Origin of the sequence: Providencia sp. PROV261 (assembly GCF_028477945.1) — a bacterium.
GTDB classification, from domain to species: Bacteria; Pseudomonadota; Gammaproteobacteria; order Enterobacterales; family Enterobacteriaceae; genus Providencia; species Providencia stuartii.
On record NZ_JAMPMC010000006.1, the window covers coordinates 288,356 to 344,615 of the forward strand.

Sequence of the window (56,260 nt, forward strand, 5' to 3'; positions counted from 1 at the left end):
ATCCACATCACAGGATTCATTAGCACCCTCATTTTTCCAATTAACTTTAATGCGTCCTTTAGGCTTATCTGCAACTAAATACAAGGTATTAAAGTTAGAAACGAGATGAGTCGCTTCATCTTCTGTAACAGCTTTTGCACCTACCGGTAATTCTTTATTCGTTGGATGCTGTAACTTAAATAATAACTTGTAGCCTTTTTTAGCGTCGAAATCAGCCAGTATCAAAGCGCCTTTTGTTGGGATAACATTATTAATAATGTTATTTTCAATTTCGGTATCTTGTGGGATAGTTTTTGTATCAATCGCCAGTGTATTTTTACGATATGGCGCCATTCCCGGAACAATCGCTAAACCGTAAGCGTTAGTTTCAACTGACTGCCCATTAATAATACCGACACCTTGTGTCCCTTTGGTAAGAATCAATGCGCTTGTATCTTGCATTGAAGGTGCTAATACCACACCGTATTGAGTGCCAACAAATGCACCACTAATACCGTAATTAAAGTTTTTATGGCTATCGTTATAAGCGTACCCTGCATTAACGACTGCATAAGGGGAGCGATAAGAGCTACTTAATCCCCCTGAATAGCCCATACCTTTATTACCGTAGCCTTGATAAATATCCCACGTTCCACGATATAATTCGCCATAGCTGCCACTTAAACGTGCTGTTTGTGAAGTACGATGCTGGTCATCCGTTGATATGCCATAATTCACACTCATTGTGTTATTTAACACATCGAACGGAATACTGACATTTAAACTCAAATTGTATGAACGGCTGTTATCATTTTCAAATTGTCTACCTTTTGAATAGGTGTAATAGACACTGTAATGAACCTTATCGATATTACTGTTAAAACCAACATTATAAGATTGTTGTTTATGACCACTTGAATACTCATAAACAACACTATTTAAGTTAATCGAGCTTGAGCTATCGAGTATTGGTTGAGAAAGAGATACGGTGTATTCATTTTTTAGTTTTTCATAGCTGCCACGGTATTTTTCCTCATAAGAGAATGCGTCATCTATATTCATAAAATCAGCATCAAAATGACGGAAACCCGCTAAAGCTAAGCTCGTATTCGTTGTCTCAATATGTTTTGAGTAATTGACTCTAAATGCATTACCACTCAACGTAGATTGATTATCAACATCAGTACGAGAGTGCACAACATCCGTTGTAATTGCACCAACCTCACCTAAGTTAAACCCTGTACCGATTGCATAGGATTGGTATTTTTTAGCGTAGAGTGCACCACCAAAAACGGTCACAAAGTCTGTTAATCCATAATAGATTTCAGCTTCATTCACATAACGGCCATCACCGTTATTATTCCCATCATATTCACCACTAGAGAAACTGTATTTAATACTGCCTTTTCGCTCTAAAAAAGCAATTGATGAGAAAGGAACAATAGAGTTAACTTCATTACCATTTGCTTCTTCTACTGTGACATATAGATTGCCACCATTACTCATTGGATAGTAATCTGTAATTTCAAATGGCCCAGCAGGCACACTTTTCTTATAGATAACTTGATCATTTTGTACAATAGTCACGATAGATTCAGAATTAGCGATACCATTTACGCTTGGCGCATAACTCGTTAAGTTATAAGGTTCCATTTGCCTATCTGATGCTAATTTAACCCCTTTAAATTTAAAAGAATCAAATAATTGCGAGCTTGTATATAAGTCCCCTAGTGTTAGCTCACTTTTTATTATATTAATGTTTCTTGATAAGGTGTTGCTAATATTATTCCATTTATTCTTATCGTGCCGATTGTTGGCCCATGTGGAATAATTACGATAACGCCATGAGCCTATGTTAATTTTCGTCTGAATATTACCATAATAGTTATCATCGACTTTACCGCCTTCATAGGTGTTAAAAGCTGAAAAAGAGTAATTTAAAAATACAGCAGGAATGCCATCATCCCACTGTGCTTCTTCAGCTTTTCTTATGCGCTGCTGATTAATCATTGATTGCGGAACAGTCATTGAATACACTTTAGTATTTAAATCAAGTGACTGTGTCATATACTCAATATCATTAATATTGAAGCATTCTTGATCACCTTTTAAGGTCTTATGAAAATCTATACCAAAACTTTCCCAATCCGCAAAACTAAAACAAGGTGTAAGTTGTTCTCCACCATCTGCCCGAGGCATCATCACAAAGCTAATTTCTTTATTAAGAATTAAATTATTATTAATGAAAAACCTGACATGATATTTCCCTGGTGCTATATCATTTTCCCTAAACACATCCAGATCTTCATTAGTCAATTGCGTATCTGTACCTGCAATATTTAACAAGCTAGGTGGATAATAATCAGCAGCCCGCATTTCAAATGACAATGAAGCGAATACAATAGCCATAAACAGAGGTGAATATGGATACTTTTTATGATAAAGACGATTCATAGGCCTTTACTCTACTTTATTAGATTATTATTTTATAAGGTATTGACTATCTAACCCTTTACCATAATCATTGATATAGTTTAGAGAAACCTTATTGGAACTAGCCCCTAAATTAGAAACATTAATTACTGTTTCAGAGCGTGGTTCTAAATAGCTTGGTGCTTCGACTTCTCTGTTATTAATTTTTATTTTTGCAATGTTAATATAAAATGGTGTTGGGTTAACAACCTTGACTCCAGCGGTAGAGCGAGACCAAGTTAACTCATTGACAACATCTTCAAGCTTTTTATCGGATAATGCTGTAGGTCGATAAATTAGCTTTATTTTGTTTGTCATTGAATAACGTAAAACGTTTTCTAAATCCTCACTACTCGGTGCCACAAATTTTACATTTAGCCAATATAATGCTTCTTGGTCACTCGGTAATGATGCTATTTTAGTCAGTTGAATCGTGTTTTTTTGCTCAGATTTTAGCTTAATTAATGGAGGTGTTACTGCAAAATCTTGTGTTATTTTTCCATTTTTATCTTCCACCCAAGATTGAAGTAAATAATTCCTATTTTTATCTGTATTAAATGCAACAACACCTTCGCTATTCTCTTTTTCGTGATAAATAACACGCGTTGTTTCTAAACCAAAGCCAGCATAGCTGGTTGAACTAGCAAGAAAACACAATAACAGTGTAGGAACTATTTTTTTCATAAACATAGGATGTCCTCCAAGAAAAAAAGTAACGCAGATTAATAATTGATAATCTGCGTTATCAAATTATTTATAAGTAATTTTATAATTTAATGTTGCGTCTGCTTGGCCTGCTTCTACGTCATCGTCTGTACTTACATACTTAGCAATAAAAGTTCCAGTCCATTGAGCACTGTTACCATTTACTTTTATTTCTTCACTTTTACTACCATTAATTTTTAATGGCTTGGATAGGTCATCTTCATTGTAAATACGGATACCCACATTTTTTGCAACGCCAGCACTACCTTTATTGTCCAGTTCTAAAATAGTTTTATCAAAACGGTTTTCATGACCCGTTAAATTGATAGAGATAGTACCTTGATCAGGACAGTCAATTAATTTAATTTTTAATTTACCATCACCACCAGTACCACCAACCTCATCACCTTCCTCAGTAAACTCACTAGTAGCAAAACGTCCCATTTTTACATCAGCATTTGGTGAGTTAGTATCATTCAGGCTAATAGTGCATGTAGCATTATAAATAAGTCCTTTAAACTTAATCGTTCCACTTTGCTCTTCTGCTGTTGCTGAAAAAGCAAATGCTGAAGCAATAACAGCCATAAAAATATTTCGAGTTGATAATTTTTTCATTGATATACCTTTACACTCTACATAGTAATTAATAGTAATGTTAATTATTCAGCGCGTAATTAATAAAATAGTATAGATATAGGTAAATATCGCTATTCTAAAAATTAATGCGAGAACATATTAAAGACTTATATACACAAATAAGAAATAGTTAAAAATTCATGTTACCCGACTGGTGAGTAACATGTAAAAAGAGTATATAACATTAAAGTAGTATTTGATTTGTGTAAGTTTTTCAAAACGTAAATTTTAGAGGTGACAAAAAAACAACTCACACATCACAACTCATTGTTATATAGGAATATTATTTTTTGATCTGCATCAAAAAATGAATAATTAAAATTATATACCTAAAATTACTTTATTATCATACGGTTATGTATAACTGTTTTTACTTACCTATATTGAACATCTTTATCTGCTCTGTAGTACTTTTTTACATTTATTGCGGGTAAAAATATAGTTTCCTTGTTGATTATTTTAACTTTTATAATAATTTGGTTTTCTAAATAAAAAATAAGGCTAAGATAAATCTCACTCATTTATCTTGGCTTTATTCAATAATTTTTTTCTTATCTTTATTGGTAAACAATATCGATAGTCATGGAGGCATTTGCAAAACCAGGTGTTACTTTTTCATTTATTTGTTTATAGTAACCCCGCATAAAAATATGAATGTCACCCTCACTCTTTACACTATTAATAATTTCATTTCGTACATTGAGCGTTAATGCTTTCCAATTATTTTTATCCATTGAATATTCTGTTTCTATCCCAACCCCCGTTGCAACGCCATCGACCGCATCAAGCGCTAAGACACTAGATTGACCAGAATAACTGTTACCTTTAGGTATAAATATCACTGGAATATTACTTGGACATTTCAAGCTAATTGACCAATCTGCCTTTGGGCTAGTCGAACCAACGCTGCCTCCCAAACCTGTAGAGCTTAAATAAATATCCCCTAAATTAATATTTTTAGTTTGGTTCGAACTTAAATCACAAGTTGAAGCTTTTACAGCACCTGTGATGTTTACTAACACATCGTAACTGTAAGCATGGTTTATAGTTAACCCGAAATAACTCAGCAATACTATCCGCAGTATTTTTTTAGTGGTCATATTAATTGGCCTGTACGACAAAGGTAACCGAAGCGTTTGCTTTACCTTGTGTAATTTTACTATTGGTTTGAACATAACGAGCACGCACTTTTAATTCAGTATTTCCCTTATTAATAGCTTCATTCTGCATAAAGTTATATAGCGTATTAATATCTCGGTTGACCCAATTGTGGAGACTATTTTCATAGCTTTGTAATTCAATTGCAGCTCCCGTTGAATATCCATCACCTTTATCAAGCGATAAATAACGGTCATTAGATTCTGAAACACCTTGAAATTGGCCATTTAATACACTCATTTTATCTGGGCAATCAAACTCAAGTGTAAATTCAATCCATTCAGACTGGGAATTTATTGCACTGCCAAAACCTCTAGGACTATTAGTTAGCCAAGTTCCTAAATCAACACTGATATTCCGTGTTTTGATACCACAAGTCGAATGTTTAATGCTTCCTGTATAATTGACCATTACTGTTGCAGAGGCCGAATTAATCAGAATAGGGATAAGGAATACGAGAAAAAAATAACGTATTAGATTGTAACCTTGTCTCATGGTATCAATCCTTTAGTCATAAGCAAACGTTAGTGTTAATGCTGCATTCCCTGAACTCGCTTTAACCTTTTTGGCCGTTTTAACATATTCAAAACGCAATGGAACGGTATAATTCTTTTTGCCTGCTTCCGTACGAAATAGAAGCTGATGATTATCGGTAACAACGTTTTTATCACCACCAACTTTTAATGCCGGAGAGCCATTATGAAAAACCTGCACGCCATAGCCAGGTGAGTCCGAGTTATCTGTTAACTCGATGAAATCACTGCCTATTTTAGAGGCTCTTCCATATTCACCTAATGTCATATAAACACGCATCTCAGCATTACAACTCATCTCAATACTTTCTTCTGCTAAACCAAACCTATAGCCAACATCAAACCTATTTACCCTATTTAGATCATGTTCCCCTAAATCGATATTTAATCTTTTTGTATTGATATTACAAGTAGAGGCTGTCGACTTTAAATGAGTATAGCTACTATCTATAAATCCATCATAAGTATATTGGGGATCATCTTCCTTATAACAGGTAAAAAATGCCCGAGCATCGCGAGAGATCTTTGTATCACCTTTTGGCGGGATACCATCAACTCTGACTCTTGCAAAGGCAATTTCAATCCTAACCTCAGTATCAGGTTTTTCTAAACCAAAAAGGCCACTTCCATACCTATCTTTTATTGGATACCACTCAGGATCACCATCCTCTCTAATTCCCCAAGCATAACCAACGCCTTTAACATTTCCAGCATAAACAGGGAACGCTTTTCCTCCAAAATTAACTGTTAGGCCTGTTGCGTACCTAGCATCATAAAATATCATTTCGGTAAACTTCCCTTGTTCTTTCGGGTTATTAAGGTTGCTTTGACAAACTGTTCCTGAATATATTTGCCATCCCTCCCCGATAATCGTTCCCGATGCGACCTCTCCCGCAGCATCATCAAACACTAATTCTGAATCAGGAAAAATGATCCTTGCAGAAATATCTGAACTTATAGCTATATTTGGGTAACCACATAGCAATCCGAGAAAAAATGCAATTGATGATAATTTTAATACTGTATTTTTCATTTTATCTCCGTTCTTTATTCACATATTGCTTGCAGAGATGCTACTGGCATTTGCTTTTCTTGTTCATTAAGTTGGTAATTGGCCATACACTGTTCATCTGTTTGATTTCCCCATTTAATATGGATCTTTCCTTGCTCTGGCATACCACTAAAATAAATATCACCATTATCCCCAACAATACCACCACTGCTTAATCCATCTTGTTCGGAAACTAATTGTCCTATTGAACCAAAAGGAACGGCTTTCCCATTGTGCGTCACTGTCAATAAAACACGATATCCTGTATATGTCTTAAACTCCGCTAACATTGCCGCACCTCTTGTCGGAACTAGGGTCAGTGCGCTTTTTTGCAAATCAACATTTTCTGGTAATGACGTGGTATCTAATAACACTTCATTCTGTGTATAGGCGCTGAGATAAGGAACTATCGCATAACCTCGCCAATCAGTTCTTATTCCTGTTTTATTTTTAACTTTAACCCCTTTTGCTCCCGGCGCCTTCACAATAGCAAAAGAGTCATAGATTGGCTGAGATAATGTCACACCATCAGAGTGCACAACAATGGCACCATTTAAGCCATAATTGGCGCGTTGTGAAAATTGGTCATAGCTATAGCCAGCATTTGCGATGGTATACGTACTTTTATAAGATAATGAAGCATTACCTTGTGCTTTTTGATTTCGATTGCCGTATGACTGCTGTACTGAATAATTTAAATTATGATCATCCAACAGGGATCCACTCAATCCAGCCATATAATTACTATCCCCTCTGTTATTACTACTCATAGAGAGGTTTAGCATACTATTATTAATCGATAGGCCACCAAGAGGTATGCTAAAAGAGAGAACAAATTGGTGATCAGCCTTATCGTAGCCTGAAAAATCAGAATAGCTATAATTCAAGGTATATTGGTAACCTTTATAGTTATTATTGTAACCCGCATTTAATGTCCGCTCATGACCACTTTGATTCCAAAAATCTTGCTGATAAGCGGAAACATAAAGGTTGCCATAAGCCTCTAAATCCTGATTAACCGTCGCTTGATAACGATTTTTTTTGCTATAAAAACTGTCTCGCAAATAATTAGCGTTAGCTTCTGGGAAAGAATAAAAGCCCTCTGTTGAATAACGATAACCTGCAAAGGTGACTGTGGTACCTGTAGTTAACAGATTTTTAGTATATTGAACACGGTACGATTGACCTGTTTTTTGTCGGTTATCAAATTGAGTAAATTTTGTTTTTGCTTGGGTCACATCTGAAGACAAAGCACCAACATAACCTAGGTTTAATCCAATACCCGCAGCATAAGATTGGTAATCTTTGGAAAATAGACCACCGCCATACGCCGTTATTCCTTTAGGTAAACCATAAATGACCGTTGCTTGCGCAAAATTAGGTTCTTTGCCACTGTTATTATTTTTAAATTTCCCGCCAGTCACTGCGTATTTCAATTGACCTTCACGCTGCATAATGGCTAATGAAGAAAAAGGAACGATAAATGAGCGTTCACTCCCATCGGCCTCTTTTACCGTCACCGTTAAATCTCCGCTCGTTCCCGTCGAATAGAGGTCGTTTATTTCAAAGGGGCCGGGTGAAACATAAGATTGATAAATAATATAGTCATTTTGTTTTATCGTTATTTCGGCATTACTTTGCGCAATTCCTCGGATGATCGGAGCAAAACCACGTAGAGAGCTGGGGATCATCGATTCATCTGAAGCGAGTTTAGCACCACGGAATTGAAAACCATCAAAGACTTCACTCGGCGTTGAAGTATCACCAATTGTTAATTGAGATTTAAGAGGATTAATGCCTCGTTCAAGGTAGGTTTCAATATTTTGCCAACGGCTTTGATTATTTTGATAAGAATACGTTGAATAATTTTTTAAACGCCAAGGGCCAACATTTAACCCACTGCGTAAGTTAACATAGTGGGATGACGTATCTGCATGAGAAGATTTATACCAAGTGTTAGATCCCCGATAAAAATAACTTAATACCAGAGCGGGTACACCATCATCCCATAAACTAGGATCAACTGTTCCAGACGCTGTTTTATTCATCGCTATCTGAGGAATAGAAATAATCAGCTTCTGGTTAGTCAATTCAAGCCGTGTATACGCATCTGGAATATACTTTGAAATATCTTCAATTGGCTGTGTTTCAGTTAAATTGGCAAAAGTAGGAAGGGTTTTAACATTAACCCCCCAATTTTCAAGTTCCTCTTTAGTGAGTACTGGTATTAATTTTTGATCCTCTTTGCTCTTAACAAAAACCAAAGATTTAGAACCTACTCCTCGCCCATTTAAGACGATATCTACATGATATTCGCCCTCCTGCTGTCCTCCAGGCGTTGAAAATTGCTCTAAACTTTGCAGTTCGGCTATATTTTGTCCATTAACTGGCGTTAACGAGTGAGGACTAAAATAGTCACCAGCAAACGCCATTGGAAGGCAAGCAACTGACAGAGTTAAACCTGCAATGGCTTTGCTGAGCGAATGAGGAGCAATCTTGCTGAGTTCAAATATGGATACTAAATTTTCTTGTATGTACTCTTCTTTATTAAAAATTAGCATAATAGTAAAATTCCATACCTGACTTTAATTTTTTATTATTTTAATTCTTGCTCTTGACTATCTGTTATCCCACCAACATCAGTCACGGCTTTCCACATCACTTTATTAACTTGAATACCTGAAATATTCCACGAATGCTCTCCCATAGGAGGAAGCATAACAGGCTCGTCGATAGATTTATTCCCTACTTTTAATTCACTAAAAGAGACATAATAAGGTGTTGGATTTTTACCCACTAACAGGTTGCCTTTTCTTTCAAATGTCACTTTTTTATAAGCAGCCCCTGCGTCTGCGCTCGATAATGATTTAGGGCGATAAATCAGTTTGATTCGATTATTAATCGAAATAGTCAGGTTATTTTTAGCATTAGGATCAGTCGGTGGAATCGACTTTACATTCAACCAAAAAACGCTTTCCTTATCGTCAGGTAGATCTTTACCTGTATAAACAATCCTCAATGAATTGCTGGATTCAGGTTCAATTCTAAATAAGGGAGGGGTGATAACAAAAGGTAACTTAGTTTGATTATTACTATCGAAATGATCAATCCAAGATTGAATTAAATATGGTGTCTTATCATTATTACGAACTGTAATGGAAGCTTCTTTGCTGTTTGCATCATAAATAACCCGTGTTCCACCAAGTACAACACTTGCATTCGCTTGGGTTACGATTAAAAAGAAGAAAAAAAGAGTAGATATTAATGTTTTAACCATAATGCTATCCCTAAATATGGGGAACATACCTTCTGATAATCACGTGTAGAATGATATGTTCCCATTAATGCTAAAACTTTGTTAAATTAAATCGAGAATTTTTCTCACTTTAATTATTATTGTTTATTTACTTGGCATTATTGGTTATAAGAAATTGTTACTGTCACATCCGCGTTAGCCACACCCGCTTTTACAGGGCCAGTTGTCACATAACGGGCATAGTATTCCTTTTCACCGCTATTATTAGCTCCTTTAAGTTCAATTTCACCCGCTGGTGCTCCAGGGGTAATATAAGCTGTATCGCTTTCAGCATGAGTAATACCAATACCAGCACCAACTTCTGTGGATGTTTTATATAAGCTGCTATTTGTACTATCCGCAGTTCCAGTGAAAGTGATCTTTGCTTTTTTAATAACATCAGGGCATTCGTTAAGTGCAATCACAAACTTTGTTGGTTTTGTTGTTTCATCGGATTTTTGAAAATGGCTCACCAACCAAGTGCCTAACTGTACTGTTCCTTCACTTGAGTTCTCATTATTTGTTTCGATAGTACAAGTTGATTCAACAAATTGCCCTTTAAAATGGATAGTTCCCGTTTCTTTACCATCAATGACATCTGCATTTGCAACGCCAGTGAATAAAGACATAGTGATAGCTGAAGTAACTAATAAGGCTTTATTTAGTTTCATCTTGATGACTCCTAAAATATATAATTTGTTATCTAATTCTTTTATTGGTATTTCACTATGAAATTACATAGTTTAATAAGGTTATTTCTTATCTCGACCATCCTGCATAGGAGTATATGCAATTTATGTGTAAAATCCAGTTTACGTGTAAAAACCGTTAATTTACATTAAAAACAAACAAATCACTAAACAAAACGCTATAAAAAAGGAAATCATAGAATAAAAAACCAAAAATAAAACACAAGAAAGCTATTAAATCCAATTCGAGGGGTAAGAGAGTATTCAATATTCTAATACATAAATGTAAGGCAATATTTCACCCTACTGTGCTGATATCTCTACTATTTTGCGTTTGCTATTTTTTTTCGATATCAGAAAACACAATAAAATCATTATGTTAAGAATATCTATTTTTCCTACCCAACGAAAAATAAAAAAAATTTAAGATTGAAATTATTTTAATACTTTTTTGTTAGTTACATTTGAACATATATCGCAAAAAGACAGTTTAGTTATATTTATCTCATAAATTATAGTGATTATTTTTTATTAATATTATTTACGCAAGAAACCAAACTAAGTATATTTTCGTAACTATATTCCATGTTAATTTCATGATTGATAAAAATCTGAATTGAATATGGGGATCTAACTAATCGTCGCTAGATATTAAGGTATAAAAAAACCCCCAATAGTTAGCTAGCTATTAGGGGTTAAATTAAGTCACTTCGAGATAAGAAAATAAGTTATATCGTTAACTTCTTAGCCCTCTCCCTTGCTCAATTAAATACCATGTTAATCCATAAAAAATCACAAAGAAGATCATCAATACACCTAATGTCACGGCAATTGATACATCAGCAATACCTAAAAAGCCATACCTAAAGCCACTGATCATATACACAATCGGGTTGAGTTTTGATACCGCTTGCCAAAAGGGAGGTAATAATGAGAGTGAATAGAATACGCCACCTAAATAGGTCAATGGTGTCAATACGAAAGTAGGAACTATGCTGATATCATCGAATGTTTTGGCAAAAATTGCATTTAATAACCCTGCCAGTGAAAAAACGATTGAAGTTAATAACAATGTAATTATCACCATACTCCAAGAGTGTACTTGGAGTGGAATAAAGAACAGTGACACGATGGTGACAAGTAGCCCAACCAAAATACCGCGAGCAACACCACCACCAACAAAACCAGCAATGATGACATGTGTCGGTACTGGCGCAACGAGCAATTCTTCAATGTTCTTTTGGAACTTAGAGCCAAAGAATGAGGAGCAGACGTTAGAATAGGAGTTCGTTATCACAGCCATCATAATCAAGCCAGGAACAATAAACTGCATATAATCTACCCCACCCATATCGCCAATTCGGGAACCAATCAGGTTACCAAAAATGACAAAATAGAGAGACATTGTAATCACTGGCGGTAATAACGTTTGTACCCATATACGACCAAAACGTGTGACTTCTTTAATCCAAATAGTCTTTAATGCGACCCAATATAGAGAAATCATTGTGCTTCCTCCAAACGAGCGGCATGACTTTCTTTTTTCACTAAGTTCACAAACAGTTCTTCCAACCGGTTAGCTTTATTGCGCATACTTAAAATTTCGATGCCTTGCTCATTAAGTTGGCTAAATACCCCATTTAATCCTTGCTCTCTTTTCACATCAACTTCTAAGGTCGACGTATCAATTAAACGAGTTTCATACCCTTTAAGCTCTGGAATAGGGCTTCTTGTGCCAAGGTCAAAAATAAAGGTTTCAGATTCCAGCTGACTTAATAATTGTTTCATACTCGTATTTTCAACTAACTCGCCATGCTGAATAATACCAATATTGCGACAAAGCATTTCTGCCTCTTCAAGGTAGTGTGTGGTCAAAATAATCGTCGTTCCTTGTGCATTGAGCTTTTTCAAAAAGCTCCACATAGAACGGCGTAATTCAATATCGACCCCCGCGGTCGGCTCATCCAAAATCAGTAGTTTTGGCTGATGCATTAGCGCTCGTGCAATCATTAAGCGACGCTTCATCCCACCGGATAGGTTACGCGCGCGCTCATTGCGCTTTTCCCATAAATCCAATTGAGAAAGATAGGTTTCTGCCCGTTGATGGGCTACAGAACGAGAAACCCCGTAATAGCCCGCTTGGTTAAGTACTATCTGTAACACGGTTTCAAATGGGTTAAAATTAAACTCTTGAGGAACTAACCCTAATTGTTGTTTAGCTTGTACGACTTGCTTGTCTAAATCATAACCAAACACTTTAACAGACCCACTCGTTTTATTGACCAATGAGCTAATTATTCCTATTGTGGTCGACTTACCAGCGCCATTAGGTCCAAGTAATGCATAAAAGTCACCATCTTCTACGCTTAGATCAATTCCTCGCAAGGCTTTCACGCCACCTGGATAGGTTTTGGTGAGCTGCGATAACTCAAGTGCGTAAGTCATATGTAAAAAACACCTTTATTCTTGGGTAGGTTTGGGAGCAATATAATACTATGATGCCATTTTTTTCTGATCACTGTTATGCAGAAAAGAGAAAATAGGTATATGCTAACCAATTCATGTGGTTAGCCATATCAATATTGTCTAATCAGAATGAAATGCACATCATAAGGATGTAAAGATTAATACAACTGAATATTAATTAATAAATAAATGCTGTATAAGATTTTAACGTAAAGTAACACAACTAGGCTATACGTCATGATGAGAAAAATTGAAGAGCTGTTTGCTAACAACGAAGCATGGTCAGCTTCCGTAAAAGAAAAAGATCCTGAATTTTTTAAAGAACTATCCAAAGCTCAGAAACCGAGATTCTTATGGATAGGTTGTTCAGACAGCCGAGTACCTGCCGAAAAATTAATCAATGCTGCACCAGGCGATCTCTTCGTTCACCGTAATGTTGCAAACTTAGTTATCCATACCGACCTAAACTGTTTGTCGGTTATCCAATATGCTGTTGATGTCCTTCAGGTTGAGCATATTATCATCTGCGGCCACTATGGATGTGGTGGTATTGAGGCTGCGGTTGACAATACTGAACTTGGCTTAATCAATAACTGGTTACTGCATATTCGTGATATTTGGTACAGACACAGCTCAATGTTAGGTGAATTAAAACCTTGCGAACGCTTAAATCGCTTATGTGAATTAAATGTCGTTGAGCAAGTTTACAACCTAGGTCACTCAACCATTATGCAATCAGCGTGGAAACGTGGGCAAAAAGTGATGATCCATGGTTGGGTTTACGGTATCAACAATGGTCGTCTACATGACTTGCATATTACCGCAGATAGCCGTGAAAGATTAGAGCTTTGCTACCGTGAAGCAATTGCTAAATTGACCAATAAAAAATAATTTTTATTTATCGCGATAAACGAATAAAGGGCCGTTCCATGGAACGGCCCTTCTTTTAACTAACGCATCGAATATTATTCACTTACTCTTCAATCAGCGTGACATGACCAATATAAGGTAAATGACGATATTGTTGTGCATAATCGATACCATACCCAACAACAAATTTGTCTTCGATTGAATATCCAATCCACTCGACAGGTACTTCAACCTCACGGCGTGATGGCTTATCAAGCAGAGTACAGATTGCCACGGATTTAGGACCGCGCAATTCAAAGATCTCACGAACCTTATTTAAGGTATTCCCTGAATCAATGATATCTTCAACAATCAACACATGCTTATCGCGAATGTCTTCATCTAAGTCTTTGACTATTTTAACATCGCGACTTGAGTTCATTGCGTTACCGTAACTTGAAACGGTCATAAAATCGACTTCGTGTGGGACTTCAATCTTACGGCATAAGTCAGCCATAAAAATAAATGAACCTTTTAATAAACCTACTAAGACCAGCTCGCCATCAATATTTTTATAATGTGCGCTAATTTTTTCAGCTAGTTCACTGACTCGCTGGCTGAGCTCTTCTTCAGAGATCATCACTTCTAGTGTATGTTTCAATTTCCCACTACCTATTTGTTTTGAATACTAAAATTCACATTTCTATGATAAGACGCAAAACGCTTTTAAGCCGCGACCAACAGCAACATTAGAAATATGAGAACAAAATTTGGAAGGAGTATAACAGAACTCACCATTTGTCGTAAAAGAGGATCCGATAACTTGTTATAAATTTTATAACTCATCTTTCACAATTTCAGGCAATATGGCCTTTTTATGATGAGAAAACGAATAAAATCAATAGCAATAGATATGAATAAAAGATGTCATCCTTGACTTTTTCACTTCAGTATTAGGGCGTAATGAGGGCATAGCAGCATGGCTCATTAACGACCTAATACACAAGGCTAAGTGATATCACCTCAACTCACTGTGAAGCCCATCATCATGCCAGTATCTTCGTGCTCTAAGAGATGGCAATGCGCCATATAAGGATGCGCCTTGGTGGCAGGATGTTTAAATTCCACCAGCACCTCACTGACTTGGCCTTCAACTTTAACAATGTCTTTCCAACCTTGTCGATGAGGCTCCACAACCTTGCCATTCTCTTTTAGTATGCGAAAGCGCGTTCCATGAACATGGAATGGGTGAAGCATCATATCGCCACGACCGGAAATAACCCATATTTCTTGGCGATTCATAGGGGCATCAAAGGCGGCTTCCGTCATCGAAAATGCCCGACCATTAATTGTATTGGCATTATGGATATCAAGTTCACCAGAGCCGGTTCCGCAGTGGCCTCCGCCATTACGCATACCGCCCATATTACCATGCCCCATCATGCCCATACCGCCATTTTCACCATTCGACATCATATGGCCTTGCATCATGCCACCATGTCCGCCCATATGACCCATCGCTTGCTCACCATAGCGCTCACGTAACATCATCATCCCTTGCATATCCAAGCGCATATCCATCATTAAATGAAAACGACGACGCGTTAATCCAGCCAATGAAGGGAGGGCAGGCAACGTCGCGAGCTGTTCAGACAATTTCCCCGCACCAGTACCCATTGTGGTTTCAATATGTAACACAGGTAAGGGTTGATTAAATGGCGCGATTGTCATGCCCATTTGATTAACAGGCAGTGTCAGCAAGTCAAAAGAGCGGCCATCCCTCGCATCAATCAGCACTTCAAACCTTTCCCCCATCAGGATAGGTAATTCGGTCACAGTAATAGGCTCAGCGAGCAATCCGCCATCACTTGCTACAACATACATTTTACGTCCATCACTGGTTGAGATGTTCAAGCTACGTGCATTACAACCATTAAGTAGCCTTAAACGCAACCAGCCTTTTGGTGCCACATGTTTCGGAAATACCGCACCATTGGTTAACATCAAATCCCCAAACCAACCCACGGCCGCACTCATCACATCCAATTGGTAGTCGATTTGCCCATCATCTTTAAGTCGCTTATCCTGTAAAATCACAGGGATATCATCAACGCCCCATTGGCTTGGTAACCCATGTTTGTCACTTTGTTCATCTTTAATAATCACAAGGCCCGCAAGCCCCATTGCGACTTGATAACCTGTTTTGCCATGAGTATGAGGATGGAACCAGCAGGTCGCCTCTGGTTGGTCGATGGTGAAATTGACTTGGCGGCTAGCGCCCGGTTTGATGATCGCTTGTGGCCCACCATCCTGCTCCCCTGAAATTTCAAGGCCATGCCAGTGAACGGTTGTCTCTTCTGGTAATTGGTTAGCAATATGAATATTTACGCTCTGACCTTTTTTCAGGCTCAAAGCTGGGCCGAGTAAGTCTCCGTTATATCCCCACGTTGTCGTTTTTTTACCGGGAACAAATTGGGAAGCACCTTGTTTGATTGCTAATTGGATATTACCTTGGGCATCAGGCTCTAGCAGTGGAGGGATTGCCAGTGTTGGGTAATTTTCGGCTGCCACAGCGATACGGCTCCAAATCGGTAGTGCACTAGCCGCATAAGTGATAGCGCTCAACTTAATGAAATCGCGACGTAACATTGATAACCTTCCTTTTATTTATCAAATTAATAAACGAATTCAAACTATCTGGCTCCGTGGGTGATTACCGTTTAGGGCCAAAATATGGTTTAATGTCCAAAAATGATAAAGCTTCCCCTTACAGGAAGGTCAAGGAAACCATGTACTTATTAAGGGTATATTACACAGTTTTAAGAAAAATATACTTGACTAACAATTCTATTGTTATGTTAACGTTACTTGACATAAAAAACAGATAGAATACTGAATGCGCAAATTTACTGTAATTTTTTACATCATAACTCTGTTAGGAATAACCCATTCTGCCAGAGCATTGACCCCCAACGAAGCTGAAGATCTTGCTGATCTCACAGCGGTCTTTATCTACTTAAAATATGATTGTGGCTACACCCAAATCCCTGATAGAGAAATTGAACGAGCTATCGTTTACTTTGCTCGCAGCAATAAGTGGGATTTAGGGGATTACGATTCACACCAAATGACTGTTTTGAACAAAGAGAGCTACAATGACCTAAAAGGGATCCCGCTCCCGCAAGAATTTAAATGCCAATCTCTTGCGCGTGATTCATTAGGCTTATTTGCTTATGTAAAATAAACATCTCCCCTTATCGAGGGGAGTCAACGCTCACTGATCAGCCAACATCGCTATTACGCTTTTTTTTCGCCCGCTTTTCTTGCCAGAACATAGCAATGGAAGGAATACTTTGAATAATCACCATCCTAATGATGTGATTTGACATAACAAATCCAGCATCCAGCTTCATTGTGATTGCAGCAAACGTCATCGCTTCCATGCTTCCCGGTGCCCAAGCCAGCAACAATACCGAAATCGGATAGCCAGTCACCCATGCAGCAAACAGTGTGATCAATAAGGTTAGGAAAATATTAATAATGACCACTTGAGCCGATGAATAGATATTTTTGATCAATGACGACAGTGGAAAAACAATAAAGTGGTTACCAATATTCATCCCGATCAAAACCATACTGAGTTCAGTGATCATCACCGGAAAATGGATTTGCACATCTAGCCAGCCTTGGATCAGCGTCGCAGCACCTAATGATGTCAGCATAAATGGAGCAGGAACATGCATCCGCTGCAATACCAAGCCTAATCCTAACCCCGTTAATACAATGAGCGTTAACCAGAAGGTTGCTTCTAACGTCAAAGATGGCAGTACAATTAACGGCTGGGGATCCCCATTGCTACCTACCACGATCCCAGCTAACAAAATTAAAATGATGAGGCGGATCGTATGAGAAATGACAATTTTTTGTGGCGGGGTATGGGTATGATCTGTTAATGCTAATATGGCCGCCATGGCTCCCGGAACAGAGCCCAGCATCGCTTCTTGTTTTGTCCACCCGACTTTGCGATGAAACCAAAAGTAACTGAATGAAAATTGGACGGCTAAACAGACGACCAACATCAAAAGGAGTAGAAATAGATTTTCCACTTGCCCCAATGAGACTTGATTAAACATCAGCCCCACAGACGTTCCTAATGATATCTGGACAAATGTGAGCGTATATTTTGGAATGGCAAATTGAATTTTGAAGCGATTAAACACAATGACAGCAATGATTGGACCAAACATTAATGCGAGAGGTACGCCAAGATAAGTGAGGGTGCCACCAATTAAGGCACAAATAGCAATGCCTAAGCCCATCTTCAATAATCTTATCATCGCAAAATCCTATCACTGCGAGAGCAGTTAGCGTACCTATATTATCTGTAATAGTCTTAATAGTATCCTCTTAATACTTTAAATTCATTAAATTATTAGATAGTAAATAACCGTATAAATCATCATTACCTTGAGAGATAAGCAAAATTATGACAATACGTATCACAACATCCCCGTCAGAATCTGAAGTTGCTCGTATTCATCAATCATTAATTAACTATAATTTGCAATTTTTCAGTGAAGATATTCATTCCCCATTAGCCGTATTTTATGAACAAGAAGGGGAAATATTAGGCGGAATAACAGGCTCAACACTCGGAAATTGGCTAAGAATTAACTACTTTTGGCTCGAAGAGTCACTGAGAAAGCAAGGCATTGGATCACAATTAATACAAGCCATGGAGAACAAAGCGAAAGAGTTGGGAGCCAAATATGCACAAGTCGATACATTCAGTTTCCAAGCAAAACCTTTTTATGAAAAACAAGGTTATCAGGTGATCTCAACACTGATTGAGTACCCGATTAAGCATGAAAGGTATTATTTTATGAAAGCGTTATAAATCTATATATCAGGAACGATAGGTACTCCCCCTACCGTTCTTTTAGTGCGATATATCAGCACTCTTGGGCATTTTTATCCGCAGTGGCTTGGTTAATAATTGCTTTCGCCATCCACTGTGCGATTTCAATGACCTCAGCATCATCTTGTTTCCAAATATCTTTGAGTACTAAAAAGATTTCAGAACCATAAATGACTGAAAATGCTTTGATCACCTTATCAATAATTTCTTGAGGGTACTCATCTTTCATTGGAGCGGTCACCATCGTTAAAATGTCTTTACGGTTCCCCCTTTCAAGACGCTTTTCTTTAGGGTCTTGCGCCAGTGATCGCCCCTGTGCCCATTGTTGCAATGAAACTTGCAATGCCGCCCTCAATGCGCCTTCATGCTCAAACATCCGAGGTAAGGCAAATGATAATAACTCATCAATACGCTCTTCAGTTTTTTGGCTACGTGGTTGCCATGTTAAAATTGGCCCCAAGCTCGCATTCACGGTGGCAGCGATCAGATCACTTTGCGTCGGAAAGTAGCGATACGCGGTAGCCCTTGACACTCCCGCTTCAGCGGCAAGCTCAGAGACTGACGGCATACTCCCTTTTTCAAAAAGCGCTAATGCTGTATTAACGAGTAAAATGTAAGTCCGTTTTCTTGTGCCTTTATATTCATGATTAGAATGTGTTAATGACATCGTCTCCCTCCCCTTAAAAACATTTCGCTACGATAAAATAGTGAATGGTTACTCATCATGACACTTTGCCATAATGACAGCTACCGATTCTTAAAGCACCTTGTATTTTTATCGTTCGCTTTAAAAAAAATTAAAACACAAAAAATTCAAATATGCCTTATTTATCAAGCCATAAAAGAAACCAATATCTAAAAATTATTGAACAACCTCAAAATGAGACTACAGTCTCATTTTACATTCAACCAAAATGATACTATAGTCTCATTCAGATGAGAAATTAAACATCTTCCTAACCTGTAAGGATTTTCCTATGAAACAACATCAGGGATACATCTACATAGCAACAACATTAGATACTAAAAGCGATGAATTGTTCTATGTCTGCGATTTGATCAAAGAGACGGGTTTATCTGTACGCACTGTAGATTTGACTACGCAACCAACACAATTAAAAAGAGATGCAGATGTTAGTGCACAGACGGTTGCCAGTTTCCACCCAGCAGGTGTTGAAGCCGTTTTTTGTGGTGACAGAGGAAGAGCGATTGAGGCAATGTCATTGGCTTTTAGCCTTTACCTCAATGCACAAACCGATGTAGCGGCTATTTTAGGCTTAGGTGGCTCCGGCGGTACCGCGTTAATTACCCCCGCGATGCAGGCACTTCCCGTTGGTATTCCAAAGCTCATGGTTTCCACCATGGCATCAGGAGATACTTCTGGATATGTCGGTGCAAGTGATATTTCGATGATGTACTCCGTCACCGATGTCTCGGGTCTAAATGTGATTTCTCGTAAAGTGCTAAAAAATGCCGCCAACCAAATTGCTGGTTCAATCTATTTTAACCGTGAAGATAAAGTAGACGATGTATCAAAACCAGCCATTGCATTGACGATGTTTGGGGTAACCACCCCCTGTGTTCAACAGCTCACTGAGCAACTTGAATCACAGTATGACTGCTTGGTTTTTCACGCAACAGGCAGTGGCGGTAAAGCGATGGAAAAATTAATCGATAGCCATTTACTGCACTCTGTATTGGATATCACCACCACAGAAGTGTGTGACCACCTCTTTGGCGGCGTTTTAGCTTGTGACGACGATCGATTTGGTGCGATAGCTCGAACACAGACCCCTTGTGTTCTGTCTTGTGGGGCATTGGATATGGTTAATTTTGGACGCCCATCAACGGTGCCCGACCATTATCGCCATCGATTATTTTACAACCATAACGCGCAAGTAACATTGATGCGCACAACGAAAGAAGAAAACCAGCAGATGGGCCGCTGGATAGCAAACAAACTGAACCGCTGCGAAGGTGAAGTGCGTTTTATTATCCCAACGGCAGGCTTCTCAGCATTGGATATTGAAGGCGCTCAATTTTGGGATCCAGAAGCCGATCAAGCCTTCATTGATGCATTAACTGAAAATCTTATAACAACAGAAAAACGCAAACTTATTTTGAGTCCATATCACATCAACTCACTGGAGTTTTGTGAACAAGTGATTCAATTACACCAGGACATTTTGAACAACAAATAGAGGTTCATCAATGAAACATAATCGCGAAAGCTTGCTGAAAAAATTCAAAGAGATGATCGCGCGAGGCGAGCCAATTATTGGCGGTGGTGCCGGTACAGGCCTTTCTGCGAAATGTGAAGAAGCAGGCGGCATTGACTTAATTGTCATTTATAACTCTGGCCGCTACCGGATGGCGGGTCGTGGTTCACTCGCGGGCCTACTTGCTTATGGTAATGCTAATGAAATCGTTATGGATATGGCTAAAGAGGTTTTACCAGTTGTAAAACATACGCCTGTACTTGCCGGTGTTAATGGCACAGATCCATTCTGCCAATTTGATCATTTTCTTGATGAAATAAAAGCCAAAGGTTTTGCGGGTGTGCAAAACTTCCCGACCGTAGGTTTAATCGATGGTAACTTCAGAGCTAACCTCGAAGAGACCGGGATGGGCTATGGTTTAGAAGTGGATATGATCCGCCTAGCCCATGAGAAAGGCTTATTAACCACCCCTTATGTTTTCAGCCGTGAAGATGCTATTGCAATGACCGAAGCGGGTGCAGATATTATCGTGCCTCATATGGGGTTAACCACGGGGGGCAATATTGGTGCAGAGACAGCATTAACACTTAAAGATTGTGTGCCATTAATCAATGACTGGGCTAAAGCCGCAAAATCAGTACGCGATGATGTTATCGTTCTGTGCCATGGTGGCCCAATTGCGACCCCAGAAGATGCGGAATATATTTTAGCGAACTGCCCAGACTGCCACGGTTTCTATGGTGCAAGCTCCATGGAGCGCCTACCAACGGAGGTCGCTCTCACTGCAACAACCGAAAAATTTAAATCAATTAAACGTTAGTACTTTAATACTCAATGAAAGTTGTCAATGGTAATCATAAACCGTTAATAATAATGCAACTTTAATATCACGAGTATTTATGGCTTTGCCAACACCAGGGCACCTACTTCACCGTAGGTGCTTTTCTTTTTACAGCCTGCCAGAATTGATTCTCTTAGCTATCCGTTTGTCTTTGTTGCGTTCAAGGAAAAACAAAGCGTTCGCTGCGCCATCATAAAAACAGCCCGAACACCTAAAATAAAACTCAGATTATCACTCTGCGCGACATGGCAATATTGCGGGGGAAATAAGCGGTAAACCAACGTTAATGGTTTATCTAAAAAGACTAAATAGGTCAAACGGAATTGGCATGAGTGTAGCAAAAACAATCATGCCATCCAGTGATTACACTAACTTAGCAATCAAGCTATCGAGATCACCTTGCAAGAAATGCACTGGTGGGATTTCAATCACGGTATATGCTCCGGCAGATTGTTTCATCGTCGCTCTTGCCGCAGAAACCATAAATTGCGATGTCAGTGCAGGGTTGTTAATTCGCATTGAGTACTCAAATAATTGATTATGCGTTGCTCCAGAAACCCCTTTATGCGTCATATGGACACCATGGCCAACATCTTTCAGCGCGTCCACACTATCAACTTGGCGAATATGGGTCTCATCGGATGAAAAATAACTATCGGCTTTAATCGCGTTAGCAACGTCTGCAAAGTTTGCGCCCGCATCAAGCTCAATATAGACCATACGGCGGTGAACGCCAGTACCCAACGGAATCGTTACCGATAGTGCGTCTTTAACGCCATCAATAGCTTTAGCTGCAACACTGTGCCCCATACTCATTCCTGGGCCAAAGTTAGTGTAGGTGACCCCTTTTGGCGCCATTGCCAACATGAGTGTACGCATAATTGAATCAGAGCCCGGATCCCAACCCGCGGAAACAACGGCAACGCTTTTATGCTCTTTCGCAACGTTATCTAACCGTTTTTTTAGTGCCACAATATCGGAGTGCACATCGAAACTATCGACGGTATTGATCCCCTGACTTAAAACTTTCTCAGCTAAATCACCAATCGCCCGTGTGGGTGAGCATAAAAGCGCCACATCAACTTTGCCTAATTTTTCAATATCATCGACAACGGTGTACCCCGCTAATTCTGCTGGGATATTTTGTACATTACGGCGTACCACACCGACAAGTTCAAAATCATCCGCTGCCAATACCGCTTCGAGTGCATAACGGCCAATATTTCCGTACCCCACTATTGCGGCTTTAATTTTTGTCATTGTGACTCCTTTACTGTTCTGATGTTGTCTTTTTATATTGATATCATAACTATCAATCAGGAATAAATTAGCAGAATCATCATTATTAAACAAAAGATTAACTTTTCCTTAAATAAGCACCTATAGACTCTATTAACTCAACATAAATACGGGTAAAATCTGCCTGCTTTTCCTTTATCCATATGAATTTTATTTTAATTATTTTGAAGGTTCTCAATGCATCAATCCGATGTCACTGAGAGATCACTCTTTTCTCTCAGTTGGCCAATATTTATTGATATTTTTCTTCATTTGGCCACATTACTTATCAATACCTATATGGTGAGCCATGTTTCAACCGCCTACCTTGCGGCAATGGGCGTGGGGAATCAGGTATTTGATCTTTTTATTACCATATTTAACTTTATTAGTGTGGGATGTAGCGTTGTCATCGCCCAATATTTAGGGGCTGGACGCCGTGAAAAGGCCAGCCAAGCTATTCATATTTCTATCGCTTTTAACTTTCTACTCGGTTTTTCCAGTGCTCTTATCGCGCTGTTTTTTGGATATAAAATCCTCAGTATCATGAATACGCCATCCCATCTTATGGAAGATGGTTATGCTTACTTGCATATTCTTGGTATTTGTCTAATCCCCGAAGCCATCTCCATCATTCTTGCTGCTTGCTTGCGTGTGTACGGCAAAGCTCAGCCCGCTATGTGGGTAACGCTCATTGCTAACGTAATCACTGTTGTTGGTAATATGATTGTGCTATATGGCTTTTTTGGTCTGCCGCAATATGGCCTTGAAGGGGTAGCATGGTCGACGGTAGTGGGCCGTATTGTCGCCGTTATCTTGCTGTTCTGTCTGTTATTCTATGGATTAAGGATCAAGTTTACGCCACAGCTGCTGGTTCGCTGGTCACGTACAATGCTAGGTAAAATACTGCATATAGGCTTGCCATCTGCGGGTGAAAATTTAGTGTGGATCCTCCATTTTATGACCGCATCTGCGTTTATCGGTTTAATGGGAGAAACCTCTCTTGCCGCGCAAACACTCTATTTCCAACTCTCACTCTTTATCATGCTGTTTGGTATCTCTATCAGTATTGGTAATGAAATTATGGTGGGACACCTTGTTGGCGCTAAGCGTTTTGAAGAGGCTTACCGTCGTGGAATAAAAAGCTTAAAAATGGGCTTTTATGTCACGATTGGCGTGGTATTTTTCTTTTGGTTATTCCGTTCCCCTATCCTTAACAATTTAACGGATGACCAAAATATTATTCATGTGTTATTACCGCTGTTTCTGCTCTCTGTTTTTTTAGAGCCGGGGCGTACTATCAATATCGTCATGGTTAACGCTCTTAGGGCTTCAGGAGATGCTCGCTTCCCACTTTGCACCGCCATTATTTTTATGTGGGGAGTCGCCATTCCACTCGGTTATTTCTTAGGAATAAAAATGGAAATGGGCTTATTAGGCATTTGGATTGGCTTTTTTGCCGATGAATGGTTACGTGGTTTAACTAACGCATGGCGTTGGCGTTCTCGTCGATGGCAAAGTAAGAGACTTGATCTCGAAAGTGAGTCTTAAAAGCAATACTATCCTGCCTATCGCTTAGGCAGGATTTTTTGTGATTAAGCTCAAACTTGAAATTTATTTTTTACTATTCGCATCTTTATAGAAAAAATTTCTCTCAAACAATTTTATCTTCTCTAACATAGTGAAAATTTTCTCCCAATAATTCTTTAAAATATCCTTATTAAACAGGTGTTCTTTAGGGGGAATTCATTATGCAAGTTCAAGCTCAGCCACTTCTTTGGCAGTATTTTATCCATGCAGTAAAACAAGAAGTCAAACCTGCTTTAGGTTGTACTGAGCCAATCTCTTTAGCCTTAGCAGCAGCAAAAGCCGCTGCTTGCGTTGGTGGTACGGTCACTCGTGTCACCGCATTCGTTTCCCCTAACTTAATGAAAAATGGCATGGGAGTGACCGTACCGGGAACGGGCATGGTGGGTCTCCCAATTGCAGCGGCATTAGGTGCTGTTGGAGGGGATGCCGACGCTGGGCTAGAGGTATTAAAGTCAGCCTCAACGAGTGCCATTGAACGCAGTAAAAATATGTTGGCGCAGGGCCTTATTACTGTCGATATTAAGCATCCCTGTGATGATGTGATCTATTCAGAGGCAACGGTATTTACAGATAAAGGCTCAGCAACTGTCGTTATCGCGGGTACTCATACGCATGTCGTAAAAATGATCCATAACGATACTGTTATTTTTGATAGCACCCAACAAACGCAACAAAATGAATCCCCTGTGGATTGTGCTGCCGACGTGACACTTCCCCCTGTCACGGCCAAAGCTGTTTATCAATTTGCAACACAAGCGCCATTTGAAGATATCCGCTTTATTTTAGAAGCCGCACATTTAAATGATGCCCTGTCTCAGGAAGGGCTACGCCATGTTTATGGTCTGCATATTGGTAAAACGTTGCAATCTCAGCGAGATAGAGGCTTGCTGTCGAAAGATCTCATGTCAGAAATTATGATCAGAACATCGGCAGCTTCAGATGCACGTATGGGTGGAGCCGTATTACCCGCGATGAGTAATTCCGGCTCAGGTAACCAAGGTATAACGGCGACAATGCCTGTTGTTGTCACTGCTGACTACTTACAATCAACAGAAGAGCAGTTAGCTCGCGCCTTAATGTTGTCACACTTAATGGCTATCTATATCCATAATCAACTGCCCGCCTTATCTGCGCTGTGTGCTGCAACAACAGCCGCAATGGGAGCTGCGGCGGGGATCGCTTGGTTACTAGAATCACGTTATGAGGTTGTCGCAATGGCAATTAGCAGTATGATTGGCGATGTCAGTGGTATGATATGCGATGGTGCATCAAACAGTTGTGCGATGAAGGTTTCAACCAGCGCTAGCGCCGCCTATAAAGCCGTGTTAATGGCTCTCGACAACAGTTGTGTAAGAGGCTCTGATGGCATCGTGTCCGACGATGTAGACCAATCCATAGCTAACTTATGCGCTTTAGCTACGGGCTCTATGAGGCACACCGATGTTCAAATTATTGAAATAATGGCTGCAAAAGCGCGCTAACATAATCAAAATTCAAGAAAAACAGGCCACTAATTATTCGTGGCCTGTTTTTTTTATGGCATCTAAAAATATTAAAAAAACAGATAAAAACAGTAGAAAATAACTAAGATAATTCTTACAATAATACTTAAATATGGGTTTGTAGATAATTTAGCTCAATGGAGGTCGAGCATAGTGCTGTTGCTCAATAAAATGTAGATGTTAACCAAATAATCGGTAATTTTTATTTAAACTTGGCATGTATGCAGTGGAGCATTATTTAATATATTACAATCATTATTATTTCTTATTTATATAGCAAAAAACCAGAAACCTATAACTTATTGATAGTAATAATTTTTGATTTATTCATATTCATATTTTTTTATACTTTATTAATACTTTCTAACAATTCCCCGTTAAACATTTCTTTTTGTAACATGTTTATATAACAACTATTAATTGTTAATAATCTTAGTTGTTTATCTCGAATTGACACATAAAAACCAGGGTTATAAGCATATAATACTCAGTTATTGGTGCTCAAAAAGTATCAACAACCATTTATCGCATTGATTTTATTAGATTTATATTAATAGAACCATTACTCCATTTATGGGTTTTACTCGTATAATAAATAAATTCAGACTATCGGATATTTGATCTAAAAAAAAATAAGATTTATATTTGTTTTAGAAATAAGAATAAGCTCACATAAAAACATAACTTAAATAAGCAATACGTTTTAGCATATTGCTTGTTGGCTATAATTTATTAACTTTATCTACACAGAGGTTTTTAATGGAAAGTGAAGAATTGAGTATCGATAGTTTTTTTTCATCTATTTCATTAGCTATTGGTCGAACGTTGAAACGACTTAGGCAAAATCAAGGTTTAACTGGTGCCGATTTTGGTCGTTTAGTCAATCTTAGCCAACAGCAAATATCACGCTATGAGTGTGGCATTAATCATATTAATGTCAGCATGCTATTACTATTATTAGAAAAACTCGATATTACCGTTGGGGAATTTAATACTTTACTTATCGAAGAAATTAATTTAACCCCGATCAAAAATCACGTTGATTTAGATAGGATATTAAATGTTTGCAAAAATAATGGTGAGAAAACTGATCATTATGTAACTTCAAAATCTTCATTATTATTTGGCTAAATCGCATTTAATAAACTTTCAATCTCCTTTTTTCTCAGTCCCTTGCAGTCAAGGTGCCGCTGTTAGGATAGACACGTAAGTTAGCCCTGTTTGGCACCCTAGTGTATTTGCTAGTAAAAGTGGATTAAAAAATCTTGTTATTATTGGTCATATCAGTGGAGTAAGTCGTGTTTATTTCAACAGAACCAAGGCCGAACTAATAAAATGGCCAATAAAAACAACGATACTAAATTTAGTATCATTGATGGTGAACGTTATATCGCGATAGTATCACTAAAAGTATAATAGCAAATTAACTTATCACGCTGATTTTTCGTTTTTCTATCAACACAAGCCAATGGATCATTTAATTACTGATTCTTTATACTAATTCATAATAGAATAAAAATGAGTAAGGTCGATAATTTATAACCATTATTTTCGATTAGAGCACACTTTTCCCCTTCTAAACCTAAAATTCCCCTTAAAATAAAAAATAAGTTTCCTTTTGAAATTATTAAAATTTAGTTTTGATATTTTTGTACCGTTCCTATGAGACAAGAAATTTAACCCATTTAATTTTGGTTAAGTTAATATCGGAACCAATGAAAAGCTATGATGTTAAGTTAAGATTCGTATGTTTATTATCGCCCCCTTCCCTTAGCAGTCAGGAAAGGGGTTATCGATATGTTTATAGCTCTTCATTATTCGTCTGGAGTTGTGCGAATTTTTGGCGTATTTCATTTTCTGGTAAATTAATCCCAATAAACACCAAAACACTGTGACGCGGCTCATTCTCTGCCCAATCGCTATCCCAATCAGCACTATATAAGCGTTGAACCCCTTGGAATAGTAGCCTTTTCGGCTCGTTTTTGATTGATAAAATCCCTTTATAACGCAATAAATTATCCGCAAATCCTAGCAGTAGAGACTCCATAACATCAGAGACCGCCATTAACTCAACAGGGTAATCAAATTCAACAACGATAGAATTCACTTCATTGTGCTGTTTAGGGGTAAAGCGGAAAGTGGGTTGATTCACTTTCAGTTGTGAATCGAGTAAAAAACCTTGAATATTAAACAGTAAATCGAGGTCAATCTCACCATGGGTCACGGGATAGATGGGTGCCCGTGCATTGATGCGCTGTAAGCGTTCAATTAAGCTTTCATGCTCAGGCTGAACATCCGTTTTCGTTAATAAGATCCGATCAGCATAGCCAATTTGTGCCTGCGCTATCGCAAAATCATCAAGTTGCTTATTTGCATGAACCGCATCCACCAATGTAATAATGCCATCCAATAAATAACGTTCACAAAGCACTTCATGAGAAAAAAAAGTTTGAGTGATAGGACCGGGATCTGCCATTCCCGTGCACTCAATCACTAAGCGATCAAAGTCGAGTTTCCCACTATCTAACCCATCAAGTAAATCGAGCAAAGCATTTTCCAACTCATTAGAGCGGCTACAACAAATACAACCATTACTCAATGTCGTTATTTGTGTCGCACGATCACCAATTAAGGCATTATCAATTGGCACTTCACCAAATTCATTTTCGATGACTGCGATTTTATGCCCATGATCTGCTTGAAGAATATGGCGTAGTAAGGTGGTTTTGCCCGCACCGAGAAAACCGGTCAAAATCGTGACAGAGATTGGTTTCATTGTATTCCTCATGACGTCATTAATTAACAGCAGCGAAATCCACCTTTACCGCTTCCACCATAGCGCGCATCTTGGCGCTCACGAAAAAACTCTTTATAAGTCATAATCGGCTTGTCTGGATGATTATCTTTCATGTGCTGTACATAGGTATCATAGTCAGGAATGCCTATCAACATACGTGCAGCCTGCCCTAAGTACTTACCTGTTTTGCCTAAATTTCCAAACATATGCTCTCCAATACAGATGCCCTACATCATGTTTACTCACAATGCAGGGCACCATTTTATACACTAAAGATTAGTGTGAAGATGAGGTTTTCACGCCCTCTTTAGGCACCGGTACATAAGGTGTTTCAGCATCGGTACGCTCTGGGTTTTTATACGCCTTCATCGCTGTTCTGATACCATAGAAAATAATACCGTAGACAACAACTAGGAATAGGATACTTAACCCTGCGTTTGTGTAGTTATTGATAATAATGTGATTCATGTCAGTGATTTGCTGAGCCGTTAAGTCAGCACCACCCGCCGCAATTTTCTCTTTATAAGACTTAGCTAAATAGAGGAAACCTTCGAGTTGAGGGTTATCACTAAACAGTTTCAAACCTAATGCCCAAGTTGTACAAATCAATAACCAAACCGCTGGTAACACAGTGACATAGATATATTTACTGCGTTTCATCTTAATTAAGACTACGGTGCTGAGCACCAAGGCAACTGCCGCCAACATCTGGTTCGAAATACCAAACAGAGGCCATAGGCTCTTCACGCCGCCCAGTGGGTCAACCACGCCTTGGTACAATAAATATCCCCATAAACCAACACATCCGGCTGTACCAATAATCCCAGCCAACAGTGAATCGGTTTTTTTCAGCACAGGAACAAAGTTACCCAATAAGTCTTGTAACATAAAACGACCTGAGCGCGTTCCTGCATCCAATGCAGTTAAGATAAACAGTGCTTCGAATAGGATACCAAAGTGATACCAGAAACCCATATCAGCAGCAGGTATGATTTCATGGAATACATACGCGATGCCTACCGCTAACGTCGGTGCCCCCCCTGCACGGTTCAATACGGAAGGCTCTCCGATATCTTTTGCCGTTTGCATAATTTGCTCAGGTGAAATCACAAAGCCCCATGAACTGACGGTTGCCGCAGCATGTGCCGTGACATCTTTCAGTTGTGCTAGGATTGCCGCACCGTCAGCACCACCAAGCTCATGCAGATTCGGCATAGTGATACCTAAAGCGGCTGGTGGAGTATTCATCGCAAAATAGAGGCCAGGTTCAATAATTGAAGCTGCAACTAGCGCCATGATCGCGACAAACGATTCCATTAACATCGCACCATAGCCGATATAGCGAGCATCTTTTTCGTTAGCCAACAACTTAGGCGTTGTCCCTGACGAAATTAAGGCATGGAAACCCGATACGGCACCACAAGCAATCGTAATAAATAAGAATGGGAACAGCGTGCCTTTCCAAACTGGGCCACTGCCATCAACGAACTGAGTGACCGCTGGCATTTTTAGCTCAGGATTTAAAATCACAATCCCAATCGCTAAACCGACAATCACACCGATTTTTAAGAAGGTAGCGAGATAGTCGCGAGGCGCCAGAATCAGCCAAACAGGTAATAATGCAGAGATAAACGCATAACCAACTAAAACATAAGTAATTGTAGTGTCTTTAAAGGTCAGTGCAGGACCCCAATATGGGTCATGAGCGATAACACCACCGAACCAAATCGACAAGATCAGTAACACAATACCAATGACCGAAACTTCCCCCACTCGTCCGGGTCGGATATAGCGCATATAGATTCCCATAAACAGCGCAATCGGTACTGTTGAACATACCGTAAACACGCCCCATGGACTTTCTGCTAGTGCCTTAACCACGATCAACGCTAATACTGCAAGGATAATGATCATGATGAGGAAACAGCCGAAAAGCGCAATGGTTCCTGGAATAGGGCCAAGCTCTTCTTTGACGATTTCCCCTAATGATGCACCATTACGGCGAGAAGAGATAAATAGCACCATAAAGTCCTGTACTGCACCAGCCAGTACCACCCCAGCCAATAACCATAAGGTGCCTGGTAAGTAACCGACTTGTGCTGCTAAGACAGGCCCTACAAGTGGCCCTGCACCTGCGATTGCAGCAAAGTGGTGACCGAATAGAACGTTTCTATTTGTAGGAACATAGTTCAAGCCATCATTATTAATGACCGCGGGTGTCGCTCGCGTCTCATCGAGCTTCATCACTTTTTTCGCGATATACAAACTGTAATAACGATAAGCAATGAGATAAACCGCCACAGAAGCCACAACAATCCACAGCGCACTGATGTGTTCTCCGCGTCTAAGTGCAACCACACCTAGACAAATCGCACCGATAATCCCAAGGATCATCCAAGGAATGTGCTTTAAAATACCATTTTTGTTCATAAAACACCCTTCTGAGGTAAAACGAACTTCTCTTATGTTTTATTGACTTATCAATAACAAATCGATTCAAAGAACCGTTCTTTATCATTACTAAGTCTCTTTTTGGCAGTCGTTATCACCGTGCAATAAGAAAAAATTTGAGCTCTGCCATGGTCTCTATGGTAGAAAATATCTATTGGCGAATGTCTAAAGTCAGTGCGAGCGGTTGCATACAAAATTAAGCGGTCAGTTTTTCACTGCGAATGGTTTTATCGAAATGGCAAAGACGAAAAAAGTGTGATTAACTTAACAATAACAGTTGATTATCAATAAGTTAATCATATTAATGGAAATGGTATAAATGAAATGGTTTGTTAAATAAAACTCGAATAGTCGTAAAATCTCACGATGCAGGATGAGCGGTTATCCTATTTCCTTGTAGATCAATCCATACCCAATGGCCACCAACCCACCAGCTATGCTCACCATCCGTTTCCCGTTGACAACCTATTCCTACATGGGCTTTCCCATTCTCAAAAGGGTAGGCGCAATCATAGTTTGCTTCAATCACGACCTTGCCTGTTTTTGCCTCAGCAAAACCAATTTTGTCACCTTGGCGGATACGATAAAGCCCATTTTTAGGCTCATCAGGCCAATTATCAAAATAATAAGGTCGATAGGCTTCATTGCCCTGTCGGTCGACCACAACAATTCCTTGATTAGGGAGATTTTTTAAACAAAAGCGATATGCAGAGTCGGCTTCAAAGCAATTTAATGTTTTTTCTGGTGCTTCTATCAATTGTGCAAATTGCTCATGTAGTGAATCAGCAAATAACATGCTCGGTAATACGCATAACAGCCCAATCAAACCTTGCTTCATCTTCGACTTCCTCACCCCAATCAGTTGTATTAATGCAATATAGCGGATGCCACTAATATTCAAACTAAGAATACAGCGAAAATCAGCAAATACTCTAATAAAAAACAATCAGTTAATTAGCTCATTTACTTATTAATAATAAGAAAACCCCAAAAAACCTTAATAAATTAGATTTTTTTATCCTTTAAAAACAACAAAATACTAAAACACCGAGAAAAAAACACACAACTTTCATTTTGATACTCTTCACATAAACAACACATTATTCACACCTTAATAAGATAAAGAGTTATTGTTAATAACATGAAAATAAATTGTTATAGCAACGCTACTTTGATCAGGGGAATAACTGTATGAATAATGAAAACTATGATTACATCATTGTAGGAGCAGGTTCGGCTGGCTGCGTGCTTGCCGCACGGCTTATTAAAGAAACCCAGTCACGCGTTCTTTTGATTGAAGCCGGAGGAAGTGATAATCATCTGTATATTCGTATGCCAGCTGGGGTAGCTAAAATTATTGCCCAAAAAAGCTGGCCCTACGAAACGGAACCTGAACCACATGCAAATAATCGCAAGATGCAGATAGCACAAGGTAAAGTTCTCGGAGGCAGCAGTTCTGTGAATGGCATGATTTATATTCGAGGCCAAAAACAGGATTACGATAATTGGGCGCAAATCTATGGCTGTGATGGCTGGAGCTACCAAGATGTCCTACCTTGGTTTAAGAAAGCCGAACAAAATGAAAGTTTATCTGATAGCTATCATGGTACCGCAGGGCTGCTTCCTGTCAGTGAAAACCGTTATCGGCACCCTCTTTCTATGGCTTTTATCCGAGCCGCACAAGAGCAAGGGCTTCCTTATGTTAATGACCTTAATGGTGAAAGCCAACAAGGAGTCAGTTTTTATCAAACAACAACGAAAAATGGCGAAAGAGCAAGCACTTCAAAAACTTATCTTAAGAGTGTCGCACAAAGCGATAAACTTACAGTAAAGCTTAATAAACAAGTTAACCGTATTATTATCCGTGATGGTGTCGCTGTTGGGGTAAGCTATCAGGATAAAAATGGTGGTGAAGCCGATGTTTTCGCCCAAAAAGAGGTGATCATTTGTGCCGGCGCGATGGGCTCCGCGAAATTACTCATGCTCTCAGGTATCGGTCCTAAAGATCACCTCTCATCATTAGGGATTGAAACGGTCGCTGACCTTCCTGTCGGTAAAAACTTCCATGATCATCTTCATATGTCCATTAATGTCACAACCAAAGATCCTATTAGTCTTTTTGGCGCTGACAAAGGTATCCATGCTATAAAACATGGCTTTCAGTGGTTAGCTTTTCGTAGTGGATTATTAGCATCAAACGTACTTGAAGGTGCTGCATTTATTGATAGCTGTGGTCAAGGTCGCCCCGACGTACAAATTCACTTTTTACCCATACTTGATAGCTGGGATGATGTTCCCGGCGAGCCACTGCCCGCGACACATGGTTTCACATTAAAAGTGGGCTATTTACAACCTAAGTCGCGCGGTGAATTACTCTTGCGTAGCAAAAATCCACAAGCGCCACTAAAAATTCATGCCAACTATTTAGCCGCACCGGAAGATATGGAAGGCTGCAAACGTGCTGTCAAATTTGGGTTAAAAGTACTTGGGTCGGAGGCACTACAAGCGGTTAGTAAAGAGACATTAATGCCGCCAGCACAGGTTCAACATGATGAGGCAGCATTAGAGGAGTTTGTACGTAACTTTTGTAAAACCGTCTACCACCCTGTCGGCAGTTGTCGTATGGGAAAAGACACAGCAACTTCCGTGACCGATTTACGCTTACGTGTGCATGGCATTAAGCAACTTCGTGTCATTGATTGCTCTGTGATGCCAGAAATCCCAAGTGGTAACACCAACGCTCCAACAATCATGATTGCCGAGCGTGGCGCGGCAATGGTGATACAGGATAACCATTAACGCCAATGATCGCCCACTCACCCTAAGTGGGCGATAATAATGCCATTACCCATTCACGGTTATGGTTGCCGCTGCCTTCTTCGCCTTATTTAACGCATGATCGATAGAATCTGCAATCGCCAAGGCAACACCTAAGCGGCGAGTTCCGGCAATTTCAGGTTTACCAAATAAGCGTAATTGAATATCCGAATCTAACGCTTGCCCTACCCCCGAAAAAACAACATCACGACTAGACAATTCAGGAAGGATCACCGCCGATGCACTTGGCCCATATTGACGGATTGCCCCGATAGGTAGCCCCAAGAAAGCACGCACATGAAGGGCAAATTCAGATAAGTTTTGTGAAATTAAGGTCACCATACCTGTATCATGAGGCCGAGGCGAAACTTCATTAAAAATGATCTCATCACCACATACAAATAGTTCCACACCAAATAAGCCATACCCACCTAATGCAGTCACAATTTTGGCAGCGGCCGCTTGTGCATTTTCCAATGCCTTTTCACTCATTTGTTGTGGTTGCCATGATTCTCGATAATCCCCTTTTTCTTGGCGGTGCCCAATAGGCGCACAAAAATGAATACCATCAACGGCATTAATGGTGAGCATCGTGATTTCAAAATCAAAATGGATCATTTTTTCAACGATCACACGCCCCTGACCAGTACGTCCACCTTCTTGCGAATAGTGCCATGCTGCTTTGAGATCCTGTTCGCCGCGCATAACACTTTGGCCTTTACCCGAAGAGCTCATTACTGGTTTGACTATACAAGGGAAGCCAATCTCTTTAGCTGCGGTCATAAAATCCGCTTCAGTCTCAACAAAACGATAATCTGAGGTCGGTAAGCCTAATTCTTCTGCCGCAAGCCGGCGGATCCCTTCACGATTCATGGTTAAATAAACCGCATTAGCAGAAGGCACCACTTTTTGCCCTTGTTGCTCCAATTCCACTAAGGTCTTGGTCGCAATCGCTTCAATTTCCGGCACGATAAAATCAGGTTTTTCTTTCTCAACAAGTTGGCGAATTGCCTCTCCATCTAGCATGTTAACGGTATAACTACGGTGAGCAACATGCATGGCGGGCGCATGGTCATAACGATCAACCGCAATAACTTCAATGCCCAAACGCTGGCACTCAATCGCCACTTCTTTCCCGAGCTCTCCTGAACCGAGCAGCATCACTTTTGTTGCAGAAGGACAAAGCGCTGTACCTAATTTATTCATGATGGATAACCTTGTATAAAAAAGCTGATTTCATGGACAAGATTATATACGCAATCGTTTGCTTAAACCATAAGAGATCGTATTTCACTTCATTTATCGCAATATTCGCTTAGCATTTCTAACGCTTATCACGACCTGTTACATAAGGGACACGTTTGTGATATTCGTTGTAGCGCTTATGCAGCAAGGCAATAATACAGCACAGTAATCCTAACCAAATCAATGAGAAACTAACCCCTTTCACCCAATCAAATAGTTCATTAAATAAGAATACAGCTAATAAGAATTGGATCGTTGGTTCAATATATTGGGCAAGCCCTATTACGGTTAATGTTGTGCGTTTTATCGCCGCAGTGAAAAACAGTAATGGAATAATTGTCACCGGAGCCGCAAGCATATACAGCAGCTTGATTTGCCAATCCCCCGCCTCGACAGCACTCGTGCCATTAGCGGATAGCCACCATGTGATCCCAATGGCGACAGGCAATAGCCACATCGCCTCAACAAAAAGCGAAGTGATAACATCAAAACGAATAAATTTGCGGATCAAACCATAGACGGCAAAAGCACTTCCCATCACAAGGGCAAGTAGAGGCAATTCACCATACTGCCAGATTTGGAAACAGACACCGGAAAAAATCAGCAATACCGCCATTTTCTCGGCTAAAACTAGCCGTTCATGTAAAAATACGACCCCAAGTAAAATAGAAAACAGTGGATTAATAAAATAACCTAGGCTGGCAGCAAGTACTTGCCCATGGGTTAATGCATAAGTGAATGCCCCCCATGATATCGCCATAATAGATGAACTAAACAAACATAAAATAATTGAGCGTTTATCTGCCCATACTTGTTGCCAAAGCGTTTTATTTTTAATCCGTAAGCGAATGGCTAATAAAAAGGGGAGCGACCAAATTACACGTTGGGCAAGTAGCTCTAAAGGTTCAGCGCCGGGCAACAAACGGTAAAAAAGCGGTGTGATCCCCCATAAAATATAAGAAAAGATAGCCAATGCTACCCCTGATCTCAGTAACATAATTAACCCAAAATTGATGTTTTCTTAAATAAAATTTCACTATAAATATCATACACTTTTATTTATCAATTTGAATTAATTAACATCACTATTCACATCCGTAAAGCCCTTCTCAACGTTCGCGAATATGTAATGGTGGTTGCTGGTGAATAAATGCCGTTAGCTCTTGCTGGGATGGCGCTGTACTGATTGCCCCTTTACGTGTTGTCGCTAATGCACCACAAGCTGTTGCTTGTGTAATGACTTTCATTAAATCGTCATCATTATCACTCACTCCAAATTGGGCGATAGCCGCAAGCAATCCAGCCATAAAAGCATCACCAGCCCCCGTCGTATCAACACTTTCGACACGATATGCGCTAATGCCGATTTGATGAGTATGGGTTAATACCAAGCAGCCCTTCGCTCCCTGAGTGACAACTTTCAAACGGGCAGGATAATTCTTGAGTTTCTCTATTGCCCTATCCAATGTCACCTCCTCAACAAGCCACAATAACTCATCTTCCGAGAGTTTCAGTATGTCCGCCCGATAAGCAAATTCATCGACCTTGGTATGCATTTCAATAGGATCCGACCACATTTGAGGTCGAATATTAATATCAAAACTGAGTAATCCCCCCGCTTGCTGAATTTTATCAATTGCTTCATTTAATGATGCGCGGCAAACTGGATGAACAAGCGCTAACGAACAAAAATGCAGTATATCTTTTTCAAAACGCGGTAAATTTTTGTTACTGAGAAATTGATCTGCCGAAGGTGAAACTAAAAAGGAAAACTCACGTTCACCGTTTTCATGTAAAGACACTAACACCGTACTCGTGCGATACCGCTCATCAAATTCCATCGCGCTAGTATCAACACCGATATCAAATAACGTCTTTTGCATAAAATGACCAAAAGCATCTTCGCCTACGCGCCCAATAAAACCACTTGGTATCCCTAATTTTGCAACACCAGCAGCGACATTCACAGGAGCCCCACCAGCACAGGCTTCATATTGCATACTGTGCAAAGGAATTAAATCAACGACCGCATCACCTAAAGACCAAACTTTCATATTCACCCCATTCGAAGATTGAATGACTCGACATACAATTCTTACATTAACACAAATTAGTACTGGAAAACCCAGATTGTTAACGTTAACATTTAAAGCTTAGAGTATAAATAAAAGACAATATTAACGCACGTGTTATATCGCCTCATCCTATTTATGGATCAATGTGCATTACCTAATCTTTTTAACAATAAGCACTGATAAACAATCGGTACACGTAAAGGAGCTATGATGAAACAACGTATTGAACAAGCATCGATAGCGCTTGAAACAGCGAGACAATCTCTAAACAAGCAATTTTATCCTGAATATCATCTTGCCTCTTATGCGGGTTGGTTAAATGATCCAAATGGGCTTGTTTATCATAATGGTCTATACCATGCTTTTTACCAACATCATCCCTACAGTTCAGATTGGGGACCAATGCATTGGGGGCATGCTACGAGTCAAGATATGCTCCACTGGTCACATCAACCTATCGCCCTCGCACCGGGTAATGACTATGATCGCGACGGTTGTTTTTCAGGCTCTGCGGTCAGTCATCATGGAAAACTATACTTATTTTACACCGGTCATATTTGGTTATCCGATGAAGGGGATGACAGCGAGATCTATCAAGCGCAGTGCCTTGCAGTGAGTGAAGATGGCATACATTTTGAGAAAAAAGGTGTCCTTATTCCTCCACCTGAAGGTTATATGCACTTCCGTGACCCAAAAGTTTGGTATCAAGATTCCCGTTGGTGGATGGTCGTTGGTGCAAGAGACCATTTAAATCAGGGGCAAATTCTCCTCTTTAGCACAGAGGATCTACTTAATTGGCCTAGTGAATACCAAGTTTTGGCTAAAACAGAAGATAAAAATGTTTATATGTGGGAATGCCCTGATTTTTTCCCTTTAGGCGAACAGTTTGTCACATTATTTTCCCCTCAAGGCAAAAAACCATCGGGTCATCAGTATCGAAACCGTTTCCAAAATGGCTATCTTGTGGGTCATTGGTCCCCGCAACAGCCTTATGAAATAACTCACCATTTTACCGAAATCGATTTTGGTCATGACTTTTATGCGCCGCAAACTTTCTTATCTAAAGATGGACGGCGTATAGCGATTGCTTGGATGGATATGTGGGAAAGCCATATGCCATCAAAACCTCACGGTTGGTCAGGCTGCTTTACCATCCCAAGAGAGCTAACCTTGAACAACCAAGGTAAAATACAGGTAAACCCAATTAAAGAACTGGCATCGTTACGGCAAGAAGCTATTGAGATCACACCTTGTGTGTTAGAAAAAAATAGTGTGATTAAAATGTATGATGATGCCAAAGCCTGTGAAATTGAATTAATTTGGGATTTACAGAACAGCCCGGCTGAAAAATTCGGTTTTTGGATTGGTAATGGTGCTCAATTCTTCATTGATGGGCAGACACAAACCTTAATGCTCACCCGCCACTATCCAGAATATGTTATTAGTGATTATCGCTGTGCGCCGTTACCACAAACCCAGTATCTCAAAATACGTGCTTTTATTGATAAATCTAGCATTGAAGTTTTTATCAATGAGGGGGAAATGTGTTTTACCAGCCGAATTTATCCGCAAGAAGGGGAGCGAGCTTTAACTTTATTTGCCATAAACCAGAAAGCCAAATTAATAAAGGCGACATTATGGCCACTGCATAAAGCGGTCGAATAACCACTTTTTAAGGATCGCGAATAAACCGTGATCCTTTCATTAAATTGATGAGCGCTCCAGAAGGTCACAAGAAACATACTGTGTACCTTCAATTTTTCGTTGTTCAATAATATGTAATGCTGCCTCCTGCCCTAACTGATAGTGAGGCAGCACAACCGTACTCAATGGTGGATAAAACAGCTCCCCAACCGCAATCATATTGTCATACCCCAATACGGCAACATCTTTAGGTATACGCAGCCCTTTGCTCAGCAAAACCTGATACGCTAAAAAAGCGATACGATCATTACCACATACCACAACATCAAAATCAGGTTTACCACTTTCACAATGCCTATTAATAAGGTCGATCACATCCAGATAATGTTCATCACCAAGCGCTAAGTGATATTGTTTTAATGCCTCTTGTGGTAATCCAGCCGACTTCCATGAAGATTCAACCGCTTCTCTACGGGTCTGTCCCGCTAATGTTTCTTTTGGAATATACAAACACAAAGGGCGTCGATAACCTTTTTCAATCAGTTTGCACATTGCATGATACTGCCCGTGGTAATCATCAGGGATATAGGCAGGAAAATTCTGCTGTGGGTCAATACAGTTTGCCAATACAAGAGGATAAGTATGTAGCCCTTCTGGTATCGATACTTCTCTTAGCCCCATTGTTGTATAAATGATACCATCCGGCCGCTGCGACAATAATTGTCGTACAGCACGCTCATTATCATCATTTGATGTGATATTGACCACAAAACTACTCCAACCAAACTGCCTTGCGGTCTGTTCTATTGAAAGAATAATTTCAACTGAGTAAGGTGTTGTAGCCGTATCAAGCGCAAGTACACCAACCGTGGATATTTTCGACCCCTTCCCACGAATTTTTCGAGCGGAAAAATCAGGAACATAGTTAAGTGTTTGAATGGCTTGCTGCACCTGTTTTAGGGTATCAGGTTTCAGAAGCTCAGGGTTATTGATGGCTCTTGAGACTGTCATCAATGAAACATTAGCAAGTCGAGCCACATCTTTTAAAGAAGCCATTACGTGTTTTCACTCAGCCATATAATAACGAATGAAAATTCTAACATGATAAGGATAAAAATCACCTACAGGAGTGATTAAATATATTTGTGATTATTACAAATGAAACTATACTAAATCTAGTATTAGAGCTTTTTATGACTACTATTTTACGATATTATCATTCCATTACATAAAAAAATTTTATAACATATCTAAAATATATAGTGAGATAAACAAAGTATACGTGTTTTTACTTACCATATAGTAAGATATTTATTATTTTTTACTTAATGACACAAACGTTAACCATTAACCCTACTTTTATATTAAATTTACCTAGTCGCGAAATATAATATAAATTAAGGTCGTTAAAGGTCCGTAAATACATTAATAATAAATCTAAAAAATTAGCAAGAAAATATTACCATTAGCTTACGTAGCAATCTGGCTCAACGTATTTTTCAAATTTTATATGAATATCAAATCAGTGTAACAGGAGTATGGTGATGAATAACACCATTCACGTAATCATAGAAAATGATAATGTCATTAAGAATAAACTGAAACTAATGATGGAATCTTTTGGTTTCAATTTTAAGTTCTATAATGATGAAGATTTATTTACAAGTAATTATACGTACCCTCAAGAAGAAGGAGCAAAAGAGTGTGTATTAATATTCCTAAACAGTGAAAATAATCATATTGGCAGATTGAATAATATCAATGGTTCATTAGGTATCATCCCTTTTATTATCCTATCAGAAAAGCCATCTGTAGAGCTTTGCCGTGAAAGTTTCAAATCCGGCGCATTTGATTTCTTTTCATTTCCATTTAAAGATTCGGATATCGCGCATGCTGTCAGCCATGCTATGGAATTGTTTGCTAATGAGCATTCTGAGCTCAAGAAATACAATAAATTAGCAGATAAATTTGATCGTCTTTCCAATCGAGAAAAAGAGATCATGGATATGATCCTAGAAGGTAACACGAGTAAGGAAACTGCTGAAAAATTAGCACTTTCGCCAAGAACGGTTGAAGTTCATCGCTCAAATATTTATACAAAACTCGGCATAAAATCGTTACCGCAATTAATACAAGAGTATGAATATATAAATACTTACTCTAGAAATTTATGACATCATTGATTATCAATGCACATTGTCGATAATATTAATTTAGCTATTTAGCTTTAATTAATTAAAAAATTTAACCATTAATATATTTTTATTTTGAATATTAAGGTTTTTACAGTTTTAATTGCTATAGGCCATTTTCATGGCTAGATTAGTTAATGTTCTGGGCTGCCACATGTAAACTTGCAGTGTGTCAGCCTCCTTCGCCGATATCGTTAATGTTACTTAAGTGAATTATTATTTTCACCGTGAAATAATTTCGCATATTAGTTTTAAGTTATTTCACTTATCTCCCTCTTTCATATAAATAACCGCCTAGGTGCACTCAACTTTTCTTTTAAATTTAAGTTACTCTCCGTTAAATCCTATTCTCTAAAAATGCTCTTAATCTAAAAAAAACGGTTCAAAACTGACATCCAAGTATCAATGATTAGTCAATAATAATGCCGTTACTTCATTTTTCTTTAATTTTTGTATCAGTAAGCTGACACCATGAAAATTTCAGGAAAAGGGAGCAAACGTTTTTAAGTCTCGATCCTTGCCACACAGCAAACATCCACGAGCATTGGCTGGTTTATTTGCGCTTCCGCTAATATTTTGCACTTTTATTGCTCAATAACAGCCGAGGCGCTCTCTTTTTGCCGTAAAATTCCCTATTATCAAACGATACGATTGAACGCCACACTTTGGTAAAGGAGAAGGATATGATTGGTCTCATTATTGTTTCTCATAGTAAATTGCTCGCTGATGGGTTGCATCAACTTGCAGCGCAAATGCAAAACAAACAAAAGTGTCACATCATCACCGCGGCAGGTGTTGATGATGAAACTCACCCTATCGGCACAGATGCGGTGAAAGTGATGGAGGCAATCGAAAGTTTATCCGATGCCGAGCATATCATTTTATTAATGGACTTAGGCAGTGCACTACTCAGTGCAGAAACGGCACTTGATCTCATCGATCCAGATTTGGCAGAAAAGGTTCATTTATGTAGCGCCCCTTTAGTGGAAGGCGCCATAGCGATTACGGCCGCCGCATCGGGTGGAGCTTCAATTGATGAAATATTAAATGAAGCTCAACAAGCTTTACAGGCAAAACAGCAACAGCTAAATGACACCGTCACTACCACTGAGAATGAAAAAGACAAACATACTCATTTTTCAGAGCAGGCATTAACAACCCAATGGGTGGTCAAAAATCCTTCGGGCCTACATATCCGCCCAGCGGCAAAATTAGCGACGTTGCTTTCTGGTTTTACAGCCACACTAGAATTACGTCATGGTGAAAAACGCGCGGATGCGAAAAGCATGAACCAAATTGCGTTATTACAAGTGCGTCAAGGTGACAAAATTACATTGGTTGCAGAAGGAGTAGATAGCCAAAATGCCATCGATGCTTTTAATCAGCTTGCCCAACACAATTTTGGAGATAACATCGCAACAACGGACAGCAAAACCTTTGTAGGGAAAACGGCCTATGTACCAACCGTAGCAGGGTTAGCTCATCACCACGCTCCAAACACTGAACTTTGCATTTCGTCTTATCAAACAAGTGAAAACGAAACCCGTAGGGCCACCAAAGCAATTGAACAGTTAAAAACGCACTTAGATTCTCTCGCTAATACACTGAACGAACAATATGGTGAAGAGATTGCCAATATTTTTCGAGGACATCGCTTATTATTAGAAGATGATGAACTTGTAGAATCAATCACACAAAGCATCGAAAATGAATGCAATACTGCCTATGACGCGATTTCCAACATATTCAACAATATGTCAAAACAGTATCAGCAACTAGACGATGAGTATTTACAAGCTCGATTTATTGATATTGAAGACTTAAAAAATCAGTTACTTATGTCAATATCATCTGTCGCACAGCCATCATGTGCTTTCACCGAGCCTACGATTATTTTAAGTGGTAACTTAGGCCCCTCTGAACTACTTCGCTACAGAAACACAAACGTAGTGGGTGTTGCTCTGGCAAATGGTTCCCCTTATTCCCATACCTGTATTATTGCGGCAAAAATGGGGTTACCGATATTAACGGATCTTGGCGACAACATTCACCAAATAGCTGAACAAACAAAATTACAATTATCTATTGAGACTCGCTCATTAATAGTGGCGTCATAAATGGTGAAACGGTGAGCTTCAACTACCACCACTGACAATTTCTGATAGATTCAACATAGGCCGCCGTAAAAATATACGGCGGTTTGTGTAACGACTCGAAAGGCTTTTATATCTCTTGATGATAACCATCAATTACAACCATTTTTTGCTCATTGTTTTTCATGCATAATGAGGCCGCTTTGAGTTAGTTACTTATATTCCTTAATATTAATGTCGTATTGCTTTAGTTTTCGCCAAAGCGTTGTTCTCCCCATATTCAAGACTTGATGCATCTCTTGGACCTTTCCACCACAAAGCCTTGCCGCTTCGATAATTGCCGCTTTTTCGACTTCCTGAATACTCAGCTCTCGGCGCTCTGTAGGTTGATGCTTTTCAAAAACCAACTCTTGCAAACATAAGTGACGCTTTATTTTCTCACTGATTTCACGACCAACAGCGTTTGCTAAGGCAAGTAGAATAGTGCTGTCAACCGTTTGAGAAGCAAACGCAACGATGGCAATTAATGCCCTATTTTCACAATAAATAGGGGCGAGATAATAAAAGGTTCCCTGTAACTTAACAGGATGAGTAAATAAGCTAAATAACGCTTCCTGAGTTGTACAATTTGATAATACGTTGGTAATAGCCAATGGTGCTGTCAGCATCTCACTTAACCACAACGTTTTTCCATTAGGCTCAATAAGTGAAGCATCGATAGTCATATCATTGATAGGAGCCAATCCGTTTTCGATAGCAAGACTGGCAAAATGAATTAACAACTCTGAAGAAATCGCCTTCGCCACTTCTTTTGATTTGGGAGAAATTACTGGAGATGATAAATCAATAGACATAGCCATCCTTATACATCCGTAAGTCATTCTCAAATTATGTCAATTTTTCATGAAATTTTAATATCACAAATCAAATAATACATGAATAGTTTTTTATCCTTTGATCTAGGACAATAACATTGATTATATCGAAATTAGATACTAATAATGCGGCTAAAAAAAGCCTGCTCGTTCAATTATTGAGCAGGCTTTTGTCTATTATCTTTTCACTTGGTGGTTATTCAGAGACAATTGAACCCCAGAGATCATACTCATCAGCATGCTCAATCAGCACATTAACAATGTCACCTGGCTTCACGTCAAATTCACCATTTAAATAAACCATACCATCAATTTCTGGGGCATCCGCCATACTACGACCAATTGCACCTTCATCATCGACTTCATCAATGATAACAGGCAATTTGCGCCCAATTTTTTCTTGCAACCTTTCTGTTGAAATTTGTTGTTGCAACTGCATAAAACGATGATAGCGCTCCTCTTTAACTTCTTCAGGAACCTGATCGGCTAGTTCGTTCGCTTTCGCGCCTTCAACTGGACTATATTTAAAGCAGCCAACGCGATCAAGGCGCGCTTCTTGTAAGAAGTCGAGTAACATTTGGAAATCTTCTTCCGTTTCCCCTGGGAAGCCCACAATAAAAGTAGAGCGTAAAGTTAATTCAGGGCAAATTTCACGCCAGCGTTTAATACGCTCAAGTGTTCTTTCGACCGCACCTGGGCGTTTCATGAGTTTTAGAATTTTTGGGCTAGCATGTTGCAATGGAATATCCAAATAAGGAAGAACTTTCCCTTCCGCCATCAATGGGATTACCTCATCAACATGTGGGTATGGGTAGACATAATGTAAGCGAACCCACACACCAAGTGACGCTAATTGCTCACATAAGCCAACCATACTGGTTTTAACGGGTTTACCTTCCCAAAAGCCTGTACGATGTTTGACATCAACACCATAAGCGGAAGTATCTTGTGAGATCACCAGTAGCTCTTTAACACCTGATTCAACTAAGCGTTTTGCTTCATTTAGTACATCCCCAATGGCGCGACTATCTAAGTCACCACGCATGGATGGAATAATGCAGAATGTACAACGGTGATTACAACCTTCCGATATCTTCAAATAGGCATAATGTTTTGGCGTTAATTTAACACCTTGCTCAGGAACTAAGCTCAAAAAAGGATCATGTTCTGGTTTTGGCACATAATGATGAACATGATTGAGTACTTGCTCATAACTATGAGGGCCTGTAATTTCGAGTACTTTTGGGTGTACTTCGCGGATTTGGTTTTCTTTAGCCCCAAGACACCCTGTCACAATCACTTTGCCATTTTCATTTAATGCTTCACCAATCGCTTCAAGAGACTCTTGAACGGCACTATCAATAAAGCCACAAGTATTCACAATGACCAAATCAGCATCATCATAACTTGGTACAACTTGATAGCCATCTGTGCGTAGTTCAGTCAAGATACGTTCTGAATCGACAAGATTTTTTGGGCAGCCAAGTGAAACAAAACCAATTTTTGGCACCGGATTAGTATTTTGCGACATAACTCACTTCTTTTATTGTTTTAAAAAATGGGCTGGATTTTACCTGAAGTATAGTAAAAATTGTACAAATTTTTAGCTATGAACATTGATTAGATTAAGCCATTTACCTCTTAAGGATTTTACCGCTATAAAATAGACATTATTAATACATCGTTATTTATTAGCTATCAAATTTGACTTATGTTACCCTCTTCGATTCCATTCAAAAGGGTTGATGCTAAATACTGTTCGTTAAAATATGAAGAAAAATAAGAGCAAGAATAAGAAAAGCAACAGACGTAGAAATAACCATAGCTACAACAGCAATACTTTCAGTATGGGTAGCATGAGTAACGACAATAGTATCAGTAACAACAATAACCCTTATGTTATCTTCGAAACGATAATTTACCCATTACCAAATGAACTAAAACGCCCTATAGAATCCGTAATTGGCCATGGTAATCAAGCAGTTATTTATTTTTTATGGCTATTTTTTGCATTGCTATATGCATTTACTTCTCTCATTTTATGGGAAGTTATCTTGGGAAAGTTACTTTTTATTACTATTGAGGCCATACTATTAGTTTCATTTTATGCTCTACTAAAACGATTAAGTAAAACTGTTGGTTATTTTTCTGTAGATAACGACGGATTTCGTATTATTAATACCCTATATCCAAACGGGAACATTGAAATACTCTGGGAAACTATTTGCTCTGAGTATATTGTGCATATTAAAACAAGCGGTAGAAATCGGCCTGACTATCTTGTTTTTCAATATAAAAATGCCTCAAATGAGCGTAAAGAATATAAATTACCCCTCGAAAACTGGCTTAACTATTCACTTTTCTCTCCAATAGAAAAAAGGAAGTGGATGCTCAAGGCGGTCCTTAAAGGACTTGCGAGAACTCCTGATATAAAAATCAATCAAAGTGTATTTACTAAACTCGATGTAAACCCAAAAACCTTTGAATTTGCACCATCAAAGAGAAGGGTGGAAAATATAGAGGCCATTATTATCTCAATCATAATTTTAGGTCTTTCCTTTATATTATGGACATTTTTGTCCATAAACCTACCATTTTCATGGGCTTTAGGTTTGTTATTAGCTTCAGTTATCCCGATATTTATTGGATTGACTTTATTTATGAGTTGGCTTTATCCAGAAACTGTAAACAATATTAGCTATACCAATACAGATACCGATACCGTTAATAAATAATCACCTTAGCTGTCGCACTTTCCTCATTTGGTCTACCTAATGAAACGAATATAAACCACAAAGCCGAAAGCTATTCCCTATCAACTCTCGGCTTAAAAAACACTAACGATTTATTGAACGAGCAATACGTGAATAAGTATGCCGAACACCTCGGATCACAATGCCATAATTTAAAATATTCTCTGGTAATGCAATACCGTTATAGCCCGAATCGCCGATATGATGCAGATCTGTTCCTGCCATTTTGCACATCAGCGCAATTTGGCGAATGGTTTGTATATCCGCCCCTTCTTGCGATGTCCCAATTGCCGTCATCGTTAATACCCCTTGTGAATGACAATAAGCCACCATTTTTTGCACAAATTCGGCTGAGATCCCCGGCACCGTTCCAGGGGCTGGTAATAAAATCACATCTGCACCGCTATCAATAAAACTACGAATATCTGTCTCGGTAATTAACTGCTCAGCAGATTCATTTAACACCCCCGCAGCATGCATTTTGCCCGTGACCAAGATAATATTTTCACCCACAGCCGCTTTAAGCTCTTTTAGGCTTAAATTAATTTCATGATTGGTGACGCCATTGCCTGGATTTCCCGTTAATACAATAATATCCACTCCCATCTCTTTTAATTTGATGGCATTTTTTACCGTAGCTAATCGCCCTTCAGATATTTTCCACTGCGCATCTTGATGAGGATTATTAAAACCTGCGGGAACAGGCTCTAGATTCACGCCGATAGCTCGGCCAGTAAGGCGTTTTAACGTGCGGATGATCTCTGTTTGAGGTGTATTATCAGGAAGCCCTTGGACAACGGGATTATCCACATCAAAAATGTTTAATAGTAAAATGTCAGCACCTTGACTCGCTGCAAGTTCAGCATTTGTCACATTCATTAAAACAGGTTGAATAGTGCCAATAGTCTCAGAAACCACTAGGCGCCCTTCACTTCCTTTAATCGCTTCTAATAATGCCTTTTTATTCATATGCAGTATTTCAGAAGCCGTACAATCAAGATAACGTTTTTGCATACTTTACACCTTTATATATTCGTGGGGTGATAATAAACAAACTCTGTTCAATTCATCGTGACATAAAATCAATAAGCTGATTATATTCGATATAACAAGATATTTTTTAAAGAATAATAACTTTCTTACTGTAATTATTTTTTTAAAACTTTTCATGTATTTGGCGTTAAATGAAATTTTCAGCTTAAACTTTAACTTGAATAGCAGTAATAATAATGATTATCATTGCGCTTCCTATAATAAAATAATGGTAAGGACAAAATGATGAAACTCGCTTATCAAGCTGCTGTTTCGGGTTTAGCTCTATTCTCTGTGGCTGCTTTTGCTCAAGAATACCCTTTAGGCCAGCCCGTCATTAAAAATGGAATGGAAATCCAAGGTGTTTATCTACAGCCTATCACAATGGATACCGAAGAAGGACAACATGCAATGTCCCACCTTCCAGCCGATAAAGCAGATATCCATTTAGAAGCAGATATTCATGCGGTTGAAGATAATCCGAATGGTTTTGCTGAAGGTGATTGGATCCCATATCTCAGCATCGAATACACAGTAACTAAACTTGGTGACAAACCCCAAACCCAAACGGGTACTTTCATGCCAATGGTCGCAAGTGATGGGCCTCACTATGGCGAAAACATCAAGTTAGATGGTAATGGTAAATACAAGGTAACCTACAAAATTTATCCACCATCCTACAACAAACAAGTTGCCTTTGGTCGTCATATCGATAAAGAAACAGGCGTTGCTCCTTGGTTCAAACCTTTCGAAGTTTCATGGGAGTTTGACTATGCGGGCGTCGGCCGTAAAGGCAGCTACTAACCTACGAATCAATACTCTAAATCATTCGGGATGCAGCTAAGTGAAATGAATGTATCACAAGGATCATACAAACCTTTATGAACTGTGCGCATCAGCATCACTAATATCGCTGTTATTTAAACTTGAATATCGCGAGTGTATAGGGTTTAAGGGCTAGCCGCTGCTTAATTGCTGCGAATAGCCCTTTTACTTTTATTAAAGGTCACTTTTGTTGAGCTAAATGAAGATGAGAACACTACTAAGCCTTACTCTGCTTCTTTTTTCAGTGCTAATACCGAATACGGTTTTCGCAGCAGAAAAATTTACCGTCGAACTCGAAATGAAAAATGGTGACTTGATCCCACGAGTCCTCGAGGTTCCTGCAAAAACTATTATTCGGATCAAAATCACCAATACAGGCACTGAACCTGCAGAGTTTGAAAGCACCCAATTACGCAAAGAAAAAGTGCTCGCTCCGGGGGCTAGCTCTGTTGTCGTCATTGCACCTCTAAAACCAGGAAGTTACACCTTTTTTGATGATTTTCACCTGTCTCACCCAAAAGGTGAGATCATAGCGAAGTAGTAGGATAATTTATGGGGCAAGTTCTGTTTGTTGTATGGCGTGAAAGCTTTGAAGCGCTACTCGTTATCGGCATTATCTATGCGTGGATCAAACACCACCCAGATGCACGAAATGGAATGCGTTTTTTATGGACTGGGGTTGCCCTCGGTCTTCTCATTTCCATTTTGTTAGCATTACTCATTTATGGCGTATTTAATATTCTTGATGATACAGGGCAATCCCTGTTTATGATCTTTATGGAATTCCTTGCGTGTATATTAATCGTCCAAATGGTCTATTGGATGAATAAGCATGGTCGTTCCTTAAAATCCGAAATTGAATCCGGTATTAGCCGAAATGCAGAACGCCATAATTGGTGGGGAGCAGCACTCATCATCGCTATTGCTATTGCTCGAGAAGGTAGTGAGATCGTTGTTTTCCTATCTAGCTTTATCATGTCATTAAATGCAGAAAATGCTTCAGGATTTGCTTTAGAAGTCGCAGGTGGCGTATTAATTGCAGGCCTAACATTATATGCCTTCTTGCTTACTAACCGTTTTATTTCATGGAAGCTGTTCTTTAAAATCACCGGCGTGGTCTTACTCTTTCTTGCTTTATCGCTACTACTCAAAGGGGTTGAAGAGAGCGCAAACTTATTAATTGAATATGATTATGCTATTCCTGAGTTTTTAATTTACCCAGCATGGGATACGACAGCACTATTAGATGATTCAAATATTGTAGGTAATTTTATCTCTTCGTTCTTCGCTTACCGCTCACAACCAATTTGGCTAAGTGTGATTACATTTGTCATTTATTGGATAGTCGTTATCGCGCTGTTTTCTCGGAGTAAAAAACATGCGTAATGCTAAAACACTAAAGTCTATGTTTCTATGCGGTATGGTTTTAGTCATAGCAATACCCACTACTGTATCAGCAAAAGCATTAAGATCCCCTGTACAAACAGGGGATGACATAATTATCGCTAAAGGTGATATTCCCACCCCTGAGAAATATCATTCCGCCATTACAAATTATTTAAGTTATACAACGGAACAATTAGGCAAAATGGTTTCTCAACTGGAAACCTTGAACAAAAGTTTAAAAAAAGGCGACCTCAAAACCGCTGAACAAGCCTATATTCAGGCACATCAATATTACGAATCTGTTCGCCCAATTATTATATTGTTTGGTAATACTGACAGAACCATTAATGCTAGGGCTGACTACTTTCTTGATAAAGAAAAAGATTACCGTTTCACTGGTTTCCATCTTATTGAATATCAATTATTTGACCGTAAAGACAGTAAAGCGGCACTCGCTGCAACCGATGAGCTACTGCTAAAAGCCCGGGATCTTCAAAAACGCGTAGCGACTGAACGTGTTGAGATACCTAAATTAGTGCAAGCGTCAGCCGATTTTATTGAGATGATCCTTGAAACTAAATTGGCTGGCAAAGAGAATATCTATAGCCAATCTGATTTGAGCGATATAGCAGCAAACCTGCAAGGCTCACAACACGTTATTAAAGTGCTGACCCCTTTTATCGCTCCCAACGTGCTCCAACGTATCCAAAATAATTATCAAAAGGCCAATGAGATCATGAAGCCTTATCAATTGCCCTCGGGGATTTACCAACCTTATAACCAGTTGAGCAAAAAAGACATGATGGCACTTTATTCCGTATTAACGCAGCAAGCTGAAGACCTCGCACAGCTCAGATATCAGCTCAGTGTTGATGTATATTATAAATATTGAGGTAACAAGCCATGAAGGCTAAATTACAAAACGATTCTACAACTGTCAGCTTATCTCGGCGCAATGCATTAAAAACATTAGCTGTTGGTAGTTTTATTGCAGCGGCTCCTACATTTGCGACTAACACGCGCCAAAATGCCTGTTTGTCGTCCTATGATAAGACGATCCCTTTTGAAGGCTTACACCAAGCGGGTGTTTTAACGCCTGAACAGAAAAATGCCTCATTTATTGCATTTAATGTCACCGTTGAATCACTCGATAAACTACAGAAGCTATTCGAAATACTGACAAAAAGAATTGCGTATCTAACGCAAGTACAAACAGCACCTAAAACCCCTAATGACCGTATGCCGCCGGCTGAATCAGGGATTTTAGGAACTCACATTCAGCCAGATGCTTTAACTGTCACGGTTTCTCTGGGTCAGAGCTTATTTGATACACGATTTGGGTTAGATAAAATCAAACCTCGCTATCTTGTTGAAATGACCAGTTTTCCAAATGATAGGCTAGAGCAAAAGTGGTGTGGCGGTGATATCACATTACAAATTTGTGCGAATAGTCAAGAAAGCGTCATTTATGCGTTACGCGATATTTTAAGGCATACATCCCCTTTTATGTTCCCACTGTGGAAAATAGATGGTTTCTTACCTTCTCGTGATATTGACAGCCAATCAACGCCAATCAATTTATTTGGGTTTAAAGATGGCACAGGCAATGCCCCTGCCAATGATAACCAATTAATGAATGAACTTATTTGGGTTACCGAAGGAGGAAAAGAGCCTAGTTGGTGTACTGGCGGCACCTATCAAGCAGTACGACTCATCCGTTTTAATCTTGAATTTTGGGATAGAACCCCGCTTGAAGACCAAGAAAATGATTTCGGTCGCCATAAAGATACAGGGGCACCTATCGGTATGAAGCAAGAACATGATGACCCTCAATTTGACAAAGATCCTCATGGGGACCGCGTATTATTCGACTCCCACATGCGCCGTGCCGAACCTCGTAACCCTGAGCGTTATACCGCAAAACTAAGGCGCCGTAGCTACAGCTACTCACTTGGTTTAACCCCTAATGGGTTACTTGATATGGGGCTTATCTTCGTTTCATACCAAAAAAATCTTAAAACAGGTTTTATTGATACTCAAAAACGGCTTAATGGTGAGCCACTTGAACGCTATATTAAACCTTTTGGGGGTGGCTACTATTTTGTATTGCCAGGTGTACAAACAGCCCAAGACTACCTAGCTCAAGGTATGTTTGAAGCCGCCAAAAAAGCTTAATCGATTTAATTTTTGCGGGATCGCGCATTGCCTTCCCGCACTTGAATATTCTACTAAACATCATCACCCCCTCTTTTCCCTTCTAATAGCCACATTTAAAAACAATCACAAAATCAATAAATTAAATAAATCAACATCACTCACACTTAATTCGCAATAAAAAATAATGTGACCCGTATCATTTAATACGATAACCGTGTTGGACTTCATAGATTGATTTATGCTCAAAATGGCATTCACTATTACGAATAATAAGGGATCTCTATGATTAACAAACTTACGTCTGCTATCGTCATATCCTCACTTATTTACTCATTACCAAGCGGAGCACAATCATTATCTGAATTACCGCTCATGCCTTGGCCACAGCAAGTTGAAGTAAAAAATGCCGATGGAAAATGGGTATTAAATAATACGCTAGATATTTATGTAGAAGGCGATGATTTAGGTGATGCAACCCGTCGTTGGCGTGAAAGAATAGAGACCCAAACAGGCTGGCAATTAACACCACACCAAGCAAACAACACTCAAGCCCCGATAAAAGTTTTTATCGAGAAAAAAGTACCTGAATTGCCATCTCTACAAATGGACGAAAGTTATCAAATCACAACAGATAACCATGGCGCCACGATCAAAGCGGCAACCCGATTTGGTGCAATGCTAGCGATGGAAACATTATTACAATTGATACAAACAGATGGGGAAAATACGTTTATCCCACTGCTTACAATTAAAGACAGTCCGCGTTTTGCTTGGCGCGGTGTGATGCTTGATTCTTCACGACATTTTTTACCAATCAATGATATCTTGCGCCAAATTGATGGTATGGCAGCCGCTAAGTTAAACGTTTTTCATTGGCACCTAACCGATGACCAAGGTTGGCGTTTTGAGTCACTTAGCTACCCTAAGTTACAACAGCTAGCCAGTGATGGCCAATACTATACTCAAGATCAAATGCGCCAAGTTGTCGCCTATGCCAAAGAAAGAGGAATTCGGGTGGTGCCTGAAATTGATTTCCCTGGTCATGCCTCAGCTATTGCTGTTGCCTACCCTGAGCTTATGAGCGCACCTGGCCCTTACCAAATGGAACGTCACTGGGGAGTGCATCAGCCTCTACTTAATCCAACCCAAGAAAATGTGTACCAATTTACAGATAGCTTAATTAACGAGTTGACCACTATCTTCCCAGATGAATATATCCATATTGGCGGAGATGAGGTTGACCCAACCCAATGGAAAAACAATCCATCTATTCAGGAGTTTATGCAAAAAAACAACCTGAAAGATACCCATGCACTACAGGCTTATTTCAATCAACGGCTTGAACAAATCCTCACAAAACATAACCGTAAAATGGTCGGCTGGGATGAAATTCAACACCCTTCACTATCAAAAAATATTGTTATTCAGTCGTGGCAAGGACAAGATTCTTTAGGCGATAGCGCTCAAGAAGGATTTAAAGGTTTACTTTCAACCGGTTTCTATCTCGACCAATCTCAAAGTGCGGCATACCATTATCGAAATGAGATACTACCTCAGCCACTTACTGTAGAGACAAATGTTAAACAGGGTGAACAATCACAAAGTTGGCAATTTGAAATCGAAAGGTTAAAAGGTAGCCCCGTAAAAGGCAGTTTTACATTAATAAAGGGGTCAAATGGATGGCGTGGATTTATTGATTTTGCAGGTAAATCACGTCGAGAAATTAATAAGATTGAGTGGTTTTCGCCTAAACAAGTCAGTTTCTCAGTGGACACTTGGATGGGAGAAACTCGTCCTGTTGTTACTTTAACGGATGATAAATTAAGCGGTTATACCATAATAGGTAATGCTCGCTATCCAACGACAGGAACCCACTTAACAGCCATTCCCGAAGGAATTGCGCCAACCACGCCCGACAATAATAAAATGACCAATATTCTCGGCGGGGAAATTGCGTTATGGGCTGAAAATATTCGCGCTCCCATCATTGATACTAAGCTATGGCCACGTGCTTTTGCCGTATCCGAGCGCCTATGGTCTGCAAAAGATGTCAATAATGAGAATGACATGTATCGTCGCCTAAACGCAACAGATGCTTGGTCAACCATTTCGGTGGGTTTACAGCAGCATGCACAAACGGCCCGTGAATTTACACGTTTAGCAAATGGCGTTGAAATTGAGCCTTTGATGATCCTCTCTGAGTCTGTAGAGCCTGCACATTACTATACTCGCCATCATCTTAAGTGGAGAGAAAACCAATATCATCAATATGAACCTCTTAACCGATTTGTCGATGCTTTACCGGCCGAAAGTATGCAAGCAAGAGCCTTCCGCCAGCATATTGACGCATTAATCGCTAAACCGAATGATACAGCGGCAGCACAATGGTTAGAGCAGAGATTAAAACGTTGGCAAGATAATATTCCACAAGTCCAGCGTCTTATTAAACAGAATGCTAACTTAGTTAGGTTAACGCCTGTTACCGAAAATGTGGAACAATTGACGGTGATTGGTTTAGAACTGATTAAGCATTATACGACAGGTGAGCCGTTAGCCGAGAGCCGTAAAGCAGCTATTTTGCAGCAGTTAGAAAAAAGCTCAGGTTTGCAAGATGAAGTTGTCATTGCAATTGTCGAACCACTAGAAAAACTACTCCGCCACATCCCGACAACAGGTCAATAGTTACAGTCAATCCCCCCTTTAGTTAAACTCAAGTGTTCGACTTTTGGGGGGAATATAATCGGTATAAAGAGTTTTAATAGTTGGAAAATCAGTCACTGTTTGTTTATGCTATTATTTTACCTTAAGTCAAACTTACTTTAATGATATCGCCACTTTTTCAGGCATGTTTTTCATTCGCTATTTTCTCGATGATAAAGCCAGATAAGCAATAACACTTATTAATTCCATATTGAATTATTGCTTTTATGCTCTGAACTAAAATTCGTTAGATTTTAATATCTTTATATAACATAGCGATACCTACCTCACGTGCTGATTAGGGAATAAGGATTAGATGAAAAAAACGATTTTTCTCCTTTTTTTGGGAATGCTTCCAGTAGTCGTTAGTGCCGCAAGTTGTGAAGTACCAGATCATGATTTATGTATAAAAATCGAACAGGGAAATGCAACTGCTCAATACAGATTAGGTACTATGTATCAATATGGAGAAGGAGTTATACAGGATTATCAGAAGGCTAGACAGTGGTATGAGAAAGCAGCAAAACAGAACAATGCAGATGCTCAATATAAGCTTGGTGTGATGTTTAGTCATGGTTGGGGTGGGGAGCAAGATGATCAGCAAGCGCGGCTATGGTACCTGAAATCGGCCCAACAAGGAAATTCTAGCGCTCAAAGCAACTTGGGGGTGATGTTCTATCTTGGAGAAGGAGTTGAGCAGGATTACCAGCAAGCGTTACGGTGGTATTTGAAATCTGCCGAACAAAATAATAGTGCAGCTCAGAATAATCTTGGCGTGTTGTACCAGTATGGAAATGGTGTTGAACAGGATTACCAGCAGGCGCTACAGTGGTACCAGAAAGGTGCAGAACAAGACAATGAGTTGGCTCAATTCAATCTAGCACAAATGTATGATAAAGGATTAGGAGTTAGACAGAGCAAATCAACTGCTAAAATTTGGTATAGCAAGTCGTGCGATAACGGTAATCAAGATGGGTGTAAAAGAGTTCTAGAACTAAAAGATATCAGTGAACAATAAATAGGGAGAGCCATTGCCG

General features: G+C 39.3%; 46 protein-coding genes and 1 pseudogene (1 of these 47 only partly in view). 20 read left to right on the forward strand and 27 right to left on the reverse strand.

Going from position 1 to position 56,260, the window contains the following annotated elements; translation table 11 throughout:
- The 11 genes from PR675_RS05470 to PR675_RS05520 form a co-directional block, all read right to left on the reverse strand.
- On the reverse strand, positions 1-2,433 hold the 5' portion of the coding sequence (locus tag PR675_RS05470) for a fimbria/pilus outer membrane usher protein (protein ID WP_060560826.1). 63 nt of this gene lie to the left of the window's left edge; 2,433 of the gene's 2,496 nt are visible here — the first part of the coding sequence; it begins with the start codon at positions 2,431-2,433; its stop codon lies off the left edge, out of view.
- Between the two features lie 27 nt (positions 2,434-2,460).
- Positions 2,461-3,135 carry a fimbrial biogenesis chaperone gene (locus tag PR675_RS05475; protein WP_239504465.1) on the reverse strand — a complete coding sequence of 225 codons (675 nt, stop codon included), beginning with the start codon at positions 3,133-3,135 and terminating at the stop codon, positions 2,461-2,463.
- A 66-nt stretch (positions 3,136-3,201) separates the two neighbouring features.
- The gene (locus PR675_RS05480; protein ID WP_004922560.1) at positions 3,202-3,771 is read right to left on the reverse strand and encodes a fimbrial protein; all 570 of its coding nucleotides are present in this window, start codon (positions 3,769-3,771) and stop codon (positions 3,202-3,204) included.
- Positions 3,772-4,349: 578 nt separating this feature from the next.
- A complete protein-coding gene (locus tag PR675_RS05485) occupies positions 4,350-4,892 on the reverse strand; it encodes a fimbrial protein (RefSeq protein ID WP_004922566.1) in 543 nt (180 codons plus the stop codon).
- A 1-nt stretch (position 4,893) separates the two neighbouring features.
- Positions 4,894-5,445 (reverse strand): fimbrial protein, encoded by a 552-nt coding sequence (locus PR675_RS05490; protein WP_060560825.1) that lies wholly within the window; start codon positions 5,443-5,445, stop codon positions 4,894-4,896.
- A 12-nt stretch (positions 5,446-5,457) separates the two neighbouring features.
- Complete coding sequence (locus tag PR675_RS05495) at positions 5,458-6,516, reverse strand: fimbrial protein (protein ID WP_060560824.1); 1,059 nt, start codon at positions 6,514-6,516, stop codon at positions 5,458-5,460.
- Positions 6,517-6,530: 14 nt separating this feature from the next.
- Positions 6,531-9,095, reverse strand: coding sequence for a fimbria/pilus outer membrane usher protein (locus PR675_RS05500; RefSeq protein WP_040132342.1), 2,565 nt, complete (start codon positions 9,093-9,095; stop codon positions 6,531-6,533).
- Between the two features lie 35 nt (positions 9,096-9,130).
- On the reverse strand, positions 9,131-9,811 hold the full coding sequence (locus PR675_RS05505) for a fimbrial biogenesis chaperone (RefSeq protein ID WP_014656581.1): 681 nt from the start codon (positions 9,809-9,811) through the stop codon (positions 9,131-9,133).
- Positions 9,812-9,948: 137 nt separating this feature from the next.
- Positions 9,949-10,500, reverse strand: a complete 552-nt coding sequence (locus PR675_RS05510; protein WP_004922584.1) for a fimbrial protein — start codon at positions 10,498-10,500, stop codon at positions 9,949-9,951.
- Positions 10,501-11,254: 754 nt separating this feature from the next.
- Positions 11,255-12,025: an ABC transporter permease gene (locus PR675_RS05515; protein WP_014656582.1), complete on the reverse strand. Its 771-nt coding sequence runs from the start codon at positions 12,023-12,025 to the stop codon at positions 11,255-11,257.
- Positions 12,022-12,963 (reverse strand): ABC transporter ATP-binding protein, encoded by a 942-nt coding sequence (locus PR675_RS05520; RefSeq protein WP_004922590.1) that lies wholly within the window; start codon positions 12,961-12,963, stop codon positions 12,022-12,024. The genes PR675_RS05515 and PR675_RS05520 overlap by 4 nt, the downstream gene beginning before the upstream one ends.
- A 258-nt stretch (positions 12,964-13,221) precedes the next feature.
- Between PR675_RS05520 and can the strand changes: the two genes are divergently transcribed.
- Positions 13,222-13,875: a carbonate dehydratase gene (gene can / locus PR675_RS05525; RefSeq protein ID WP_004922593.1), complete on the forward strand. Its 654-nt coding sequence runs from the start codon at positions 13,222-13,224 to the stop codon at positions 13,873-13,875.
- A gap of 82 nt (positions 13,876-13,957) precedes the next feature.
- Here the strand turns inward: can and hpt are convergent, their stop codons facing one another.
- Together hpt and cueO are read right to left on the reverse strand one after the other, a co-directional pair.
- The gene (gene hpt, locus PR675_RS05530) at positions 13,958-14,494 is read right to left on the reverse strand and encodes a hypoxanthine phosphoribosyltransferase (RefSeq protein WP_014656584.1); all 537 of its coding nucleotides are present in this window, start codon (positions 14,492-14,494) and stop codon (positions 13,958-13,960) included.
- Between the two features lie 362 nt (positions 14,495-14,856).
- Positions 14,857-16,482: a multicopper oxidase CueO gene (gene cueO, locus PR675_RS05535; protein WP_060560823.1), complete on the reverse strand. Its 1,626-nt coding sequence runs from the start codon at positions 16,480-16,482 to the stop codon at positions 14,857-14,859.
- A gap of 247 nt (positions 16,483-16,729) precedes the next feature.
- Here cueO and PR675_RS05540 point away from each other — a divergent pair, with 247 nt between their 5' ends.
- The gene (locus tag PR675_RS05540; RefSeq protein WP_004922605.1) at positions 16,730-17,077 is read left to right on the forward strand and encodes a YacC family pilotin-like protein; all 348 of its coding nucleotides are present in this window, start codon (positions 16,730-16,732) and stop codon (positions 17,075-17,077) included.
- A 37-nt stretch (positions 17,078-17,114) separates the two neighbouring features.
- On the opposite strand, the gene PR675_RS05545 is transcribed toward PR675_RS05540, so the two are convergent.
- The gene (locus PR675_RS05545; protein ID WP_004922609.1) at positions 17,115-18,170 is read right to left on the reverse strand and encodes an AbrB family transcriptional regulator; all 1,056 of its coding nucleotides are present in this window, start codon (positions 18,168-18,170) and stop codon (positions 17,115-17,117) included.
- 149 nt (positions 18,171-18,319) lie between these two features.
- On the opposite strand from PR675_RS05545, the gene PR675_RS05550 reads away from it, so the two are divergent.
- Positions 18,320-18,730: a GNAT family N-acetyltransferase gene (locus PR675_RS05550; RefSeq protein ID WP_004922612.1), complete on the forward strand. Its 411-nt coding sequence runs from the start codon at positions 18,320-18,322 to the stop codon at positions 18,728-18,730.
- A 55-nt stretch (positions 18,731-18,785) separates the two neighbouring features.
- Here PR675_RS05550 and PR675_RS05555 read toward each other — a convergent pair whose 3' ends face one another.
- Positions 18,786-19,418, reverse strand: a complete 633-nt coding sequence (locus tag PR675_RS05555) for a TetR/AcrR family transcriptional regulator (protein WP_040132348.1) — start codon at positions 19,416-19,418, stop codon at positions 18,786-18,788.
- A gap of 310 nt (positions 19,419-19,728) precedes the next feature.
- Between PR675_RS05555 and PR675_RS05560 the strand changes: the two genes are divergently transcribed.
- Both PR675_RS05560 and PR675_RS05565 read left to right on the forward strand, forming a co-directional pair.
- Complete coding sequence (locus PR675_RS05560; RefSeq protein ID WP_014656588.1) at positions 19,729-20,952, forward strand: Tm-1-like ATP-binding domain-containing protein; 1,224 nt, start codon at positions 19,729-19,731, stop codon at positions 20,950-20,952.
- A 10-nt stretch (positions 20,953-20,962) separates the two neighbouring features.
- Positions 20,963-21,790, forward strand: a complete 828-nt coding sequence (locus PR675_RS05565) for a phosphoenolpyruvate hydrolase family protein (protein WP_004922623.1) — start codon at positions 20,963-20,965, stop codon at positions 21,788-21,790.
- 384 nt (positions 21,791-22,174) lie between these two features.
- Here PR675_RS05565 and PR675_RS05570 read toward each other — a convergent pair whose 3' ends face one another.
- The gene (locus PR675_RS05570; protein WP_014656589.1) at positions 22,175-23,071 is read right to left on the reverse strand and encodes a diaminopimelate dehydrogenase; all 897 of its coding nucleotides are present in this window, start codon (positions 23,069-23,071) and stop codon (positions 22,175-22,177) included.
- Between the two features lie 216 nt (positions 23,072-23,287).
- Between PR675_RS05570 and PR675_RS05575 the strand changes: the two genes are divergently transcribed.
- The 3 genes from PR675_RS05575 to PR675_RS05585 all read left to right on the forward strand — a co-directional run bounded on the left by PR675_RS05575 (position 23,288) and on the right by PR675_RS05585 (position 27,312).
- On the forward strand, positions 23,288-24,640 hold the full coding sequence (locus tag PR675_RS05575) for an MATE family efflux transporter (RefSeq protein ID WP_004922637.1): 1,353 nt from the start codon (positions 23,288-23,290) through the stop codon (positions 24,638-24,640).
- Positions 24,641-24,840: 200 nt separating this feature from the next.
- On the forward strand, positions 24,841-26,160 hold the full coding sequence (locus PR675_RS05580; RefSeq protein ID WP_060560822.1) for an L-cysteine desulfidase family protein: 1,320 nt from the start codon (positions 24,841-24,843) through the stop codon (positions 26,158-26,160).
- A gap of 780 nt (positions 26,161-26,940) precedes the next feature.
- On the forward strand, positions 26,941-27,312 hold the full coding sequence (locus tag PR675_RS05585; RefSeq protein ID WP_004922647.1) for a helix-turn-helix domain-containing protein: 372 nt from the start codon (positions 26,941-26,943) through the stop codon (positions 27,310-27,312).
- 670 nt (positions 27,313-27,982) lie between these two features.
- On the opposite strand, the gene yjiA is transcribed toward PR675_RS05585, so the two are convergent.
- The 4 genes from yjiA to PR675_RS05605 all read right to left on the reverse strand — a co-directional run bounded on the left by yjiA (position 27,983) and on the right by PR675_RS05605 (position 32,267).
- Positions 27,983-28,957 (reverse strand): GTPase, encoded by a 975-nt coding sequence (yjiA, locus tag PR675_RS05590; RefSeq protein WP_014656591.1) that lies wholly within the window; start codon positions 28,955-28,957, stop codon positions 27,983-27,985.
- A 23-nt stretch (positions 28,958-28,980) separates the two neighbouring features.
- On the reverse strand, positions 28,981-29,184 hold the full coding sequence (locus PR675_RS05595; protein ID WP_004922653.1) for a YbdD/YjiX family protein: 204 nt from the start codon (positions 29,182-29,184) through the stop codon (positions 28,981-28,983).
- A gap of 70 nt (positions 29,185-29,254) precedes the next feature.
- Positions 29,255-31,408 carry a carbon starvation CstA family protein gene (locus tag PR675_RS05600; protein ID WP_004922657.1) on the reverse strand — a complete coding sequence of 718 codons (2,154 nt, stop codon included), beginning with the start codon at positions 31,406-31,408 and terminating at the stop codon, positions 29,255-29,257.
- Between the two features lie 382 nt (positions 31,409-31,790).
- Positions 31,791-32,267 (reverse strand): WG repeat-containing protein, encoded by a 477-nt coding sequence (locus PR675_RS05605; protein WP_060560821.1) that lies wholly within the window; start codon positions 32,265-32,267, stop codon positions 31,791-31,793.
- 353 nt (positions 32,268-32,620) lie between these two features.
- Here PR675_RS05605 and PR675_RS05610 point away from each other — a divergent pair, with 353 nt between their 5' ends.
- Positions 32,621-34,228, forward strand: a complete 1,608-nt coding sequence (locus tag PR675_RS05610) for a GMC family oxidoreductase (protein ID WP_060560820.1) — start codon at positions 32,621-32,623, stop codon at positions 34,226-34,228.
- Between the two features lie 45 nt (positions 34,229-34,273).
- On the opposite strand, the gene purT is transcribed toward PR675_RS05610, so the two are convergent.
- From purT to PR675_RS05625, 3 genes are all read right to left on the reverse strand, one after another.
- A complete protein-coding gene (purT, locus tag PR675_RS05615; RefSeq protein ID WP_060560819.1) occupies positions 34,274-35,452 on the reverse strand; it encodes a formate-dependent phosphoribosylglycinamide formyltransferase in 1,179 nt (392 codons plus the stop codon).
- A gap of 118 nt (positions 35,453-35,570) precedes the next feature.
- A complete protein-coding gene (gene rarD, locus PR675_RS05620) occupies positions 35,571-36,488 on the reverse strand; it encodes an EamA family transporter RarD (RefSeq protein WP_060560818.1) in 918 nt (305 codons plus the stop codon).
- A gap of 112 nt (positions 36,489-36,600) precedes the next feature.
- Positions 36,601-37,545: an aminoimidazole riboside kinase gene (locus PR675_RS05625; protein WP_060560817.1), complete on the reverse strand. Its 945-nt coding sequence runs from the start codon at positions 37,543-37,545 to the stop codon at positions 36,601-36,603.
- A 231-nt stretch (positions 37,546-37,776) separates the two neighbouring features.
- Between PR675_RS05625 and PR675_RS05630 the strand changes: the two genes are divergently transcribed.
- Positions 37,777-39,231, forward strand: a complete 1,455-nt coding sequence (locus PR675_RS05630; RefSeq protein WP_040132356.1) for a glycoside hydrolase family 32 protein — start codon at positions 37,777-37,779, stop codon at positions 39,229-39,231.
- A 39-nt stretch (positions 39,232-39,270) separates the two neighbouring features.
- On the opposite strand, the gene PR675_RS05635 is transcribed toward PR675_RS05630, so the two are convergent.
- On the reverse strand, positions 39,271-40,266 hold the full coding sequence (locus PR675_RS05635) for a LacI family DNA-binding transcriptional regulator (protein WP_036941349.1): 996 nt from the start codon (positions 40,264-40,266) through the stop codon (positions 39,271-39,273).
- Between the two features lie 488 nt (positions 40,267-40,754).
- Between PR675_RS05635 and PR675_RS05640 the strand changes: the two genes are divergently transcribed.
- Both PR675_RS05640 and dhaM read left to right on the forward strand, forming a co-directional pair.
- Entirely contained in the window at positions 40,755-41,384 is a 630-nt protein-coding gene (locus PR675_RS05640; RefSeq protein ID WP_014656595.1) for a response regulator transcription factor, read from the forward strand.
- Positions 41,385-42,085: 701 nt separating this feature from the next.
- Entirely contained in the window at positions 42,086-43,519 is a 1,434-nt protein-coding gene (gene dhaM / locus PR675_RS05645) for a dihydroxyacetone kinase phosphoryl donor subunit DhaM (protein WP_042116772.1), read from the forward strand.
- 188 nt (positions 43,520-43,707) lie between these two features.
- Here dhaM and PR675_RS05650 read toward each other — a convergent pair.
- Both PR675_RS05650 and rimO read right to left on the reverse strand, forming a co-directional pair.
- Positions 43,708-43,845: pseudogene (locus PR675_RS05650) on the reverse strand (helix-turn-helix domain-containing protein); the annotation flags it as partial.
- A 721-nt stretch (positions 43,846-44,566) separates the two neighbouring features.
- Positions 44,567-45,901, reverse strand: coding sequence for a 30S ribosomal protein S12 methylthiotransferase RimO (gene rimO / locus PR675_RS05655; RefSeq protein ID WP_004922699.1), 1,335 nt, complete (start codon positions 45,899-45,901; stop codon positions 44,567-44,569).
- Positions 45,902-46,226: 325 nt separating this feature from the next.
- Here rimO and PR675_RS05660 point away from each other — a divergent pair, with 325 nt between their 5' ends.
- A complete protein-coding gene (locus PR675_RS05660; RefSeq protein WP_239686443.1) occupies positions 46,227-47,105 on the forward strand; it encodes a hypothetical protein in 879 nt (292 codons plus the stop codon).
- 102 nt (positions 47,106-47,207) lie between these two features.
- Here the strand turns inward: PR675_RS05660 and PR675_RS05665 are convergent, their stop codons facing one another.
- Positions 47,208-48,137 (reverse strand): DUF7916 family protein, encoded by a 930-nt coding sequence (locus PR675_RS05665; RefSeq protein ID WP_004922707.1) that lies wholly within the window; start codon positions 48,135-48,137, stop codon positions 47,208-47,210.
- A gap of 264 nt (positions 48,138-48,401) precedes the next feature.
- Here PR675_RS05665 and PR675_RS05670 point away from each other — a divergent pair, with 264 nt between their 5' ends.
- The 7 genes from PR675_RS05670 (at position 48,402) to PR675_RS05700 (ending at position 56,241) form a co-directional block, all read left to right on the forward strand.
- The gene (locus tag PR675_RS05670) at positions 48,402-48,959 is read left to right on the forward strand and encodes an iron transporter (RefSeq protein ID WP_014656600.1); all 558 of its coding nucleotides are present in this window, start codon (positions 48,402-48,404) and stop codon (positions 48,957-48,959) included.
- 226 nt (positions 48,960-49,185) lie between these two features.
- Positions 49,186-49,521, forward strand: a complete 336-nt coding sequence (locus PR675_RS05675) for a cupredoxin domain-containing protein (protein WP_014656601.1) — start codon at positions 49,186-49,188, stop codon at positions 49,519-49,521.
- 11 nt (positions 49,522-49,532) lie between these two features.
- The gene (locus PR675_RS05680) at positions 49,533-50,366 is read left to right on the forward strand and encodes an FTR1 family iron permease (RefSeq protein ID WP_004922715.1); all 834 of its coding nucleotides are present in this window, start codon (positions 49,533-49,535) and stop codon (positions 50,364-50,366) included.
- The gene (locus PR675_RS05685) at positions 50,359-51,258 is read left to right on the forward strand and encodes an EfeM/EfeO family lipoprotein (protein ID WP_036941362.1); all 900 of its coding nucleotides are present in this window, start codon (positions 50,359-50,361) and stop codon (positions 51,256-51,258) included. Before PR675_RS05680 ends, PR675_RS05685 begins: the two co-directional genes overlap by 8 nt.
- Before the next feature lie 11 nt (positions 51,259-51,269).
- Complete coding sequence (gene efeB / locus PR675_RS05690; RefSeq protein ID WP_060560815.1) at positions 51,270-52,541, forward strand: iron uptake transporter deferrochelatase/peroxidase subunit; 1,272 nt, start codon at positions 51,270-51,272, stop codon at positions 52,539-52,541.
- A gap of 264 nt (positions 52,542-52,805) precedes the next feature.
- Complete coding sequence (locus tag PR675_RS05695; RefSeq protein ID WP_272582699.1) at positions 52,806-55,205, forward strand: beta-N-acetylhexosaminidase; 2,400 nt, start codon at positions 52,806-52,808, stop codon at positions 55,203-55,205.
- A gap of 334 nt (positions 55,206-55,539) precedes the next feature.
- Complete coding sequence (locus tag PR675_RS05700) at positions 55,540-56,241, forward strand: tetratricopeptide repeat protein (RefSeq protein WP_060560814.1); 702 nt, start codon at positions 55,540-55,542, stop codon at positions 56,239-56,241.
- Positions 56,242-56,260 lie beyond the last annotated feature (19 nt).

Bases quoted from the DNA above. Each gene is read 5' to 3' on its own strand.
- PR675_RS05475 (WP_239504465.1), bottom strand. From the start codon at position 3,135: ATGAAAAAAATAGTTCCTACACTGTTATTGTGTTTTCTTGCTAGTTCA.
- PR675_RS05480 (WP_004922560.1), bottom strand. From the start codon at position 3,771: ATGAAAAAATTATCAACTCGAAATATTTTTATGGCTGTTATTGCTTCA.
- PR675_RS05485 (WP_004922566.1), bottom strand. From the start codon at position 4,892: ATGACCACTAAAAAAATACTGCGGATAGTATTGCTGAGTTATTTCGGG.
- PR675_RS05490 (WP_060560825.1), bottom strand. From the start codon at position 5,445: ATGAGACAAGGTTACAATCTAATACGTTATTTTTTTCTCGTATTCCTT.
- PR675_RS05495 (WP_060560824.1), bottom strand. From the start codon at position 6,516: ATGAAAAATACAGTATTAAAATTATCATCAATTGCATTTTTTCTCGGA.
- PR675_RS05500 (WP_040132342.1), bottom strand. From the start codon at position 9,095: ATGCTAATTTTTAATAAAGAAGAGTACATACAAGAAAATTTAGTATCC.
- PR675_RS05505 (WP_014656581.1), bottom strand. From the start codon at position 9,811: ATGGTTAAAACATTAATATCTACTCTTTTTTTCTTCTTTTTAATCGTA.
- PR675_RS05510 (WP_004922584.1), bottom strand. From the start codon at position 10,500: ATGAAACTAAATAAAGCCTTATTAGTTACTTCAGCTATCACTATGTCT.
- PR675_RS05515 (WP_014656582.1), bottom strand. From the start codon at position 12,025: ATGATTTCTCTATATTGGGTCGCATTAAAGACTATTTGGATTAAAGAA.
- PR675_RS05520 (WP_004922590.1), bottom strand. From the start codon at position 12,963: ATGACTTACGCACTTGAGTTATCGCAGCTCACCAAAACCTATCCAGGT.
- can (WP_004922593.1), top strand. From the start codon at position 13,222: ATGATGAGAAAAATTGAAGAGCTGTTTGCTAACAACGAAGCATGGTCA.
- cueO (WP_060560823.1), bottom strand. From the start codon at position 16,482: ATGTTACGTCGCGATTTCATTAAGTTGAGCGCTATCACTTATGCGGCT.
- PR675_RS05540 (WP_004922605.1), top strand. From the start codon at position 16,730: ATGCGCAAATTTACTGTAATTTTTTACATCATAACTCTGTTAGGAATA.
- PR675_RS05545 (WP_004922609.1), bottom strand. From the start codon at position 18,170: ATGATAAGATTATTGAAGATGGGCTTAGGCATTGCTATTTGTGCCTTA.
- PR675_RS05550 (WP_004922612.1), top strand. From the start codon at position 18,320: ATGACAATACGTATCACAACATCCCCGTCAGAATCTGAAGTTGCTCGT.
- PR675_RS05555 (WP_040132348.1), bottom strand. From the start codon at position 19,418: ATGTCATTAACACATTCTAATCATGAATATAAAGGCACAAGAAAACGG.
- PR675_RS05560 (WP_014656588.1), top strand. From the start codon at position 19,729: ATGAAACAACATCAGGGATACATCTACATAGCAACAACATTAGATACT.
- PR675_RS05565 (WP_004922623.1), top strand. From the start codon at position 20,963: ATGAAACATAATCGCGAAAGCTTGCTGAAAAAATTCAAAGAGATGATC.
- PR675_RS05570 (WP_014656589.1), bottom strand. From the start codon at position 23,071: ATGACAAAAATTAAAGCCGCAATAGTGGGGTACGGAAATATTGGCCGT.
- PR675_RS05575 (WP_004922637.1), top strand. From the start codon at position 23,288: ATGCATCAATCCGATGTCACTGAGAGATCACTCTTTTCTCTCAGTTGG.
- PR675_RS05580 (WP_060560822.1), top strand. From the start codon at position 24,841: ATGCAAGTTCAAGCTCAGCCACTTCTTTGGCAGTATTTTATCCATGCA.
- PR675_RS05585 (WP_004922647.1), top strand. From the start codon at position 26,941: ATGGAAAGTGAAGAATTGAGTATCGATAGTTTTTTTTCATCTATTTCA.
- yjiA (WP_014656591.1), bottom strand. From the start codon at position 28,957: ATGAAACCAATCTCTGTCACGATTTTGACCGGTTTTCTCGGTGCGGGC.
- PR675_RS05595 (WP_004922653.1), bottom strand. From the start codon at position 29,184: ATGTTTGGAAATTTAGGCAAAACAGGTAAGTACTTAGGGCAGGCTGCA.
- PR675_RS05600 (WP_004922657.1), bottom strand. From the start codon at position 31,408: ATGAACAAAAATGGTATTTTAAAGCACATTCCTTGGATGATCCTTGGG.
- PR675_RS05605 (WP_060560821.1), bottom strand. From the start codon at position 32,267: ATGAAGCAAGGTTTGATTGGGCTGTTATGCGTATTACCGAGCATGTTA.
- PR675_RS05610 (WP_060560820.1), top strand. From the start codon at position 32,621: ATGAATAATGAAAACTATGATTACATCATTGTAGGAGCAGGTTCGGCT.
- purT (WP_060560819.1), bottom strand. From the start codon at position 35,452: ATGAATAAATTAGGTACAGCGCTTTGTCCTTCTGCAACAAAAGTGATG.
- rarD (WP_060560818.1), bottom strand. From the start codon at position 36,488: ATGTTACTGAGATCAGGGGTAGCATTGGCTATCTTTTCTTATATTTTA.
- PR675_RS05625 (WP_060560817.1), bottom strand. From the start codon at position 37,545: ATGAAAGTTTGGTCTTTAGGTGATGCGGTCGTTGATTTAATTCCTTTG.
- PR675_RS05630 (WP_040132356.1), top strand. From the start codon at position 37,777: ATGAAACAACGTATTGAACAAGCATCGATAGCGCTTGAAACAGCGAGA.
- PR675_RS05635 (WP_036941349.1), bottom strand. From the start codon at position 40,266: ATGGCTTCTTTAAAAGATGTGGCTCGACTTGCTAATGTTTCATTGATG.
- PR675_RS05640 (WP_014656595.1), top strand. From the start codon at position 40,755: ATGAATAACACCATTCACGTAATCATAGAAAATGATAATGTCATTAAG.
- dhaM (WP_042116772.1), top strand. From the start codon at position 42,086: ATGATTGGTCTCATTATTGTTTCTCATAGTAAATTGCTCGCTGATGGG.
- rimO (WP_004922699.1), bottom strand. From the start codon at position 45,901: ATGTCGCAAAATACTAATCCGGTGCCAAAAATTGGTTTTGTTTCACTT.
- PR675_RS05660 (WP_239686443.1), top strand. From the start codon at position 46,227: ATGAGTAACGACAATAGTATCAGTAACAACAATAACCCTTATGTTATC.
- PR675_RS05665 (WP_004922707.1), bottom strand. From the start codon at position 48,137: ATGCAAAAACGTTATCTTGATTGTACGGCTTCTGAAATACTGCATATG.
- PR675_RS05670 (WP_014656600.1), top strand. From the start codon at position 48,402: ATGAAACTCGCTTATCAAGCTGCTGTTTCGGGTTTAGCTCTATTCTCT.
- PR675_RS05675 (WP_014656601.1), top strand. From the start codon at position 49,186: ATGAGAACACTACTAAGCCTTACTCTGCTTCTTTTTTCAGTGCTAATA.
- PR675_RS05680 (WP_004922715.1), top strand. From the start codon at position 49,533: ATGGGGCAAGTTCTGTTTGTTGTATGGCGTGAAAGCTTTGAAGCGCTA.
- PR675_RS05685 (WP_036941362.1), top strand. From the start codon at position 50,359: ATGCGTAATGCTAAAACACTAAAGTCTATGTTTCTATGCGGTATGGTT.
- efeB (WP_060560815.1), top strand. From the start codon at position 51,270: ATGAAGGCTAAATTACAAAACGATTCTACAACTGTCAGCTTATCTCGG.
- PR675_RS05695 (WP_272582699.1), top strand. From the start codon at position 52,806: ATGATTAACAAACTTACGTCTGCTATCGTCATATCCTCACTTATTTAC.
- PR675_RS05700 (WP_060560814.1), top strand. From the start codon at position 55,540: ATGAAAAAAACGATTTTTCTCCTTTTTTTGGGAATGCTTCCAGTAGTC.